The sequence below is a fragment of the Bacteroidota bacterium genome (assembly GCA_016194975.1).
Taxonomy (GTDB): Bacteria; Bacteroidota; Bacteroidia; order Palsa-965; family Palsa-965.
In genome coordinates, this window is the sequence record JACQAM010000024.1 from 1 (window position 1) to 57,671 (window position 57,671).

Here is a 57,671-nt window from a genome sequence, read left to right on the forward strand (position 1 = left end):
GGTGAGCACGAGTCCCGATGCAAAAATATTTCCAGAGAAATGCGCGTCGCCATTTACATCAAGCAAATATCCTGAAGAAGGAGATGAAGTTCCTATTCCCACTGTTCCTGAATTTGAATTGTAAATATTATTTCCGGAAAATTTCCATCCGCCAATGGAAGAAATATTTTTAAATGTTCCGTCGCCGCTCAGCACTTGATTCGTGTCATTCGTAAAATTCGCACGTAACAAATTTCCATTCACGTCGAGCGAAACAAAACCGCTTCCTGCGCCTGCGAGCGAGTTAACGCGCAACGTGCCTGCGCTCGTGAGCGTCATGCGCGCGAGATTGTTCGTGCGGAAACGAAGATCTGCTGCGTTAGTTGAACCGAAAAAATCTGTGGAGGAAACATTATTTCCGTTGTTGCTCCAGAAAGGAAGATTCTGCGAGAGCATGTTTGTGCTGCTAATTGCAAGTGCAATTACCAATGAAATGTTGAGAAATTGGGGAGGGGTATGTGACATGAGTTGGAGTTTTGTAAATGCAAGCTAATGCGGAATTTTTTCAAAAGCAAGTTTTGCAGAAATGAAATATCCAAACTGAAAACCCATTCAGCAATATTTCTCCAGCAACGCACTCATCTCATCGCGCAGCTTCATCGCTTCTTCTCTTGCTTTCTCTGCAAAATCTTTTCCGGACGATGCAAAGAGAATGGAACGGGATGCATTCACCAATAATCCGCACTGTTTATTCATTCCGTATTTCGCCACATCAGCCAGCGATCCTCCCTGTGCGCCCACGCCCGGGATGAGCAGAAAATGTTCGGGAACAATTTTACGGATGAGTGAAAGATGTTCTGCCCTTGTTGCGCCCACCACGTACATCATGCTGTCGGCATTGCCCCATTTCTGTGAAGTGCGCAGAACTTCCTCGAATAATTTTCCCGCCCGACCGGAACGATCCGATCGTTCGGGCGGGTTTCCGCCACCCTGTCTTCCGCTCGGCTGACCGATCACATCGCGCAATTGAAAATCGGCCGCACCTTCATTACTCGTGAGTGCAAGCAGGATCACCCATTTATTTTTGTAACCGAGAAACGGTTTTACAGAATCGCTTCCCATATATGGAGCAACAGTAAGCGCATCAAATCCATAATGATCGAAATAAGAACGTGCATAGAGTTCCGATGTGTTCCCGATGTCGCCGCGTTTAGCATCGGCGATCGTAAAAATATTTTCAGGAAAAACTTTCATTGTTTTTTCGAGCGAACGCAATCCGTTCACACCATCGACTTCATAAAAAGCGAGATTCGGTTTGTAAGCAACACAGAGATCGTGCGTCGCTTCTATGATCTGTTTGTTGAATTCAAAAACAGGATCTTCGCACTTCAATAAATGTTCGGGAATTTTTTTACTGTCGCTATCGAGCCCTATGCAGAGGAACGATCTTTTTTTCTTTATGATTGAAAATAATCCGGAACGGTTCATACTGCTAAGATAAGAGTTGTCGGTTTTCGGTTTCCTGTTTTTCCTTGTAGGTTTCCTTTTTTTAAAACAACGATCAGCTGAGCACAAAAATATTGCCACTGATTTAACACAGATTACTTTTGACTGCTCCCGCTGCGAACTGCCTACTGCTTTCTGCTTACTGCTTACTGCACCCCTTCTTTCAACCGCTCTGCATTTTCGGCCACCTGCAACGCGTCGATCATTTTCTGAATATCTCCATCGAGAAATTGCGGAAGATTATGCATCGTCAATCCTATTCGGTGATCTGTTACACGGCTCTGCGGAAAATTATACGTACGGATCTTCGCACTGCGATCGCCGGTGGAGACGATGGTTTTTCTGCGGCTCGATTCTTTTTCATTTTTTTTATTCAGCTCGATCTCGTAAAGTTTTGTGCGCAACATTTGCATAGCGCGTTCGCGATTCGCATGCTGCGAACGTTCCACCTGGCAGGCGATCTGTATCCCCGACGGTTTGTGATAAAGAATGACTTTCGTTTCTACTTTATTTACGTTCTGTCCGCCTGCTCCTCCCGAACGTGCCGTTGTAATTTCAATATCGGCCGGATTGATCACTACATCCACATCATCAGCTTCGGGCATCACCACCACTGTCGCAGCAGAAGTATGAACGCGTCCCTGCTGTTCTGTTTCCGGCACACGCTGCACACGATGCACACCCGATTCATATTTAAGAGTTCCGTAAGCATTGTCGCCGATAATATTCATCGACACTTCTTTGTATCCGCCCATTGTTCCTTCGCTTACATCCACTACTTCTACTTTGAATCCATGCAACTCACAATAGCGCGTGTACATTCTCCATAGATCGCCGGCAAAAAGAGCAGCTTCATCGCCGCCGGTTCCTGCGCGGATCTCAAGCACAGCGTTGCGTTCATCTTCGGGATCTTTCGGGATAAGAAGATTTTTTATTTTCTCTTCCATGATCGCCTGCTGCGGTTCGAGTTCTATCAACTCTGCTTTTGCCATTTCGAGAAAGTCAGGATCTTTTTCACTGACGAAAATAGCTTTCGTGTTCCGGATATTTTCCAGCAGATCCCTGTACTGATGATAATTTTCCACGATCACTTTCAGATCCTTGTACTCTTTGTTCAGTTTCGCAAATTGTTTCATGTCCGACAAAATATCGGGTTGTGAAAGTTGTTTTTCCACTTCTTTCCAGCGTGATTCTATGGCAGCGAGTTTTTCTAACATGGGATGCAAAGATAATGGTCATTGGTCAATCGTCATTGGGGATTCTTTGTCCGGAAAAACCAATGACTTTTGTCAAATGACTAATGGGCATCTCTAAAAACACAGAAATGCAAGGCGGGCAAGTCAGAAAAACCGGAGTTTACTATTCGTAAATGAGGATTTTGAGGACGTAGCCCAACGCAGCAGTTCGAAGTTATTAGAGATGCCCTAATCTTACTTTATTACCGAAACAGGGATCACCAACTTAAAACTGAAATTCCTTCCCATATTATAAACGCCGATCCTTCCGGTCACATAATTCTCATCGGTGTATTTCAAACGGCTCATGCTGCTCTGGTATGCAACATCGGTGAGATTATTCGCTGAAATATAAATGGAACACAGCGTTCCTTTTTTCGGGCAGATATCGGTTCCCACTCCCGCATTCACGAGCGTGTACGCAGGCGTGACGGTTTCATTATTGAATTTGTAATAGATCTTATCTTGTTCTGCATAATGATCGACACCGAATTTGAAGTAAGAATTTTTGAAAATGCCGCAACCTTTCGTACACACTAATTTTATTTCCGAACGGAATTTGTACGGTGGCGTGTAAGGAAGATATTTAGTTGAATCGGGTTGATTCTTTTGGATGGCATTCACCAGGGAAAAAGAATTTTCAAATTGCAACCAGTGTGCGAATGACGGATGAATATTTAAAATTCCTTCTCCGCCGGAAAGTACCGCATTGCCCTGTACGAATTTAAATGCGGGGCCCACGCCAACATCAGCTGGAAGTGCAGGATCCGTGCGAATGGAATCGCCGTCGAAAACGCTCTGTAACTTTTCCGCGAAAATATAATTATTGATCTCATTAACGAATGCGGTTGCCTCCAGCGTAATATTTTTATTATTCAAACCAAGTGTTGCATCAGCTTCGAGGCTGCTTTCTGCTTTCAGGTTATGATCTCCTATTTCATAGAATGGAGTTCCATCGTGAATTCCGTTGGCGCCGCTTTCCTGTGCACCCGGCGCACGATACCCGCGCGAGATATTTATTTTTCCATAAAATGATTCTGTAAAATCATACGTCATTCCAAAACTTCCCGACCATCCTGAAAAAGAAGAAGTGTACGCTGTGAATTCACTGATCGCCCCGGCCTGAGAAGAAGCAACACGTTTCCCTGTTGAATCGACATAAAGATCTTTTCCTTTCAACATTCTCACATCATAACGCAATCCTCCGCTCAGCGATAATCTGTCCATCGCTTTTTTTGCAATCACAAATCCACCTGCATCGAATAAAGAATATTCAGGAAGAACAAACGCGGTTCCTTTATCCTGCGAATTCTGCTGCATTCCATTCACACCATACGAAACTTCGAAATGATTTTTTTCGGGCATCACGTAACGCACATCGTAATTGATCGTGTTCATGAAAAAATAATTATTGTAAAAATCTCCCTGTGAAAGATCGTTCGCTTCCTGCCGATGATTCTGCTGGAAACCTATCCTCACATTCAATTTCCCTTCACCAAGCGCAAAACTATTATCGAGTACCACTTTGTAATGACGGATGTGCTGGTGAATGACCGGGAAGTCATTGTATTTTTTAAAAATATTTTCCTGTGCAATTCCCATGCTGTCATTCGGGCCGGCCGCTAAAAAATGTTCCAGGAATTTTCCGGTTGCACTGTCTCTTGCTCCTTCAATGATCCCGAGATGCTGATCGAATGAAGAAACAGTGAGATGCGAATATCCCCAGTTGCGATTGATACCGGTCATGAATTTAAAATCACTTTCGGAAAATCCTGAATTGAGAACATACCCGTCGTATTTATTCTGGTAACAATGCGCCATCTTATTACTGTAACGCATATCCCACACAAGATCTTTTTTATTTCCACCCAGATCAATCGATTCCCCGAAAAGCCCATTGTTCGTTTGATAATTACTCAGCACACTTCCCCTGATCTCTCCTTCAGCAGGAGTCGGAAACGATAACAGATTAATTACACCGGCCATTGCATCGGAACCATAACTCAAACTTGCAGGGCCACGGAGAATTTCTGCTTTGTAAATAGAATACTCATCGATCTCTTCACCGAATTCATCAAACCATTGTTGCCCTTCCTGCCGCACTCCATCGTTCATCGTGACCACTCGGTTGTAACCGAGCCCGCGGATTACCGGTTTGGAAATAGAAGGGCCTACCGTCATTTCAGAAACGCCCGGTGAATTTGCAAGTGCGTTGATGATATTCGCAGAACTGTTTTGTAAAAGATCGAGCTGCGTAACCACATTCACCGGAACAGGATCTGTTTTTCTTTCTGTAGCCGATGATACACCGGTCACCACAAGTTGCGGCATTTCTATTCCGGAAAGTTCGAGGGTAAAATTCAGCGTTAATGCTCCGTCCACTTCTGCTTCTTTCAATTGCGATGCGTAACTGTTGTATTCGACTTCTACGAGGTAAATTCCTTCGGGAATATTATTGATCTCGTAAGTTCCGTCTTCTTTTGTGAGCGCACCGAGCTTGAGATCGGGAATGTAAACGGAAACACCAATGAGTGGCAAACTGTCTTTACTGTCGATGATCTTTCCGTTGATGCTGTTCTGCGCAGCGGCAGAAAGACACATCAGCAGCAAAATAAAAAGCAGTGAAATAAAATTTATTTTTTTCATCGTGAAATGCGTTGAATTAAAATTCCGTGAATGCACGACAAATTCACAGTGATCTGTGAGCCGTGACAGATAATGAAATAATAAACGGATCAACCCAACTCGGGCGGTGGAACGGAGATCGGACTTTCAGCGCCGACCGGCGAAACTGAAAAGTGCGAATGAAGAATAGAAGAAGAATAAAAAATAACCGGGGAATACAGTTCATTGCTATGGCCGGCACCACTCACTACTTTGAAAATATCTTTGAAAGGCGATGGAATATTCTTTTTGCTTTCGTTGCCGAAATTATCTGCGACTGATTGACGGATCCCGGTTTCTTCTTTATCCGAAGTGCAATTGATAAAAACACGATCGTCTTTAACAGAAATATTTCTCAGGTCATACACCTGATCGTTGTAAATAAAATCTTTTTCACCGATCCAGGAAATATTTTTGAACTCCTGCGCAGAAAGTATCAACTGCGTTTTTTCCTGCGTGTCATTCATACGCTCGGCAATACGATGCAATCCCGCTTCCGCAAATGCAAAAATGAAAACACCCAGCACATTCATAAAAAAAATGAAAGCGAGAAATAAAGGAGCAAAACGGAAACGAAATCCCAGTTGCATGATGATCAAAGTTAGCAATCCCAAATGACAAATCCCAAATCCCAAATGACAAATAACCAATGACCAAAATATTATTGCACTGCCTGCTGCTTATTGCACCGTCACTTTTATTTCTTTCTTACTGATTCGTCCGTCGGCATCATTGATATCAAAAACCCAGCGCTCCGTTCCAGCCTGCGTTCTCGTGGTCACTGTAACATCGCGCACAAAATGTTTATGCTCATCAGAATTCATCCACACCCTGCTTACTAATTTTGTTGTGTTCGCACCATCGAATGCAACTTCCGTATAAAATAAATTGAGGTCATCTGCGCCACTGTAAGCATTTATTCCAACCACAAAAGCTGTTCCCGGCGAAACCACGATATCAGAAGTTGTATAACCCGGACCCGATTTCAATTCGAGATCGGGAGGCGATTTATCCTTGTGACAGGAAACAATGATGATAGAAAAAAGAAGAATTTGCCAATGACGCATGAATCTAAGGTAAGAAGTTTTGATCTTTATCCAACTCGTTTTATCTCCTTGCGACGCACCAAATTCAATAACTTTACCCTGCTTGAACCTGGAGGAAATTGTAGGGGCATTCGGGAACAGTCCTGCCATCGACACGATTGTTTCTGAAACGAACAGGCAGACAGCGGCAAAAATTCAATTGCGTGGATTAGCCGGATCTGCAGGGGCTTTTTTTGCCTCGGCCGTAATAAAAAAAACTTCTCACTCTCATCTTTTCATTCTGCCGGATAAAGAATCGGCTGCCTATTTCCTCAATGACCTCGAAGAAATAACTCAGGTAAAAAATGAAGCGGGCGAACTGAAAAATTTTATTCCTGTATTATTTTTTCCTTCTTCCTATCGCAAAGCATACCAGCCGGAAGAAACAGATAATGCCAATGTGCTGCTTCGCGCAGAGGTACTCGACCAGGTGAGGAATTGTGATCGCGTTGCGGTGGTTACTTATCCCGGCGCGCTTTCGGAAAAAGTGGTGACAAAAAAATTGCTGGAGAAAAATACGCTGCCATTAAAACGCGGAGAAAAAATTTCCATCGCATTCGTCACTGATCTTTTGCATGAGTATGGTTTCGACCGGAATGATTATGTATATGAAGCCGGGCAATTTGCGGTGCGTGGCGGGATCGTGGATGTTTTTTCCTATGCCAATGAATTTCCGTATCGCGTAGAATTTTCCGGCGATGATGTGGAATCCATTCGCACCTTCGACCCTTCCACACAACTTTCCGTAAAAAATCTCGATCGCCTTACCATCATTCCGAATGTGCAGGGAAAATTATTGGTGGAGAGCCGCGAAACTTTCCTTCAGTATTTTGCCGCAGAAAAAAAAGAGTCGCCACACCTTACCTGGATCTGGGATATGGAATCGGCTGCTTCTCTTGTGCAGGAGGAATTCGATATTGCTTCAGAAATTTTTGAATCTCAGAAAGAAGATTCCCCGGTGCGGCATCTTGCTCCTTCCGAAAAATATTGCAACGGAAAAGATTTTCAACTGGAACTGGAAAATTTTTCATTGGTGGAATGCGGCAACCGTTTTGTAATGAACAATGCGACAGAAATTCCGTTCAACATTTCCCCGCAGTCTTCCTTCCGGAAAAATTTTGATCTGCTCACACAGGCGCTCGCAAAAAATTCGGCGAATCATTATCACAACATCATTTTCACCGACGGCGTAAAACAATCGGAACGGCTGCATTCTATTTTCGAGGACATAGGCCGCAAACTCGATTACGTTACACTCGTCCATTCCATTCACGAAGGATTCATTGATCATGACCTGAAGATCGCCTGCTATACCGATCACCAGATCTTCGAACGCTATCACCGTTTCCGTTTGCGCGACGGATTCCAGAAAAATAAAGAAGCGATGTCGGTCAAAGAATTGCGCGGACTCAATCCCGGCGATTTTGTCGTGCACATCGATCACGGCGTGGGACGTTTCGGCGGACTGGAAAAAATTGAAGTGAATGGAAAATTACAGGAAGCGATACGACTCGTTTACCGCGACAATGATGTACTGTATGTGAGCATTCATTCCCTGCATCGTGTTTCAAAATATTCAGGGAAAGATGGAAATGTTCCGCGCATCGATAAGATCGGCAGTGTTGCGTGGCAGAATTTAAAACAGAAAACAAAATCGCGCGTCAGGGAAATTGCATTCGACCTGATCAAACTTTACGCGGCAAGAAAAGCGCAGAAAGGTTTTTCCTTTTCTCCCGATAATTATTTACAGAATGAACTCGAAGCATCTTTCATTTACGAAGACACGCCCGACCAGTTGCGCGCCACGCAGGATGTGAAACGCGATATGGAAGATGCACATCCTATGGACCGGTTAGTTTGCGGCGATGTCGGTTTCGGAAAAACGGAGATCGCTATTCGCGCTGCGTTCAAAGCGGTGTGCGACAGTAAACAGGTTGCTGTGCTTGTTCCCACCACGATCCTTGCATTACAGCATTACAAAACTTTTTCAGACCGGCTGAAAGATTTTCCGGCGAAGATCGAATACCTCAATCGTTTCCGTTCTGCAAAAGAAAAAAAAGAAATTCTCCACAAATTAGGAAAAGGAGAAGTTGACATCCTCATAGGCACGCACACGCTCGCGGGTAAAGAAATAATATTCCGCGATCTCGGACTGATGATCGTAGATGAAGAACAGAAATTCGGCGTAGCCGTGAAAGACAAATTAAAAACGATAAAGACCACGGTCGATACACTTACGCTCACGGCTACTCCCATTCCCCGAACGCTGCAATTCTCGCTCATGAGTGCGCGCGATCTCAGCATCATCAACACGGCTCCTCCGAATCGTTTTCCGGTGCAGACCGAGTTGCATACCATGAATGAGGAATTGTTGCGCGATGCGATCCGTTTTGAAATTCAGCGCGGCGGACAGATATTTTTTGTGCACAACCGCGTGAGTGATATTTTTTCCATTGCTGCGCTGGTGCAGAAACTTATCCCCGATGCAAAAGTTGCAGTGGGCCACGGACAAATGCAGGGACATCAACTGGAGAAAGTGATGCTTGATTTTGTGGAAGGGCAAACTGATGTGCTTGTTTCCACTACCATCATCGAATCGGGGCTCGACATCAGCAATGCAAATACGATCATCATCAACGACGCACAGAATTTCGGGCTGAGTGATCTTCACCAGATGCGCGGGCGCGTAGGACGTTCGAATAAAAAAGCATTCTGTTATCTCATCACTCCACCGCAATTCATGCTCACCGCCGAAGCGCAGAAACGTTTGCGCGCTATTGAAGAATTTTCCGATCTCGGTTCCGGTTTTCAGATCGCAATGCGCGATCTCGATATCCGCGGTGCAGGAAATTTATTGGGCGGAGAACAAAGCGGATTTATTTCTGACATTGGATTTGACATGTACCAGAAAATTCTCGACGAAGCAATACGCGAATTAAAGGAAACCGAATTCAAAGAATTATTCAAAGAAGAAGAACAACGGCGCGGGCAGATGCGCAACAACACGGGCGCAAAACACGTAGGCGTGTACGTGCGCGATACGCAGATTGACACCGATCTTGAAATTCTCATTCCCGACGAGTATGTGCATAACATCACCGAACGACTTTCACTTTACCGGCAATTGGATGACAGCGATTCGGAAGATGATCTCGTTCGTTTTGAAAATTCCATGCGCGATCGTTTTGGGCCGTTGCCACAGCAAGTGACCGAACTCATTGATACCATACGTTTGCGATGGATGTGCATGGATATCGGTTTTGAACGGCTCGTGATGAAGAATGAAAAAATGGCCGGGTATTTTATTCCGGATCAGAATTCATCTTATTATCAATCGGAAAGTTTTACGCGCGTATTGAAATTCATTCAGAATAATCCGCGTGCGGCGAAGATGAAAGAGTTGAATAATAAACTGTCATTGAGTTTTGAGAATGTGAAATGCGTGAAGGATGCGATGACTGCGCTTGGTATAATTCTTAAATGAACTTTTCATTATTCATTTTTGATCTTTCATTTTATGGAGCGCATCACTCCTGGCGTCAAATCTTATCTGTTCCGGCTGTCCGGTCGGCGGAGCTCCCTGCCATCCGGGCTAAGCGTATCGGCTTCAGCTCTTCAAATTTTCTGCTGTGACTTCCAATGAACCTGGTGGACTGGTTTTTTGTCTGAAAGAGTTGCGCTATTCGGGAGAATAGGAGAATTATTTTTTGAAAAGGGAAGTTGTGCCTGCCCGACCCAAACCGGGGCGGGCCTGCCCGACCCAAACCGGGCGGGCCTGCCCGACCCAAACCGGGGCGGGCAACGGCCACCGCTGTTAGGTGCTGTGCCTTGTTGTACTGGTGAGTATCGGTTCACAATTTCATTAATCTATTTTACGTAGCCAATTATATGAACGGAAATTTTGTAAGTATATTTTGCAATTCCAATTCTATTATCATTTTCATAAATGAGAAAGTCAATAGAGGGATTTCTATTAAATGCAAAATGGTTAAATGCAAAATTCATAGCTCCAGTTATTTTGAATTGTGACTTTGGTGGAATTATTTCTGGAAAACTTTGTGCAATCCAAAAAATATTGTCGCTATTATTTGCTCGGTCAAAATACAAAATGTGTTGAGATTTGTTTGTCAAAGTTGCAGACCAATTTCCGGTAGTTGGATTAATGGAATCAAGTTCTATGAGAATATTATAAGATGTGCTGTCGCAATTTATTTTTATTGCAGAATTATTAGAAGAAAAATGAATATTCGAAAAATCAAAAGTCTTGAAAGAAACAAGAGTGTCTTTTTGTCCGAAACAAAAAGTGGTAATGAAATAGAATAATATGAATAATATATTTTTCATTATTTCGCGACAAACAACTTAATATATTTTACTCCTGGCATTGCAGCTAACGGTTTCGGGCTTTGCGTAGGCGGGATTAGAAATCACTTACTTGTCCACCCGCTACAAAGATAATTACTTGCACTCACTTTCAATTTGCTCGTCAACCGCCATTTCTCCAACTTGCTGTTAGTTGCCGTTTTTTTCTGTCTGTCGAGATGTAGAGATTGTCTTGCCGTTGAAATCAATTTTATATTTTGTTTTATAAAAATCCGTCACCTCGATATGGTCTGCGTGCAATGAAAATGCGTCACTGTCCAACTCTACGAAAATGTCATGACCACCGTACTTCCATTTTATTTTTCCGTCTCTGTCAAGGCGAGTGATTTCCATTTCTCCATGGACGATATAGTCGGCTTGCAATTTTAATATTTGGAAACAGGTTACGCTGTCCACCTTAGTTTTCCATTTGAGTTGCAAGTCGGGAAGAGTCAAACTGAAAATGGTGTCGCAGCAACAGACAACTAATTGGTCGTTGTCCACGAGCGATGCTGTCGGGTGAATATTTGTCGCGCCACCGACTGCGAGAAGAAGACAATTATTTATTTCTTGTTCGGCTTTGAATATTTTTATTCCGTGCTTTGAAGTCGGACGAAACTTTCCGATGTCGGTTGAGTAAATTTTGGAATAAATAATATTATTGTCCGCTGAACCGAGCGTATAAGTCGGGTCGTTAAAAATTTCAATTGTTAAGTCTTTGTAGATGTGTCTTTGCATTTTTTTAAATGGCAACTAACGTTTTGCAAGTTGGAGAAGTGGCGGAGTTCGGAGCACTTCACTGTCCCGCAGCACAAAGGAAAATAAATGCACTAAAGTTTCTATTTGCACGTCACCCGCCATTGGTGATTGCTTGCGGTTATGCCTGGTGCGACCTTGTGCCTGCTTACGCAACACTTGCATGTCCGCTGTCCGCTGTACAAAATGTCTGCGAGTGGAAGATAATTTGTCAGCGGAGTATAACTAACTTTTTATTTATTACGCGGTCTGCCGTTTTAATTGTCAATGTATATACGCCATTGTCTAAGGTTGCGACATTAATATTTTCTTTGTCACTTACGCTTGCGCTGTACACGTGTCTGCCGTTTACATCATACAAGTCCACGCTTAGTTTGTCAGTCGAGTTTGCTTCAATGAAGAACTGGTCGCTGGTTGGATTTGGAAAAATAAAAATTTCTGCCGCATGATTCAGGCCATCAATGCTTAAAGGTGCTGCGCAGAGGTATTTTGCAATAAAAAAATCTTCCATACCCGTGAGAATTAAAGTATCTGCACCAACAATAAAAGGATTAGCCTCAAAATCACCAACGATATAAGCATTGCCGGAAATATCAATAGCTACTCCGTTATTGTCATCTCCGCCGCTTGAAAGAGCATCTGCACAGAGCACATTTCCACTCGGAGAATATTTTGCAATGAACATAGGATCCACGCTTCCAGCGGGAGGTGCAAGAATTATAGAGCCAAGTGTAATTGAAGAATTGAAAAAGCTTCCTGATAGAAAGACATTTCCATTGCCATCTGTATTCACAGAATAGCCATAATCAGAGTATGGTCCTCCAGCACTTTTAGCCCAAAGTACATTTCCGATTGAATCGTATTTGGCAAGAAAAATATCAACCTGACCATTATTAGTAAGTGTGTCAGAGCCAAAAGCGATAGTTGAACTCACAAAATACCCCGTAATAAAAACATTTCCGTTTCCATCCGTGCTCATAGAAGAACTTCCATCATTAGTTGTTCCACCGGCGCTTTTTGCCCAAAGTACGTTTCCGTTTGAATCGTATTTGGTAAGAAAAATATTTTCTTGCCCATTATTAGTAAGCATGGTAGTACCAAAGGTAACGGTGGGACTGTAAAAAACTCCTGTAATCAAAACATTTCCGCTTATATCTGTACTCACAGAATTGCCCATATCATAACTTGTTCCACCTGCGCTTTTCGCCCAGAGGTCATTTCCGCTTGAATCATACTTGGCAAGAAAAACATCACGCAGACCATTATTAGTAAGCGTAGAGGAGCCAAAAGTAATAGTTGGACTTTGAAAATACCCTGTAATAAAAACATTTCCGTTTGTATCTGCATTCACGGAAAAAGCCCTGTCATCGCCAGTTCCACCTGAGCTTTTTGCCCAGAGAACATTTCCGTTTGGATCGTATTTGGTAAGAAAAATATTTTGAGCCCCGTTATTAGTAAGCGTAGTGGAGCCAAAAGTGATGGTTGGACTTTGAAAATATCCAGCAAGAAAAACATTTCCATTTGGATCCGTGCTTACGGAATAACCCGCATCCGAGTATGCCCCCCCAGCACTTATAGCCCAAAGTACATTTCCGTTTGGATCATATTTAACAAGAAAAATATTATGTGATCCATTATTAATAAGCGTAATGGAGCCAAAGGTTATATTAGAACCACTAAACCATCCGGTTGCAAAAATATTACCAGCAGCATCTGTTGCTGTATTCCAACCCTCCGCCGTAGCATTACTTGGTGATATCGCACTTTTGGCCCAGAGCCAGTTGGCGGTTTGAGCGTTCGTCGGCAGAACGATCAAGTTCGCAATTAACGTAACACAAATGTAAATTGAAAAAGAGTAAAGTTTTTTCATTTGGAGTTACATTGGTTATCAAATATAGGTTCTTGTCGTGATATAATTGTCAAGCGTTGGCATATTTATTTCAGACGCGCGCATCAGCGTGAAGCCGGGAAAACCACGCCAGATGAATTACACCGCGCAGGCGAGCGTGGACACACGCGCACACGTGATCACAAACATGATGGCCGATTTTTCCGACAAGCGCGACAGCCAGAGTCTGCCGGAAATTATTTTGCAGACGAAAGAAAATTTGGAAGAAAATGATTTGCACTTTATTTTTCGCTGGAAAATATTTTCAGTTTGCCATTAACAGGAAAAATTTTGTTGTGAACTTTTATGGAGCGGGAGCGAGTTGCGCTATTCGGGCGAATAGGGGAATTATTTTTTGAAAAGGAGAGTTGCGCCTGCCCGACCCAAACCGGGCGGGCCTGCCCGACCCAAACCGGGGCGGGCAACGGGCACCGCTGTTAGTGGTTCGTGCTTTGTTGTCGGATCATTTGGAGTTAACATTTGAATTAGTCTTTTCTAGTTTCTTCTTATTAAATAATTCAATTACTTCATTTGCATCATCAGCTAAATCTTTACCTTCATAATGTTTGGCAATTCTGTCTACCTTCTGCATTGAATGATTCACCAGATATTTTAAGCATGTTTTTATCGAAGGAAATATAATTAAACAATTTACCAGTAAGTCATTCAGATTGGAATTATTAACAAATGAGAATCAAGTAAGTGATTTATGAAAACTGTAACTGTAATAATAGATTTTGACAATTATTTTGGTACAGACATCAGTGTTCAAACTTCTGAAAAACTTGAATATGCATTTTCAGAATTTATTAATTTATGTGAAGTTCAATATAAGGATGTTGCGAATATTCAGCTCAGGCTATATGGTGGCTGGCATCAAGGAAACACGCTGACGAAACAGGCCTCTGTGCTTCAGCAACTTCTTGCCAATGTCAATATTTTCCCAAAAGTACAGGGAAAAAAAATAATACAAGGTTCAGTTGAAATGGTTTCTGAAATTTTAGGAATTCCAGATTATAACTGGGGATATACCTATAAAGAATCTGATGGAATGAAAGCTATGAGAGTAAATCCCGAATGTGATGACAGTATCTGTAATGCAAATAAATCAATATGTCCCAAATACGTGTTAAGTAACTTTACTAAGAATAAAGAAAAAAAATGTCCGATTGGCAACTGTGTCAATATTCACAAAACCGTTTTCAAGGGTGTCGAACAAAAAATGGTGGACACAATTATTGCATGTGATATACTATCGGTAATTGAGGATAATAATTTTCGTGGTCTAATAGTGATATCTGACGACCAAGATTTATTTCCCTCGATTGCTTTAGCTAACGAAAAGAGAAAGTATTATCCAAACAGAAGAAACGATGAGATTATTCTAGGCATTCAAAATGACCAAATATTTGATTTCATTACTGAATTTTTAAGCCCATTCAAAATTCAAACTATTTTAGTATGATGACAAAAGAAGAAATAAGAAAAGATTTATTGGCTTTCGCAGATGATGATTCGGTTGTTCTTTTCGAGCCCAATGGCGATGTCCTATTTTATAAAGATGGTAATGAACAACTATGTCGTTTTGAGAATAATTCCGATGGAAATTGTATCGTGGAGTTTAAGGGAGATAAAATTCCATACAGAACATTTATTTCAAAACATTTGGCAAAACTTGATTTGTTTGCGAGGAAAATATTTGAAAAAAGGAAAGGCATTGAAGAATTTGTAGATAGTCCCGCCATATTAAAAACAGTTATTGGTGAAAACTTAGGCAGTGCACTTTCTCTACTCCAAAGTGAGTGTGATAATTTTCTTCAGTTCGGTTCGAAAATAAATTTCATCACTGCAGATGCGGGTCATGGTAAAAGTATATTACTGAAGCAATATCAGGCATTGCAAGCTCAACGCTATATTAATGGGGAATCAAAGTATCTTTTTTGGCACGTTGATTTACAGGGCAGGGATTTGGTCCGATTAGGTGAAGCTATCATGTATGACCTTGGTGAATTGCGAATGCCTGGATTATATTATCCTTCAATTATTAATCTTATTCAAAAGCGGTTAATTATTCTTGCGATAGATGGATTTGATGAATTAGCTGCGGAAATTGGTGGAGCTAAGGCCGTTTCCTCTTTGGCGAATTTCGTAAATGAAATGGCAGGTCAAGGAACCTTAATTGCTGCATCTAGGCGAACTTTTTTCGATACAAATGATTATTTAAAACGAACCTCTTTATTAAAAAACAAAGTTCCTTATGATATTAATTTCAATGAGTTAAAACTTTGCAATTGGAACCAACAAGAGGTGGTAAATTACTTTGAAAATCTTGCTTACGATGAGCCATCCAAAATATATGAAGCAATATTATCTGAAGTTCACGAGGTAAATCATCCAATTCTTGCTCGACCTTTTCTTTTAGCCAAATTAGCTTCAGCAATTGAGGGAGATATCAATTTAGTGGCTCCATTCTTTTCAAGCAAAAGCGCTGACAAGGAAAGTGTAGCTTTTATTGTAGAATCTTTCACAAGAAGAGAAGTTGACAAGTGGAAGGGTGTAGATAATAAGACTGGAGAACCATATCTCACTTTTGAGCAACATATTGAACTGTTGTCAACATTGGCAAAAGAAATGTGGGAAGCAAAAAAGGATTCTGTGACAATTGAGGAAATAGAATTACATACCGTAATGCTATTAGAAGAATGGAAAATTGAAGAGGATTTAAAACAAATAATAGTCCGCATTGTTGGTTCACATGCATTTTTAATTCCTATTAATGAAACAAAAATGGGTGCAAGAAAATTCGACCATGAAGAATTCAAATACTATTTTTTAGGTCGAGCGCTTGCTGGGTTAATAAATAATGCCGTGAGTTCGAAGAATTATTCTCAACTGAAGAAATTCCTATACATTGAACAATTACCCGATTCGGTTGCAATGTACTGCATCAATTATATTACCGAATTGGAAAATAATGTACAGCTCATAATTGAAGTGTTCAAAAAAATCATTAATGAAGAGTGGAAGCCAACATACTTGCAATTGAACATTGGTACATTATTTCCTTTTATTATTGATAAAATAAATTTTACATCACCTGTTTGCTTTGATTCAAAAGTGAATTACACAAGCTTAATTTTTGAAAACAAGCGGCTAAATAACATAACCTTTGAGAATGGAACATTTATTAATATCAGTTTGAGAGACACTATTCTTGACAATGTACATTTTAAAAATTGTGAATTCAATGAAATAAAAATTGACAGCACTTCGAGGATTAATTTCAGAAATGTAAGCATTGAAAAATCAAATGTAAACTCGATTATTTTACTTAATAATGGAGAGCCAGAAGTTGCCTATTCTCCGCAAAGAATAAATGAATTATTGGTTGCAAACGGAATAAAATTGGTTCAGGGTGATGATATTGTAAGTGTTAGTGCTTCTTCTGGGAAAAGTGAATTCAAAAAAATGCTTAATAAATTCATTTTGAAATTCAATAAAATGACTGTTCAGTATGAGAAAAATATTGTAAACGAAAAATATCTTGGGAATAATACTGGATTGATTATTGACGAAATAATTCCATTGTGTGAGTCATTCAAGGTGATTGAAGCAATTGAAACAAGGCAATCGAAACAGACGAACACGAAAGCCTGGAGACTTGCCGTTGACTTAGAAGAGTTATTGAAGCATGATGGTGTCGCAGGACAACAATCCTTAGCGAAATTCTGGAATGAAGTAAATGCTAAATAAGGTAAGCAAAAATGCCATTCATCGACCCCAATTACTTCGGCAGCATTGAGCAGATATCATCAACCTTTGCTGCCTTTAAAAATTGGAGTGATACTCAAATTTCCCCTTTTTCCAAAGAAGATGTTTTACCGATTGTATTCGCTGTTATTATTATCTGTTTGGTAATTCAAGTCAGAAAATAAAATTTCATTGTACGTTGTACCTATGCTAGGGGATCTCTAAAAACTTAATTATTAAAAAAAACATATCGCCACAAAGGCACAAGGGCACTAAGAAACACTAAGAGAAAAACTTTATTAATCTTTGTGTCTTGGTGCCTTAGTGGCAAAAAAATTAGTTAATAGAGATCCCCTTTAGACAGCATCTCAGATCACAACACATTTATTTTTTTAAACGCAATCTCTCCACCACTCTGCCATTCTCAATGTGCTCTGAAATAATTGCATCTACATCTGCCAATTCAACCCCCACATAAAAAACTCCTTCGGGATAAATAGCAACCGTCTGGCCGAAATCACAGATGTCAAGACATCCCGCGCGCTGGGCACGCACACGTATGGCAAGATTTTTTTCTTTCAGCTTTTTTTTGAAAGCTTCCACGATCTCCATTCCATGCACTTCTCCGCAACTCCTGCGCGGCGCTCCCGCTGCACGCTCATTGGTACAAATGAAAATGTGTTTATGATAAACAGGATCGGTTGCATTCATCTTGTAAATCTATGGAGAATGGCCCGATGATCATCCGGCGAAAACATAATCACATCGGCGAAAAAAAGTCCTTTACAGAATTATATAACTATTTCCGCCCGGCCGGCGTATATAAAATTCATCTCCCGCTCCATGAAAATTCTTATTACCGGTGCGTCCGGACTCATTGGTACCCGGCTGACGGATATTCTTCTTCAGCGCGGATTTAAAGTTGCGCACATCGGCCGGAAAAAAACGCGCGATGCACGAGTTTTGCATTTCACGTGGGATCCGCAAAACGGTATCATGGATGAAGAAAGTATCCGGTGGGCCGATGTGGTTGTGAATCTCGCGGGCGCAAGCGTGAGCGAGCGCAGATGGACGAGCGAAAGAAAAAAAGAGATCATAGAAAGCCGCACTTCTTCATTGAGAACTCTTGCAAAAAAAATACGGGATACAGATCCTCATCCTGAAGTGGTGATCACCGCATCCGGTGTGGGATGGTACGGCGCAACGACAACAGAAAATATTTTTTCGGAGAACGATCCGCCGGCAAATGATTTTTTTGGACAATGTTGCAAAGAGTGGGAAGAGGCAGGCGATCTTTTTGAAGAATTATCTGTTCGCGTAGTGAAACTCCGCATAGGCGCAGTGCTGGCGCGGAATGGTGGCGCGATCCCGAAACTTGCCGCCCCGGTAAAATGGTACATCGGCGCTCCATTGGGAAACGGCAAACAGTGGATGCCGTGGATACATATTGATGATCTCTGCGAACTGATCATTTTTTCTATTCTCAATAAAAATATTTCCGGCGTTTACAACGCAACCGGCACACAACAGGTGACGAATAAACAATTCATGCGCTCGCTGGGAAAAGTTCTTCACCGCCCTGTTTTTTTTCCGGGTGTTCCGAAATTTGCTTTGAAATTATTTCTCGGTGAACGGGCATGCATGATCCTTGAAGGAAGTCGCGTGAGCAATAAAAAAATAACGGAAACCGGATTTGTTTTCCGGAACGATGAACTGTCCACTGCGCTTGAAAATATTTTTGCAAAATAAAAACGGGCGATTACGCTGTAGAGATCGCCCGGATATTTTTTTGTTCTGCAAAAAATTATTTCGTCAGTGGCGCATCGGGCATTCCGTCGCCTTTGCTCCATTCGCCGGAAGACTGCAAATAATAGGTTGCACTTTTTCCTGTTTCGGTATCCCACACTAATCCTACGAAATAATGATAATCTGTTCCGTTGTCTTCTCCGATCGACATCATATATTTTCCGATCTTATTCGTGCTTTCGTCAATAAAATCTGCGGGTTTCGGCGGAGCTGCATTCGCAGGCACAATGGAACGAATGAGAAAACTTCCGGAAAGAAGTACAATGGAAATTCCGATGCTGATCTGGAGAAATGGTTTCATAGCAATTGGTTTTATGGTTTGACCAATGTTACGAAAAAAACAAGATGAGAAATTTTTTCAGCGGATCAGGTTCACGTGGCCAATGAGTTTCTGCGAACTTTCATCCACCACATTCACATAATCAACCTTCCACACATAAACATCTTCCTGGCATTTGTTGCCTTTGTATCGTCCGTCCCATCCCACATTCGTGTCGCGCGTTTCAAAAATCAATTCTCCCCAACGATCGAAGATCATGAAATGATAACCTTCTGCTCCGAGTATCACCGGCATGAAAATATCATTGAGCCCGTCACCATTCGGAGTAAATGTATTCGGAATGAAAAAACGATTTTCCGGCGTTACTTCTACCTGCACCGTATCCACATCAGAACAACCATAAGAATTGTAAACGGTTTGAATGATGTTGTAGGTTCCGTAACTCCAGTACGTGTGTCCTCCATCGCACGCACTCGTCACAAAACCATCACCGAAATCGAGTATGCAGGAATCTCCATTCATGCTTTGATCGGTAACAGTAATGTAAGGACTGAAAATGGAAGTGACTGTAGGATTAGCAGTGATGCCTGCCGTAGGAGCCGGATCAACAGTGATCATTCCCGGAACACTGAACGTATCGATTCCAATGCAACCATTCGTTGTTGCGACGATGAGTGAAACATCGTACGTGCCAACGCCGAAATAAGTGTGAACAGGATTTGCAAGATGAGAAGTATCTCCATCACCGAATATCCAGGTGTACTGCAACTGTGTTCCTGCAATGGAACTATCAGAGAATTGAACGGTGAATGGATTGCAACCTTCGAGATACGCTCCTGCAAAATCTGCAGTCGGCATTGGATAAACAATAACTGAATCTGTAAAAATTCCTGTGCAGCCATTTTCAGAAACAGTGATCGTTACCGGAAAAATTCCTGATGTGTCGAATGAAATATTCTGCGGATCCTGCACATTACTTGAATCAGGATTTGCATTGGATCCGAAATTCCAGGAGAAACTTCCATTGCCCATGAATTGTCCGCCGGCAGAAAAATTATAACTGTTTCCATTCACACATTGCCCGGCAGGAACAATAAAATTCGGATTGACCGGCGGATAGATCTGGAACGTGGTCGTGTTCGTATCTGCACATGGCGTATATGGATTACAAACGAGCGTTACTGTGTAAACACCGGTGTCGCCGTAGGTATAATTCGGAGTGAATGTATTCGATGTATCGGAAGTTGAAGTTGGATCGCCGAAATTCCAGAGATACGTTGTTGCATTCCAACTGTTGTTCTGGAATTGCACATTGTAACCTGCGCAGAAAACAGTTTGATTCGGAATACTGCTCACCGTGAGCAATGGACAAGGAAGAACATTGAATTGAAAATCTCTCTTGTTTGTGCAAATAAGATTTCCATTTCTATATTCTTTACAACAAACACCAACCACCCACTGGCCAATAAGATTCGGTGTTCCCGTAAGCAAACCTGTGATCGGATTAATACTCAGCGCAGGATTAGACGACATCGGGTATCCTCCGCTGTACGGCGCATTGAACGGAACAAAAGCGTACGGTGGTCCCGCCGGTGGTTGCGGCATTGGCGCAGCAGCACTCGCTCCATCATAAGGATCGCAAAGATCATACGCGAGTGAATCGCCATCGGGCTCTGTTGCCGAATGATCGAATACAAGTGGCGCACCCTGGCAAAGAAAGATCGGAGGAAAATTGGTGTAGCGCGGACTGGAATTATTTGTGGCGAGAGCAGGATCAGGAATCTGGATCATGTAAGTAGATCCTACACTTCCGGGACTGATGAGATTGAGGATCGTGTTATTCCTGCAGCAACGCTGGTAAGTGATATAATATCCGCCGGCACCAGGAGTAATATGTTTTACTTCGGTGTACACGGCTTCTTCCACGCAAACATTTCCCGGTGGTGTGTAGCAAGGACTATTGATAGAGGGAGGAACCGGATTCGATCCCGGAAAATTCATTGACAAAGTATCCACGAGATTTCCATTCACATCAAAAATTCCAACAGACGCCGGATTATCATACGGTGCCTGCCCATTCAAACAATCGCGGTAAACTTTCAGCGTGATGCGATAATCATTATTGCCGAGGTAATCATAAAAAATTTCTCCGCCCACAATATGCGTCGCCGATATTTCCGTCACCGAAAAAATCATCAGGAAAAATAATGTCAGTTTACGCAGCATAGGGGATTCAGAATGTGATTGAAATACTTTTTTTATTTATGCGTGAGTGCGGTGACAAAACCGGTGAGATCGGAACCAGACGAAAGGTGCAGAACATAATAATACGTTCCGTCGCTGATTCCACTGCCGGTCCAATCATTTTGGTAATTGGCACTTTCATACACTTTATTTCCCCAACGGTTGTAAATGTGAAGCGAACTGTTCGGGAAATGTTCAAGGCCTGTGAAAATGAGCTGATCATTTGTTCCGTCATTATTCGGTGTGAAAACATTCGGTGCAATTACACCGCAATCGTTTACCGTTACTGCAATGGAATCAGAAGCGGTTTGTCCGCAACCCTCGCGAACCATAACAACAAATATGCCGCTTCCGGTAGGTGTGAATTGTTCTACATAACCACCGGTAACAGGAACAGAATCATTTCCTGAAACAGTAGTCCACGAAATAAAATAAGGCATTGATCCTCCTGAAGGAGAAACGGTGAGCAATGCAGAACTTCCGGAACATAGAACGAGATCAGGTGAAGTGGTGATCGTGAATGCTCCCGCAGGAAGAAAAACAGTAACCGTATCAATCCCCACCGGAGTTCCGCACTGATCAGAAACTGTTATCGTGTAGCTGGTAGTCACCGCCGGGTTTACAGTAATATTTGGTGTAGTAGCGCCGGTGCTCCAATTGTAAATGTAAGGTTGAATTCCGCCGGTTACATTCGTGTAAAGTGTGATGGGCGAAGCATTGCAGATCGAAGTATCATTTCCTGCATTCACAGAAATATTATTTGCATCACTGATATATAAAGTGAGATCAGTTGCAACACTTGCCACGCAAGGACCGCTTGAAACAGATTGCAGCGTGAGCGTTTCTACTGATTCCGGATTTCCGTCCTGCGTGGCAGAAATGCAAATGGAAATAGAATCCTGTCCCGGAAGAAAAATAAGTTGCGAAGGAATAGTCGGAGTGTAATCGGAAGCGCTTGCAGTTCCTCCAAGCGTGATGGTCGCTGTATCCTGCATCGAAATATTTCCCTGCCTTGTGAAATAGATGCACGCTTGTCCGCATCCTTCATACAAAGTAGAATCGTTGCTGCTGCCATAACTGACGTGCGAACTCAGATCTACCGTTCCCGACTGAAAACTTCCTGCTTCGAGAAAAACTCCGGAATCGAAAACGTGATCGAACACATCGGCGATCGCTAATTTTATATGATACGTTTCTCCGCATTGCACCGGATACATTGCCGTGAGTACAGTAGTAAATCCATCGTACTGAATGGAATCGTAAGGAGCCACCACCGGATTGTTCACCGCATCATAAGCAGGATTGTCCACATAATACGCGCAATTCGTGCATGGGCCGGGAGCAGGGCCAAACCATGTTTGCCCGTTGTTCACGTTATTGATGGAAACAGGAGTCGCTGTGCTTGGAATGAGTGCGATGTTGGTTTGTGTGAGTACTACACTCACTCCATTCAGGAGAAATGCGAATACATCATTGTAAGTGGAATTGACATAATCCGAATATTCTTCTGAACCGAAAATGTAGCGGAACTTCACCGAATCAGATTGCGCCACAAAATCGAAAGCAAGCACAGCTGCATCATACGTAGAATTTCCAACGATCGCATTAAGATCAGTATCTGTTCCTACCGTTTGATTCCATGCGCCGTCGCTCCCGATATCGTTTGGGCCACCGGGTCCACGGTTGTTGAAGGTGGAATCATTTCTCAATACACTTCCCGATGTCATCACAATTCCGGAATCAATTCCAAGATTGGTATTCAGCGCAGTAAATTTTCCGATAGCGCGAGAGTAACCGGTGTACGTGATATTTGATGCAATGATGCCCGGGCCGAGCAGTACATTCTGCACTAATTGCGCAGGCGTGAGAGAAGTATCGACAATCAACTGCGCATTCGCCTGAAAATGGAAGATCAGTGCAAAAGAAATGATCCAGAATCTGAATACGATTTTTCCTTGTTTCATTCCGAAAAAAATTGATTGGATGTTGAAGTATTTGCCTATAACAAATCTAATCTTTCCCACCCTGATTTTCAAGGAATAGCAGTAGAATAAAGTACTTTCCCCTTAAATTATAGGGCTCACCTGCCCTTCTATTTCATTTTTCTTGCAATTTCGCTATCCGTTCTGAACGCAACTGAAATAGTTAATCGCTAAACCACTACTAAAATGAGTACACAGAAAGATTACATCGAAAAAAATAAAGATCGTTTCCTGGATGAACTTTTTGAATTGCTGAGAATTCCTTCGGTGAGCGCCGATGCAAAATATAAAAATGATGTGCTGAAAACTGCTGAAACTGTGAAAGCAAAAATGCAGGCCGCCGGTGCAGAAAAATGCGAACTGTGTAACACGAACGGATACCCGGTTGTGTACGGTGAAAAATTTATTGATTCAAAACTTCCCACTGTTCTTGTGTACGGGCATTATGATGTGCAACCACCGGATCCGCTGGAATTGTGGACCTCTCCTCCATTCGAACCGACGATACGCAAAACAGAAATTCATCCTGATGGCGCCATCTTCGCGCGCGGATCGTGCGATGACAAAGGACAAATGTTCATGCATGTGAAAGCGCTTGAAGTGATGTTGAAGACAAATTCACTTCCGTGCAATGTAAAATTCATGATCGAAGGAGAAGAAGAAGTGGGTTCTGCGAATCTTGCAGGATTCCTGGAAAAAAATAAAGAGAAATTAAAAGCAGATGTCATTCTCATTTCCGATACTTCCATCATTGCGAATACTACGCCGTCGATCGATGTGGGCCTTCGCGGACTTACTTACATGGAAGTGGAGATCACCGGCCCCAATCGCGATCTTCATTCGGGAGTTTATGGCGGTGCTGTTGCCAATCCTGTGAATGTTCTCTGCAGGATGATCGCTTCCATGCACGATGAAAATTTTCACATTACCATTCCCGGATTTTATGATGATGTGAATGAACTTTCTGCCGATGAAAGAAAAGAACTGAATCGTGCGCCGTTCAATCTTGAAGCTTACAAAAAAGATCTTGTGATAAGTGATGTGCAGGGTGAAAAAGGATTTACAACAATGGAAAGAACGGGAATTCGCCCTACGCTTGATGTGAATGGAATATGGGGAGGATACACGGGCGAAGGAGCGAAAACAGTTTTACCATCGAAAGCTTCTGCAAAAATTTCCATGCGCCTTGTTCCGGATCAATCCTCGGAAAAGATCGCAGATCTGTTCGAAGCGCATTTCAAAAAAATTGCACCGGCTGGCGTGACGGTAAAAGTGAGGCATCATCACGGCGGCGAACCGGTTGTTGTTTCCACGATTTCAAAAGCATATCTCGCTGCGAGCAAAGCCATGGAAGAAACATACGGAAAGAAACCGATCCCCACACGCGGCGGCGGATCCATTCCTATCGTTGCACTTTTCAAATCCATTCTCGGGCTCGATTCTGTTCTCTTCGGATTCGGATTGGATTCAGATGCACTACATTCTCCCAATGAACATTATGGTATTTTCAATTATTTCAAGGGCATTGAAACGATACCGTTGTTCTACAAAAATTATGTGGAGAAATAGGAATTGAAATATTGGAGACAGGAGAATTTATTTCGGAGAAGAATATTTCAGTAAACAAATTCCCCGAACTCACTTCTGATCGTAAGTTTTTTTTGTTTGCTCTCCTCCACTCTTCCGATAATTTTCGCGTCGATGTTGAATGATTTTGAAATTGAAATTATTTCTGCGGCAATTTTTCCGGGCACATATAATTCCATGCGGTGACCGCAATTAAAAACTTTGTACATCTCGTTCCAGGAAGTTCCGCTTTGTTCCTGAATGAGTTTGAACAAAGGAGGAACGGGAAATAAATTGTCTTTCACAATGTGAAGATCATTTATGAAATGAAGGATCTTTGTTTGCGCGCCTCCGCTGCAGTGTATGATGCCGTGAATTTCTTTTCTGAATTTTTCCAGCACGCGCGTGATCACAGGCCCATACGTGCGCGTGGGCGAGAGAACCAATTTCCCGGCTGTCATTTTTTTTCCGGCGCCGATATCTACTTCGTCCGTCAATTTTATTTTTCCGCTGTAAACCAATTCTGCAGGAATGGCCGGATCGAAACTTTCAGGATATTTTTCTGCAAGATCATTTTCAAAAACATCGTGCCGTGCAGAAGTAAGCCCGTTGCTTCCCATTCCACTATTGTATTCTTTTTCATAAGAAGCCCGGCCGTAAGAAGCAAGGCCTACAATGACATCACCATTCTGAATTTTTTCATTGGTGATCACATCGCTTCTTTTCATTCTTGCCACAACGGTCGAATCGACAATGATGGTGCGAACCAGGTCGCCGACATCCGCGGTTTCTCCGCCCGTGCTTTTTATTCCCACACCGAGAGTGCGCAATTCAGCAAGAACTTCTTCAGTACCATTGATGATGGCCGAAATAATTTCTCCCGGAATTAAATTTTTATTCCTGCCGATCGTCGATGAAAGAAGAATATTATCTGTAGCACCCACACAAAGAAGATCGTCGGTATTCATCACGATCGCATCCTGCGCAATTCCTTTCCACACACTGAGATCGCCGGTTTCCTTCCAATACAAATACGCAAGAGAAGATTTTGTCCCTGCGCCATCGGCATGCATTACGAGACAATAATTTTCGTCGCCTGAAAGATGATCGGGAATTATTTTACAGAAAGCATTCGGAAAAATTCCTTTGTCGATATTTTTTATTGCACGATGTACATCTTCTTTCGAAGCAGAGACACCGCGTTTATTGTATTTGATATCAGACATAGCTAAAAACAAGAAGCGCCCCGATGAACATCAGAGCGCTTCAAAGTTACTCATTTGAAATATCAGCAGATAAATTTCTCATTGATGGTAAGTATCGCTACTGATTTTGGTTTCGGATTGGTAGTTGTGCCGGTTCCGGTTCCGCTCGTTCCTGTACCACCACCTGTACTTGTACCTGTGCCGGTTCCACCACCAGTTCCAGTTCCAGTTCCAGTTCCAGTTCCAGTTCCGGTACCTGAAGTACCTGTACCGCCACCGTCAACTGGTGCATCTTCAACATCTGCCCCGGTTGTATCACCGGTATCATCCATTGCACCAGCGAGAACTTTCGGGCGAACAATCTTGCGTTGATTCTGATCTTTCGGTGCATTAGGATCAACATAATCCCATGAAAGAACTTTGAATACTGTACGACGATCGAGCTGGTAAAGGGCTTCCTGTTCCTGTTTTGTTTTTTTGGATTTGATGTAGGCATCATTCAAAACAGTTCCATCTGCCTGGCGGAGCGGACGAGTTTTACCATATCCTTTTGCAACGAGACGCGCTGCAGGAATATGTTTTTCATTAACGAGATAATCCACGCAAGCCTGCGCACGTGCCTGTGAAAGTTTATTGTTGTAGGCGTCGCTCGCGCGCGGGTCAGTGTGCGAACTGATCTCGACAATGATCGTCGGATTATCCATCAGTGTCTGGTAGAGGAAATTCAGAGAATCTTTTGATTCCGGGCGCAATGTTGATTTATTCAGATCATAGAGCACCGCCGGGAAACGAATTTCAGATTCCGCAGGAACGAGACAAAAATCAAGTGTGAAATCTTTCGAATTCATTTCACCGACTGTGGTTAATTTTCCTTTGTCTTTATCCGGAAGATTCAGGTATCCATCCGCTTTTGTGCTGTGGCCTTTATCAGAGAAAACAGTTACGACGTAAGAAACTTCAGGAATAAGATCGAATTTATATTTTCCGTCTTTATCTGTTTTTGCTTCTACAGCTGATCCGTCTGAACCAACCATACGTACCGTACATTCCTGTACAGCAATGGAAGGACCATACTTGCAATCGGTAATTGTTCCTGCCAGGTGGAATACCAGTGGCGGCAGATAGAATGACCAGATATCATCGGCTCCTTTTGTGCCTTCGCGGTTTGATGTGAGGTAACCTTTTTCTTTTTTGCCGTCGAATACAATTCCGAAATCATCTCCGGGAGAATTCATCGGGTATTTCAGATTTTCAGGTGTTCCCCATTTCCAGTTCTTAGCGTCAGTAAGGGGCGCTTTGAAAATATCGAGTCCACCCATTCCGAGAAGTCCATCTGAAGAATAATAGAGATCGCCATTATCGCTGATGTAAGGGAACCCTTCGCGGCCATTGGTGTTGATGGTAGTTCCCATATTCACTGGCTTGCCCCAAGCTTTTGATTTTTTATCGTAGGTGGACATCCACAGGTCGGAGTGAATTCCTCCTGTTGTTCCGGTCATATCAGAAGAGAAAACCATAACCTGTTCATCGGCAGAAACTGCAGGGTGGCGGAAATTGAAACTGTCGAGCACGGCAGCATCGAGTCCAAAATCAATGACAGTTGGAACATCCCATGTATTTCCTTTTTTCTTGGAAACATAAATTTTGCAGGTAATCCATTTTTTCTTCTGCTGATCGCAGCGAGTGAAATAGATCTGATCTCCTTTTTTATTTACACAGCTTGCACCTTCGTTACCCATTGCACTGTTCACAGAACCCTGGATCGTTGCAGGAGCACTCCATTTTCCGTTCTTGTCCACTTTTGTTTCGAAAAGATCGGAATACATTGTTCCGCTAATAGGATCGATCTTGCTTCCGCTTTGTCCTTCACGCTTGGAAGTGAAAATAAGTGAGGTGTGTTTTTTATCGGAATAGGTTGGTGAGAAATCATAATCTTTTGAATTGATCTGCGCCATATTCTCCACCACGTAACGTGTAGGATTATCTTTCCACTGCTGTGCGAGTTCGGATGATTTTACACCGTTCTCACCGGCAGGATCAGAAGGAACGCGCTGCTTGTAATCATTGAAAGCAGTGATCGCTTCATCATATTTCATATTGATTTTTTTCGCTTCAGCGTACCACAAATACATTTTATCATCATTGTGTTTCGCTTTGATCGCTTTTGCATACCAGCTTTCCGCCTGTTTCCAGTCGTTCATTTTGCGGTAACATTCTGCGATCTGGAAGGTAATGCGTGCCTTCTCCTGCTTGTTCTTGATCTTCGCCATTCCCTTTTTGTAGAGCTCTGACGCACTGTAGTACTGCTGTGAATCGTACGCTTTATCCGCATCACGGATGTAGTTTTTCTGTGCATGCGCGTTCATCGTAAGAGCGAGCAGAAATACTACAACAGCAGAGAGTACTTTCAATGGTTTCATAGTGTTTGGATTTGTGTTTCAGTAATTTTTTTGACGTGGGTGCTAAGATAATTAAATCCGCAACACGGTGAAAGAGGTTTTAACACCCTGTTGAGAATAGATTTTACCTCACCCGATTGGTATAACGTGTGGCTTTGAAAAGGATACAGCCCGCCCCACACCAGGCGAGCCGTATCTGCACCAACTAACTGACAATCAAAATGCTATTTTTAGTCCCCATTTCCATTATTATCCGGCACTTCGTCTCCGCTTTCATCAAATGATCCTTTGCGAACATTAACAGGTTGTGGAGCCGGGCGCTTCGGCGCTTTCGGATCTACATAATCATTGCTGATAACGCGGAAAACTGTACGGCGATTCAACTGGTGAAGCGCTTCTCTCTCCTGGACGGTTTTTTTAGAATCAATATATTTTTCAGTCAACACAACACCATTCGAAAATTTCAGCGGATGATCTTCTCCCCACCCTTTTGCCTGCAAACGTTTCTGATCAATTCCTTTCGAAATGAGATAATCCACGCAGGCCTGCGCACGACGCTGAGAAAGATCGCGGTTGTGTTCTGCAGAGCCGCGACAATCGGTGTGTGCATCGATCTCAATGACCAGCGAAGGATTATCGATCAGCAACTGGTAGAGATAATTCAGCGAATCTTTACTCTGCGGACGAAGTGTTGCGCTGTCAAGCCCGTAAAGTACAGCGGGAAAAACGATGTCGTGTTCTTCGATGGGTTGAATTTCAAAATCGAAAATAAAATCTTTGCAATCGGTCATTCCCATTGTTGTAAGTTTTCCTTTTTCTTTTTCCGGCAATGAAAAATACCGTTGCGCTTTTGTACTGTTCGCCGAATCGCCGAATACATTGATGAGATAAGAAACATTTTCCTTCAACTGGAATTTATAATTTCCATTCGCATCCGTACGCACACCGTATTCTGTTCCGTCGCTTCCGTAAAGCGTGACCCATGCATTATGAACCGGGATGTGATAAATGGAATCACTTACCATTCCACTCAATGCAGAACTGCATTCTTCATAATAAAACATCCAGATATCATCGGCGCCTTTGCTGCCTTCGCGATTCGAAGTGAGAAATCCTTTTTTCTTTTTTCCGTCGAAAACAATTCCGAAATCATCAGCCGGTGAATTGAAAGGTGTTTTCATATTTTCAGGTGAATACCATTTCCAGGAATCCGGATCTTTTTTCGCAGAATAAATATCGAGCCCGCCTAATCCGCCATGGCCGTCGGAAGAAAAATAAAGTGTGCCGTCATCTGCGAGATAAGGAAATCCTTCACGGCCGTTCGTGTTGATCTGGCTGCCGAGATTCTCCGGCTTGCTCCACGTTTTTGTTTTTGCATCGAAAGTGGAGATCCACAGATCGGAATGTTCGCCGCCGGTAGTTCCTGAGTAATCAGAAGAAAAAACCATCACGTCTTCATTCACACTCACTGCAGGATGACGGAAATTGAAACTGTCGAGTGTTGCTGCATCAAGTCCGAAATCGATCATCACCGGACTGCCCCACGCGTTACCTTGTTTTTCGGCGTAATAAATTTTGCAGGTCAACTGCTCATTTTTTTTCTGATCGCATCGCGTGAAAAAAATATGGTTGCCGTTTTTTGTAATGCAACTTGCGCCATCATTCGCTTCCGGCAAATTCACATCGCCCTGAACAGTTGAAGGTGTGCTCCACTTTCCGTTCTTGCCGATCTTCGCTTCGAACAGATCACTGTACTGCGTTCCGGAAACAGGATCGATCTTACTTCCGCTTTGCCCGGTTCTCTTCGAAGAGAAAATGATGGACGTATGTTTTTTGTCGGACCACGTTGGACAAAAATCATTGTACTTCGTATTGATCTGCGATTCATTTGAAATTTTCCAGCGGTTTGTTTCATTGACATTGGAGAGCGCATCATTGCACGCTTTTATTCCAATGTCAGCCGCCGGATCGGAAGGAACACGTTTTTTATATTCGGTGTAATCGGCGAGCGCATCATTATAATCGCCGTGTTCCTGTTCCACTTCTGCGAGATGGAGATAAACATGATCGTCGATGATGCCGGCATTTTTCGCTTTCACGTAAAATACTTTTGCATCTTCCCAGTTACTCAGGTGCTGATAACATTGCCCCAATTGATAAAAACAATGTGCCTGGTCTGTTTTTGATTTTGTAGTGGAAACAGCTTTGTGATAAAAGCCGATGGCCGCGGAATATTCCTGCGAGTCGTATGCGCGGTCGCCGTAGCGCAGGTCGCGCTGTGCGCAGACGAGGCAAGGGAACAGCAGCACGAGGATAAGTAGTCGTGTAGGTTTCATGACTTGAAGTTTTAAGAATGTTATGCGCGCCAGAATTGTTTGCCTTTCTCCGCGCTTCTGCCTTTATAACTGCGATGAAAAAAAAAGATACATCGCCACTTATTAATTTTTTTCTGCCGGAGAGCGCTTTCACAATCCTTAAGAAAAGTTGTGGTACGACTGTTGCGAAAAATCCGATAATGAATCCGTTTGAAATTCTCGTTACGTCTTTATTTGTGGGCCGCAAATATTCCCCAGGTAAAAATTACTCTGCTACCCCGGTAAAATGCCAGAGGCCACGAAGACACAAAGGCACTAGGTTTCGTCTGGAAAATTTTGTAGAAAAATCTAAACTGCTGTGCAATCAAATATGCGCCAGAAAATTGTTTCCTTGTTTTTCGAGTAACTTTATGATCTGTTCATGAGAAAAAAAATACGTTATACATTTTTTATTTTTTGCGTGATTTTTTTTCGCGGAAATTTTCTGTGCGCGCAGGCGGATTCCATGCACACGCACCCGGGCGATGAACCCGAATGGGGAATTCATCCTTACGTGCAGCTTTCCCATCTTTTTTTCAATCCTTCGCAGGGAATTCTTGATGTTTCATTCCCCTACCGCATCAGCGGAATTGCAGGAACGCAAACATTCAAAGACACGATCGCCGGGTTTGGCCGCGGGGGAACATTCGTCACTTTCGGACTGGCGGTGAATCATCATAATTTTTCTTTCGATGCGAATATGTCGCCGTTCACTTCGATCGGAACCGGAACGCGGTTGGATTTTTTTCTCGGCGTAACTTATCGCCTGCGATATGACCAATGGATTCCATCAATGGCCGATCTGCAAACGCAATTCCTTTCTTTCCCGGTTTCTTTCACTGTTGGATTGCAGAATTACAATGCGATCTCTAATCTCGGACAGGTAGAACTCGATTCCACACATCGCTTCCAGGCATTCGGGGGTTCGCTTGGACTTTCCGAAAATGAAAATGAAACCGGCACTGTGAAAATTTTTTTCCAGGAAACTGTTTTTGCTTTTTCTCCTTCCATCAACATCGGGTTCCGTCCGCGATACAGCATGCTTGAATTCTCACTTCGATTCGGCCCTTTTATTCCATTCTATAATAAAGGAGGATTAAATTTTTTCTACCGCGACAGTGATTCAGACGACACGCACAGTTTTCCGAATGCATTCGGAACAGTTCCGATGCACGGCTTCGGTGTGCAATCACATTTTAACGGGAAATCTGTTCCGGATGCGCCTTACCCGATAAGCGGATGGATGCTGAGTTTCAGAGTGGGATTCAACAGCGGAAATATTGCAGGGCATCATCATTATCATAACTAAAAAAAATACCAAAAGACAAATTTCAGGTCACAAAAAATAAATCGCAAACAAATTATTTCTGAACAATTATTTTCTGCGAATAAGTTCTCTCCCCGTTTTTCAAAGTCACGAAATAAATTCCATCCGGCTGGGAAGAAAGATCGATTGTTGATTTTTCATTGTTGATCGTTGATTTGAAAATGATCTCTCCGGTGGAATTGCAAACTGAAATTTCTCCGGTGGTAAATGAAGTATTGATCGTAAAAATTCCACCGGAAGGATTCGGATAAATGAGAATTTTCGCCTGTGAATTCTCCATCAGAATATTCGTGGCCACCGCGAGATACATTTGCCCGTCAGAAGCTGTTACGTTCGATCTCATTCCTGCCGCGTCAACGCTGGTTACGCTCACATAATAATGCTGGAGATTTACCAATGTCAATGCAGTGGCTGTAACAGAAGTTGAATTCCCATTATTGGTCCACGCCACAACATCAGCGGCTCCGGGCGTTGTACCGATCGCGAAATAATAATTTGCAATTCCGGAATTAACATCGGTGGAATTTGTCCAGTTTGCCTGCAATTGTGTTCCGTTGAAAGTGGTGTCAATGTCAATTGCCGTTCCGTCGTTTACAACATTTATTATTGAAGGATGTGAAAGATCAATATTGTAATTCTGCGATTGGACGGCGCTTACATTTTTTGCTGCATCCACCACGACTGATCTTACTTTTCCTGCTGGAGAAGATGGATTCTGATTTTCATAACGCATGTCGCACGAAGCGCACGCGCCTATGTTCACCAGCGCGGATGCACTCACCGCACGCGAGCGATACACGCGGAAATTATCGATCTGCCAGTCGCAATTTCCGCTGCGGAATGAAATATAATTCCCGGTACTGATCGGTGATGAATCGGTGTAACTGCCAATGAAAATATTATCCTGGTACACTTCTATTTTTCCGGTGATGCGGTCGTAGATCACTTTCCAGTCGTACCACTGACTTGCGTTCACCGTCATCGGAACAGAGCTCACCAATGAGAAAACATCGTTGGTCACTTTATAGAATTCGCACACGCTTTGATCGACGCGGAACCAGACGAAATAATTATTGCCGCGATTCGTCAGTGTTGGATTATCGCAGAAAAAATGAAATCCTGCGCGGCGATTATTTCCTGTGCCGGAAATTTTCCCGGACCAGTTGTACAGGTATTCATTGGAAAGATTCTCCGTGAGCGGCGCATAAATATTCGTATTGCTCAGCGACTGATCGTTCTGATCGAGCGCTCCTGAATTAATGCCCCACGTTCCTGTCATTGTTGTCCAATCAGAATTTATTGCAGCAAGATCAAAGTCATCGGCAAAAAAACCTCTTGTATTATTCGCACGCCATTCTGTTCCGTTGAAATCAGAAACCTGATAAAAACTTTTATCCACGCCGCTTCCACAACTGTTATCGGCATCGGTAAATGAAATATTGAAACCCGCAGTATCCCATAATTGCGGAGTGGAAATAACTGTAGTAGGAATGGTATGATCGAAAACAGGGCCGATGCAGGAAACGATACAACTTCCTCCGGCAGTATTCAGTTTAATATTCCCGATGCTGTCGATCTGCGCAATGGAAGGAATTGTTCCCTGCCCATAACCGGAATTCGGAAAAACAATATAATCGATGATAGCAGCGGAAGTTCCTCCTGTGCGCGCATCAGGATCAACACCGATCTGGCTTGCTAAATAAATGGAACCTTCGCCAAGACTCGCGGCCGGGCCTGCATCTGCGTAGATCGCAAAACAACTTTGTCCTGTTGTGGTATTGTAAACGTAACCGACATCGCCGATGTGAATACTTCCATTGGAAACAACAGAAGAAGGCAGAACAAAAAACGGAACGGTTTCGGAATTGCAATAACGCAGCGGATTGGAAACCGCATAATTTGAATTCACCAGCGAAGTAGTAGAAACATACATTCCGGGATAAGGATCACTTGCTGTTTGCAGAATAGGATTTTGCCCCGATGCATCGGCCACTACTCCCCACCAGTTCCCGGTGTAGCCGGCATTCGCTGTCCAGTCGAGGCCGCTGTTGTTGGGGCCATAAGCGCGCGGACTTCCATCGGCATCGATGTACATTTTTGCGCGGTACATGGTATTGCCGGTGGGATTCTGCAGGTACACATCAAAATTCTGGATCGTTTGTTCGTAGGTAAGATTGCAAACTACCTGTGCGAAGCAGAAATTGGTTGCAGAAAAAAGAAATAAAGTGAACAGTTTTTTCACGCCGCAAATATAGAACGCTTTTGCAATACCGATTGTTATTTGTTAATAACGATTTTTTGAGAGAATATTTTCTCGTCGGTCTTTAACATCACAAAATAAATTCCGTTTGGCTGACCGGTTAAATCAATTGTTGATTGTAGATCGTTGATCGTTGATTCGAAAATACTTTGCCCAAGCATATTGCAAACAGAAATTTCTCCGTTGGTAGTGTTGGAATACAACGTGAAGATTCCGGAGGAGGGATTGGGGAAAAGGGAGAGAGAGGCAAGGGAATTGTTTTCATTGATGCCTAATGGCATAAATTGATATCTAAATATTGTGCCATGACTATAAACTCCACCAACAGTCGTCATTCCATAAAGATAACTTCCAATTACTAACAATGAACCACCGGGACCAGCACCTGTCGCTGCGCCAAAAAAATCAAGATATTTTGTGTACGAAGTTCCATCATTTCTTATTTTAAATAAAGTTCCCCATGCGCTTACTCCACCACCGGCGGTCATTCCATATAAGAATGATCCGTTGCAAATCAGGGAACCATAGGGACTGCTTCCATTTGTTGCACCAGCAAAATCCAGTAATTTGACATATCCGGTTCCATCTGGCATTATTTTAAAAATTGTTCCATCTGTATTTACTCCACCCTGCGTTGTCATTCCATATAAAAAAGTTCCGTCGGAAGCTAGAGAACCTTCAGGATATTTTCCATTTGATGTTCCCAAAAAATCAAGCAGTCTTGCATATCCTGTTCCGTCAGGTAAAATCTTAAATATCGTTCCATCGTTATTGATTCCCCCATACTGAGTCATCCCATACAAATAATTACCATCATATGTAAAAGTACCCCAGGGAAAACTGCCGGTCGTTGAGAGAGAAAAATCAAGCAATTTTAAATAGCCCGTCCCATCAGGCAAAATTTTAAATATTGTTCCATCGTTATTGATTCCCCCTCGTTTAGTCATTCCATAAAGAAAAGTTCCGTCAGAAATAAGAGAACCATCGGGTTCGTTTCCGTTAGACGCTCCAGCAAAATCCAAAAGTTTCATATAACCTGTTCCGTCAGTTAATATTTTAAAAATTGTTCCTTTACCATATGTTCCGCCCGTAGAAGTCATTCCATATAGAAATGTTCCATCATAGTATAAATCACCAACAGGTTGAGCTCCATTTATGAAAAAATTAAAATTCATCAAGGTGTCATACGCCGTTCCATCTAATTTTATTTTAAAGATATTTCCATACGAATTAGTTCCACCTTGATAATTCATTCCATACAAAAACGTCCCGTCTGAAATAAGAGAACCGGAAGGTTGACCACCATTAGTCGTTCCGTTGAAATCAAATAGTTTTGTATACTGCCCTTTCATCAATAAAGCATTTCCAACAAAAAATAAAATCAAAAAAAATATCCTTTTCATCACGGTAAGATTTGCGAATAGGTTGATCAAATATAGAACATCCAAATCATAAAATCCATTCTACCAAATTTTCCCTCACAAAAAAAAGGCCGGCTTCCGCCGACCTCTTTCAAATCTCAAATTTTTGAATCTATTTCGTAAACAACATTTCCCTGTATTTCGGAAGCGGCCACATTTCATCGGCAACTATGGCTTCTAATTTATCTACGTGTTCGCGGATAATTTCGAAACACGGTTTCACTTTATTGCAATACGCATCTGTACGTTTTTTCATGTCGTCGATGTTGTTTGCTTTTCTCCTTTCATCGATCATCGCTTCCACGTTTGTTTTTATTCCGTTCACATGATCGGAAATTGAAGTGATCATTTCCAATTGTGTGGCAGCGGCTTTTTTGAATGCGCCGGCGTCGAGTACACTTTTCAGCCCGGTAACATTGGTGATGAGTGTATTCTGGTATTGCAGCGCAGTCGGAATAATGACGTTCACTGCAAGATCGCCCATGACGCGCGATTCGATCTGGATTTTTTTCACGTACGTTTCGAGATAAATTTCATAGCGTGCGTGCTGCTCGCGTTCGGTGAGCACGTTGTGACGCTCAAACATTTTCATGAATTTTTTATTCGTCCATGCTTCGAGCGCTTCCGGCGTGGTTTTGAAATTACTCAGCCCGCGTTTATTTGCTTCCTTCACCCACTCCTCGCCATAACCGTTTCCTTCGAAGCGGATGCGTTTGCTTGCCACAATATAATCGCGCAGCACCTGGAAGATGGCGACATCTTTTTCTTTTCCTTTTGAGATGAGTGCGTCCACATCTTTTTTGAATTCGGTGAGCTGATCGGCGACGATCGTGCTGAGCACCGTCATGGCGCCCGAACAATTTGCGGAAGAACCGACGGCGCGGAATTCAAATTTATTACCGGTGAATGCGAACGGAGAAGTTCTGTTACGATCGGTATTGTCGAGCAGAATGTCCGGAACTTTTATCACATTTAATTTCAACGCTGTTTTTTCGTCAGGCGACATTTTTCCGCTTTTCACTCTCGCTTCAATTTCATTGAGCGTTGAAGACAATTGCGATCCGAGAAAAACAGACATGATCGCAGGAGGCGCTTCATTCGCACCAAGGCGATGATCATTTCCTGACGAAGCGATGGTTGCGCGCAGCAGATCGGAATTATCATGAAATGCTTTTATCGTATTCACAAAAAAAGTAAGGAACTGCAGATTCGTCTTCGGCGTTTTTCCCGGGCTCAATAAATTTTTTCCGGTATTCGTTGCCATCGACCAGTTGTTATGCTTACCGCTTCCATTTACGCCTGCAAATGGTTTCTCGTGCAGCAACACGCAGAAATCATGGCGGCGCGCAACTTTCTGCATCAGGTCCATGAGCAATTGATTGTGATCGACCGCTAAATTTATTTCTTCGAAGATCGGCGCGCACTCGAATTGATTCGGCGCAACTTCATTGTGACGCGTTTTAATTGGAATACCAAGTTTGTGCGCTTCAATTTCGAGATCGCGCATGAACGCGGTGGCGCGATCCGGAATGGAACCGAAATAATGATCTTCGAGTTGTTGTCCTTTCGCCGGCGCAGCTCCGAATAAAGTTCTTCCTGTTGTTGCGAGATCGGGACGCGCATTGTGCAGCGCTTCGTCCACGAGAAAATATTCCTGCTCCCACCCGAGTGTCGCAATTACTTTCGTGATGTTCTTATCGAAATACTGGCACACATCGACAGCCGATTTATCGAGCGCATGCAATGCTTTCAGCAACGGAGTTTTAAAATCGAGCGTGTCGCCGGTGTAAGAAACAAAAATGGTAGGAATGCAAAGTGTATCGCCGATGATGAATGCAGGTGAAGAAGGATCCCACGCGGTATAACCCCGCGCTTCGAATGTATTTCTTATTCCCCCGCTTGGAAAACTGGAAGCGTCCGGTTCTTGTTGTGCTAATTGTCCACCGCCAAAACGTTCAATTGCTCTTCCACCTTCTATGGGTTCAAAAAATGCATCGTGTTTTTCTGCGGTTGCTCCTGTGAGGGGTTGAAACCAGTGCGTGTAATGCGAAGCGCCTTTTGAAATGGCCCATGATTTCATTCCCGCAGCAATTGCTTCCGCCATTTTCCTGTCTATGCGTTCGCCTTTTTCTATTGCACCTTCTACACTATTGTAAGCTTCTTCGGAAAGATGAAGACGCATGGCATCTTTTCCGAAAACATTTTCACCGAAATAAGCGGCTACACCACCTGCAGGCGTATCTACCCATAAAGGTTTGCGCGACATGGATTGTTCGAGGGCTTTGAAGCGGATTTTGGACATGGAAGTATTATTTTTTAAGTTTCGGGAGCAAATTTATCCAAAAACATGGGGGTGCTTCTTTAAAAAGTGTACTTTTTTTGTAAACAGGTGTGGAAAACAGGGGGGTGAATTAGAATATTTGAGATTTGAAACTTTGAAAACACATCTCAAACCGAGGATCACATATCTGAAACCGAGGATCAGATGTCTCATTCCGAGGATCACATATCTCAAACCGAGGATCACATATCTCATTCCGAGGATCACACATCTGAAACCGAGAGTCACATATCTGAAACCGAGGATCAGATGTCTGAAACCGAGAGTCAGATGTCTGAAGCCGAGAGTCACATATCTCAAACCGACGATCACATATCTCAAACCGAGGATCACATATCTCATTCCGAGGATCACATATCTCATTCCGAGGATCACATATCTCATTCCGAGGATCACACATCTCATTCCGAGGATCACATATCTCATTCCGAGGATCACATATCTCAAACCGAGGATCAGATGTCTCAAACCGAGGATCACATATCGGAAACCGAGGATCACATATCTGAAACCGAGAGTCACACATGTAAAACCGGGCACTTTAGGTGTTAATATTTTTCAGACGCGATTGCCCTGCCGGAGGGATACTTTACAACCCCGTTCGAAAAATTTTCCCCGAAGTTGGGCAAGGTTCAATCATTGTGTTTTCGCCATGCGCTTGCTATCTACTACTTGTCCGTCCACCACGAGTGCATAGGTGTACAACTTTGATAAGACGAAAGCCAAGAGGTTATTGCTAGCAAGCGTTCCATGTTTACACCCGCTTCCTTTTCCTACAAAAGTATTTTCTACTCCGGGCACTTGAAGCACATCAAAACCATTTATGAAATATCCGAAACCGAGAGTGTTGTTGTTGGTGATGCCCTCTGCTTACAAACAGAAAATATAAAAGATCAATCCCTCTTCACCGAATCTCCCGGGGTGAGTTCGTTCGGCTCATCGGGTTTGCGCGTCTCCTCTGTTTTTTCTTCTGCATAATGTTTTTCAATATTTGAAATTCCTTCTGCAATATTTTTTTTGATCGAGTCGGTTGCGCTGGTAATTTCTTTCAATTCATTTTCAATATTCACTTCGCGCTGAATTTCTGCAGAACTTTTTTCGATCTCTCTTTGAATTTCCGCTGTTGCATTTTTCATCTCGCGCATGCCTTTACCGAGCGCGCGCGCCATGTCAGGTAATTTATCGGCACCAAAAAAAATAAGGATAAACATCACGATGAGAAAAACTTCTCCCGATCCGAGATTCAGAAATAAAACAATGAATGCGTTCATCATTACAAATGTAAGAATAGAATCTGCGTGAAAACAGAACAGCCGTTACTCGGTGAAAAGCAACGGCTGTTTTAACAGGATGATGGATTTTATTTCGCAGCATCAGCATCCTTGCGGCGATCGAAATCGACCACGATAGGAGTAGCAATGCACAATGAAGAATAAGTTCCGATGATGACACCGATAAGAAGCGCGAAAGAAAAACCGCGGATGGTTTCTCCACCGAACCAGAATATCGCCGAGAGTACGAAGAAAGTGATCATGGAAGTATTGATGGTTCTTGTCAATGTAGAATTCAAAGCATAGTTGATCGTAGAACGTTTTTCCATATTGCCAAGTGTCTTTCCTTCCTTGGCAAGGAATTCGCGGATCCTGTCGAATACCACAACGGTATCCGTCATTGAATAACCCATCACGGTAAGGATCGCGGCGACGAAATGCTGATCGACTTCCAATGGGAAAGGAAGAATTCCATCGAAGATCGTGTAACAGGAAAGTACTACGAGCACATCATGCACAAGCGCGGCCACGGCGCCGAGTCCGTATTGCCATTTCCGGAATCGCATGAGAATGTAAAGAAACATCAGGATGCACGAGACAATGATCACGACAAAAGATTTTGCAATGACCTCATTCGCGATCGTTGGCCCCACTTTTATAGAACTCAACACTTCGTATTTGGCTCCTCCGTCACCCGAATTAATTCCGGCATCTAATTTTTTACGAACCAGCGTATCTACCGCACCGGTCACTTCATTCGCCATATAGTTCGTCGTAATTTTCAGCTGGTCATTACCACCGGCAGTTTTCACTTCCGGCGCCATTCCAAACTGAACTTTCAGCGCCTCGCGGACCTTTTCACGATCCACATTTTTTGTAAAACGCACCGTGTAAGAACGGCCACCGCTGAAATCCACACCGAGGGTGAATCCATTATGCTTGAACCAGAAAATAACGCCGGTAATAATAATGGCGCTGGAAAACATATAATAGAATTTTCTTCTTCCCACAAAATCGACCTTCGCATTTCGCAAAACATTTTCAGTTGCAGGAACAGAGAAAGGAATTTTCTGCTCTTTCTTCAGCATCCAGTCGAAAATAAGCCGTGTAATAAATATCGCGCAGAAAAGAGAACTGATGATACCAATGATAAGCGTAGTAGCAAATCCCTGTACCGGTCCTGTTCCGAATGAATAAAGAATGATACCGAGAATAAGTGTAGTGAGGTTCGAGTCAAGAATGGAAGACATCGCATGCTTGTAACCATCGGCCAGCGCATTGTTCAGTGATTTTCCTTCGCGCAATTCCTCGCGCACACGCTCGAATATGAGCACGTTCGCATCCACCGAAAGTGCGATCGTGAGTACGATACCTGCAATACCGGGAAGTGTGAGCACTGCGCCGAGTGAACTGAGAATTCCCATAATGAAAAACACGTTCACGAAAAGTGCGATGTCGGCAACCCAGCCCGCTTTGTTGTAATAGAATCCCATGTAGATGAGAACGACAACGAGCGCTACGAGGAAGGAGATCATTCCTGCACGGATCGCTTCTTCACCAAGCGTTGCGCCCACCACTGTTTTTTCCACGATGATCGCAGGAGCAGGAAGTTTTCCGGTATTCAAAACATTCACTAAATCATCCGCTTCTTTGTTCGTGAAATTTCCGGTGATCTGCGAAGTTCCATTCGGAATTTCACCTTGTACTGTTGGATACGTGTAAACATAATTATCAAGAACAATGGCAACACTTCTGCCCACATTCGCTTTGGTGAGTCGTGCCCAGGAATGTGTTCCCTCTGCATTCATCGTCATGGAAATTTCCGGTGAGCCGGAACCATTCATGCGATCGAATTGTTTGCGCGCATCGGTAACCACATCGCCCATGAGTGATGCGCGTCCTTCAGGCCCTGCTTTAAGTGCAATGAGATAAAGGAATGGTTGGCCTGTTGTGAGATATTCCGGTTTTACACTCCACGCAAAACGCATATCGTGCGGGAACATGGGCGCAATTTCGGGTCGCCGCAGGTAACCCGCAATGACGGAAGTATCTTTAACGAGCACACCGAAAAGCATCGGGCCTTTCCCTTGTTGATTGCTTAGAACAATATGATCGCTGATCGGGGTTGCTTCGTTTTTTCCTGCTGCTTTATTGGCTGCCTGTGTAAGTGAATCGAGCGCTTTCTTCGTACTGTCAACACGTTTTACTTCTGTGATCCAGTTTTTATTCGCAATAGAATCGGCGTGCAGGGAATCTTTTTTTGTTTTTGCATCCTTGTAAACTGCAATCTTCTTTGTTGAATCGGGGAACAGTGTATCTTTTTTATAACCGAGAAGGACGCTGAGTTTATCATTCGCCTCTTTCAGTTTCGGAGCCACTTCACTGTATTCATAAGTTTCCCAGAATTCAAGATTAGCCGCGGTCTTCAGAAGATGATCTACTCGCTCTTCATCTTTTACACCCGGAAGCTCCACGAGAATTCTGTTTGTTCCTTTCAGGTGCTGCACATTGGCTTGGGCTACTCCGAATTTATTGATACGCGTTTCAATGACAAGTTTTGCGCGATCTACAGCTGCTTCATTTTCTTTCCTGATGGCAGCGAGTACCTGCTCATCCGTAGAATTGAAAGTGATATCATATTGTTTAAGCTGTGCTGCGAAAAGACTGGAGAGGCGCGCCTGCGGGTTCTGCGCGCGATAAGCTTTAGCAAAAAGCGAAATGAAATCTTCATTCGATTTCAGCTGTGCGTCTTTTGCTTTCAGAATAGCTTGCGTAAAATCGGGCGAGTTGGAATAATTCGCGAGTGCACGAATAATATCAGGCGTCGAAACTTCGATCGTCACGTTCATTCCGCCTTTGAGGTCAAGACCAAGATTCAACTCTTTGTCTTTGCAACTCTCATACGTGTAAAGTCCGAGGTAGATCTTTTTTCCTGCAATAGAATCGTCGAGGAAAAAATGTTCGCGTGCGGTGATCACCGAATCGATGATCTCTCTCAGTTTGATGGAATCGCCGTTAGCTCTTGCTTTCGCCCAATCGGAAATTTTAGGATTCTGAGAATAATTTACTGCGTATAGATGCGCCTTTTTTTCCCAGTTACGTGTTACGAAAGAAAACGAGAGGTAGAACAGGCAGCTTGCCGCCATAAGAATGGCGAAAATCCGGATAGCTCCTTTGATGTTTTGCATAGTGAATTTATAGTTCCGGAAATGGCGACTCAATCAGTCAAAACCAGTTCCAAAATGGAGGGTGCAAATATATAAGAAAAACCTAATTGCCCAACGAAACCTGCCCCACTGCAAAACGCTGTTATTTAAGCTATCTTTACTGCTCTCCCCGACTTATAATGAACATCAGAAAAGTACTCATGAGCAAACTTTTTTTTGCGACGGTCGGCCTTGTTTTTTTATCATTTTTTAATACGCAGGCGCAATCCGTCACCGGTTTCGACCGCATTGATTCCGTTCGTGTTTTCCAGAATGCGCAACAACTGCTTTATCCGTGGGCAGGAGGAATGAATTATGTGATGTTCTCCGAGATTGATCTGAATCTCGATGGTATCAATGATCTTTTTGTTTTTGACCGCACCGGAAATAAGATCACCACGTATTTGAACAACGGAACTCCCAACCAGGTAGATTATGTACTCGCGCCTCAATATGTGAGCCGGTTTCCATTACTCCACGACTGGGCCATTCTGCGCGATTACAATTGCGATGGCAAAGCCGATATTTTCACTTATTCTATAGCAGGATTTTCCATCTGGAAAAATACGTCAACGGTTGCCGGCGGAGTTTCTTTTCAACTCGTGCAGTATCTCGTGAATACAGATCGTTCTCCGAACAGTTCGCATTTCATCGGAAATTTATTCGTGAGCCAGATCGATATTCCTGCTATCCGCGATATGGACGGTGACGGAGACCTGGATGTTCTCACTTATGAAAACGGCGGAGGAAGAATTGAATATCATAAGAACATGGGAATGGAATTGTACGGCACCTGCGATTCTGTTCATTACATCGTTTCTTCCAATTGCTGGGGCGAATTAACAGAGAATGCACTCAACGCACAGATCACACTGGGCACTACTTGTCCTCCTCCGCCTGATGTGGATCACGCTGATGCCTATTCCACTTTTCACATGAATCTTCATTCCGGTTCCTGCATCGAATGCATCAACACGAATAATGATAATGACCAGGATGTAATCATCGGCGATATTTCAAGTTCTGCAATGGCGTACGTGCGCAATGGCGGAACCACTGCTTATGCTATTGGAGATCTTGTTGACCAGGCGTGGCCGAATTACGACAGCTCTGTGACGATGGATGTTTTCAATTGCGGATTTCATCTCGATGTGAATAACGATGGATTGAAAGATGTGATCATTTGTCCGCAGGCGCAGAATACTTCTGAAGATCACACCAGCGTTCAGTATTACAAAAACACAAACACGAATTCTGATGTGCAGGTGACTTTTGTGCAGGACGCTTTCATGCAGGATAAAATGATCGATCTCGGCGAAGGAAGTTATCCGGTGTTTTATGATTATGATAATGATGGCGATTCTGATCTTGTCATTGGTAATTTCGGTTATTACGACAGCGGGAATCCTTACAAAACAAAAATTGCATTGCTGAAAAATACCGGAACTTCTTCCAATCCTGTTTTTGATTTTACCACAGACGATTTTGCAAATATTTATGCCAATGTTCCAACACTCATCGGAATGGCACCTGCATTCGGCGATCTTGATGGTGACGGCGACAAGGATCTGCTTTGCGGCGACGTCAACGGAAAACTGAATTCATTTGTAAAAATGCCCGGGCCTGCTGATAATTTTGTTACCGGCACAATGAATTATGCGGGAATAGATGTGGGTTCTTATGCAACTCCGCAACTCATAGATGTAGATCGCGACGGGCTGATCGATCTTCTCATTGGAGAACAAAGCGGCAACATCAATTATTATCGCAACACCGGAACTGCGGCTTCACCGGTGTTCACGCTCGTCACTCAAACATTCGGAAATATTATCGTGAACCAAACAGGTTATACTACCGGTTACAGCGCGCCGTGCATGTATGACGATAATGGGCAATATGTTCTTCTCGTTGGATCGGAACGCGGATATGTTTTCCGTTTCGATAACATTGACGGAAATCTCGCCGGAACATTTACAAAAACAGATTCCATGTATGTGAGTTCGCTCGAAGGCGCACGCGTAGTTCCTGCTGTTGCAGATTTGAACGGCGACGGGCTGATGGATGTGGTGATCGGGAATTATTCGGGAGGCGTTTCACTTTTTTATGGCGACAATAATGTTTCCACCGGCCAGTACTACACTTCTCAGGAAAATTTATTTACCATTTATCCCGATCCTGCCAATGAAGAGATCACCATCTCCACCCCATCGGCCATCAACGAAAAACTTTCCTGCGACATCTATGATATTTCCGGAAAGAAAATTCTTTCCACAACGATCAATTCGAATAATGACAGAATTCAGGTCGGTAAATTTGCTCCCGGAATTTATTTCACCAGGATCACCAGTGAAAAAGGCGTTGTTTACAATAATAAATTCGTGATCAGCCGGTAAATCATCATGAGAAATTATTTCATTCTTTTCTTCGCTCTTGCATTTCATTCTCTTTCTGCGCAATCGCATTTCACCAGGCAGGACACTGTTTCCGTTTACATTAATTCTCTTCGCCAACCATTTGCATGGGCAGGAGGAATGAATTCCTGCCAGTATTCCAACATCGATCTCAACCAGGACGGCATCATGGATCTTTTCATTTTCGACCGGCAGGGAAACAAGATCACCACGTACGTCAGCAATGGTACTCCCGATTCTGTCGATTATGTTTTTGCACCGCAATATATTTCTGCTTTCCCGCGTATGCACGACTGGGCGATCCTGCGCGATTATAATTGCGATGGCAAGATGGATATTTTTACTTCCAATCTCAGTAAGATCGAATTGTATAAAAATGTTTCTACAGTTGCCGGCGGACTCGCATTTCAATTGGTAACAACAGGAATAAAAACAGACATCACTCCGAACAGTACCGATTCTATGGCGCCGCTTAACGTGAGCTGGATCGATGTTCCTGCCATCCGAGACATTGATGGCGATGGTGATCTTGATGTGCTGACGTATGGTGTTGGCGGAACGCAAGTGGAATTCCATCACAACATGAGTAAAGAATTGTACGGCGTTTGCGACAGTGTGAATTCCTATACGCTCGAAACTTTATGCTGGGGAGAATTTTACGAAAGCCAGCTCGACGCTACGATCACACTCAACGTTTCCTGTTCCAATCCGCCTGCGCACAATGACGCGTCGCATGATGTGCACCTGCATAACGGAAGTTGTCTCGAATGCATCAACACCGATGGCGACAATGACCAGGATGTGATCATTGGCGATCTTGCGAATCCAAACATCAATTATATCCGCAATGCTGGAACGAACACATTTGCTCATTGCGATTATGTTGATCCGTTGTATCCGTCGTACGACACCACGATGTACCTGAATATTTTCGGATGCGGCTATCATCTCGATGTGGATAATGACGGAAAGAATGATGTGGTGTTTTCCCCGAATGGATTTACCGGCGTGGAGAATTATCACAGTTCGTGGTTGTATCACAACACGGGAAGAAATGATTCTGTACGGCTGCATTTCATTGAGAATAATTTCATACAGGGACACATGATTGATGTGGGCGAAGGAAGCTATCCACGACTTTTTGATTTCGATCACGATGGAGATCTTGATCTTTTCATTGGCAACCGCGGCTATTATGATATCTCCGGATTTTTTCCAACAATGATCTCACTCTATAAAAACACGGGAACGAATGCAGCTCCCGTTTTTGATCTCATCACAAAAGATTTTGCGCACATCACGCAACAGGATACTTTCGCACAGGGAGCCATTCCTACTTTCGGAGATATTGACGGCGATGGTGACCAGGATATGATCGTTGGCGATGTGAATGGTTTTTTAAATCTCTACCGGAAAGATCCGGGCAACGATTCCAATTTTGTTCTTACCACGCAACACATCCAGAACATCGATGTGGGAAGTTATGCCATTCCGCAATTGGTGGATGTGGATCGTGATGGATTGCTCGATCTTCTCGTTGGCGAACAAAGCGGCAATGTGAATTATTACCGCAACACGGGAACCAATGCTGTTCCGTTTTTCACACTCATCACTCCGCTGTTCGGAAATGTAATTGTAACACAAGCAGGATTCACTACCGGTTACAGCGCGCCGTGGCTGTATGACGATAATGGAAATTATATTCTCTTCTGCGGATCGGAGCGCGGATTTCTTTACCGTTTTGATAATGTAGATGGAAATCTCGCAGGAAATTTCACACTCACCGATTCGCTCTACGTGAGTTCGTATGAAGGAGGAAGAATTGTTCCCTGCGTTGCCGACCTGAATAACGATAGTTTGTTTGATGTGGTCATCGGGAATTATGCAGGAGGAGTCTCTCTTTTTTATGGCGATAATAATGTCGGGATCGCAGAGCATCCTCCGCTGAATATTTTCTTTTCTGCCTATCCCAATCCTGCAAATGAAACACTGACCATCGAAACCGCCGATCTTCCTTCGCAGGATGAGTTCATCACGCTTACCGACATTTCGGGAAAGATTGTGTTATCACAAAAAATTCTTTTACAAAAAACGATGCTCGGCATTTCTTCTCTTGCAGACGGAATGTATTTCTGTACAATTTCCAATGCAGCAGGATTCCGTGCCAGCCAGAAATTAATTATCGCGAAGTGAAAAAATATTTTTTCTTACTCAGTTTATTTTTTTTCGCGCGCGCGGATGCACAACTTATTTTTCTTCGCAACGATTCCATTCCTGTTTTCTCGGGCGCAACGCAGCTCCCGTACGCGTGGGCAGGCGGAATGAATTTCTGCCAGTTCTCCGACATCGATCTCAACCAGGATGGTATCAGCGATCTTTTTGTTTTCGATCGCACGGGGAATAAGATCACCACGTACATCAATCACGGAACAGCGAACCAGATAGATTATGAACTCGCTTCGCAATATTCTTACCAGTTTCCATTACTGCACGACTGGGTTTTGCTGCGCGATTATAATTGCGATGGCAAAGAAGATATTTTCACAGCATCAGGCGGCGCGAGTCCGGGAATAAAAGTATATGAGAATATTTCTTCAATGGCGAATGGATTGCAGTTTCAATTGGTTTCATCGCAACTCATGTCCGATTTTTTTCCGAACAGCACACACGCGCATCAGCCCATCTGGGTAACGAACGTGGACATTCCCGCCATTCGCGATGTGGATCACGACGGAGATCTTGATGTACTTACTTATGATGTGAGTGGAGTGCATGTTATTTTTCACCGCAACATGTCGGTAGAATCGGGTTACAATTGCGATTCGCTCATTTTCAAAAACCAGACTTTATGCTGGGGCGATTTTGCCGAGAACACATTGAATGCATCGATCACGATCAATGATTCCTGCTCTGCTCCACCCGTTGCACATCATACTGATAATTCGGTTCTGCATGATATGCATAATGGTTCCTGCCTCGAGTGCATCAACACCGATGGCGATAATGATGAAGACATTCTCATTGGCGATATCACGAATCCGTTCGAAGTTTATGCGCGCAATGGCGGCGATTCTTCTTTTGCAATGATGGATCTCGTCGACAACCAGTTTCCTTCTTACAACACTTCTGAAAACATGAACGTGTGGATCTGCGGATTTCATCTCGATGTGGACAACGACGGAAAAAAAGACATTCTCTTTGCACCGAATGCACCGAACACTTCCCAGAACTTCAACAGCGCCTGGCTTTATAAGAATACAGGAACGAACAATAACGTGACGGTGAATTTTGTACAGAATAATTTCCTGCAGGATAAAATGATCGAGGTCGGTGAAGGATCTTTTCCCCGCTTCTTCGATTATGACAATGACGGCGACCAGGATCTTTTTATCGGCAACTACGGTTATTATTCTTCCTCATCGGCGTATCCTTCTAAGATCGCGCTTTACGAGAACCAGGGAACCGCTTCCAACCCGTCTTTCAAATTCATTACCGACGATTTTGCAGGGTTGTATTCCAATACAACTAACATCTTCTGTCCCGTTCCCACTTTCGGCGATCTCGATGGCGACGGCGACAAAGACATGATCGTGGGCGATGCCGTAGGAAAACTTCATTATTTCAGGAAAGATCCCGGCCCGGCAAATAATTTTGTTCTTGTCCAGAGCAATTACCAGGGAATTGATGTCGGCAATTATGCCACGCCGCAACTCGTGGACGTGGATCGCGACGGATTGCCGGATCTTCTCATTGGTGAACAATCGGGCAACTTCAATTATTACCGCAACACCGGAACTTCTTCAGCACCCGTGTTCACACTCGTCACACAACTTTTCGGAAACCAGATTGTAAATCAAACGGGATATACCACCGGTTACAGTGTTCCTTTCCTGTGGGACAGCGCCGGAACTTACGTGCTGCTCAGCGGATCGGAGCGCGGTTATATTTTCCGTTATGACAACATCGACGGAAATCTTGCCGGCACATTCACATTAACCGATTCACTCTATGTTACTTTCCGCGAAGGATTACGCACTGCGCCATGGATGGCTGATATTACCAATGATTCTTTGCCGGATCTCGTTCTCGGGAATTACGCAGGAGGAGTTTCTCTTTTTCTCGGCAACATCAATACCGGTTGGAATGAAGAAGTGGCGATGGAAAATTCCATTCATCTTTTTCCCAACCCTGCAAATAATTCTTTCACACTGAAAACTATTTTGCCAAATGAAGAATTGCCGGCGAAAATTTCTGTTTACGGAATGGATGGAAAACTTTTACGCACGACGATGATGAATGCGAATGAAGAGAATTTTTATTCCGGCGACCTTGCCAATGGAATTTATGTTGTGGCGATAGAAACGCACTCAGGGAAACCGGTGAGGAAAAAATTAGTCATTGGGCATTAGAGATTTTCAAATATATCCTTCCATTTTATAAGTGATGCACCCGAACCATTCGTGAAAAAGAATATTCCAGTTCCACAGCGTTTCTGCATCCGGAAGAAATAAATAATCGAATTCAAATTTTCCCGGCCCGCTGTAACGATCCGTACTGTATGGCGAAACATTTATTCCCTCTTTCACAAAACACCCGAGTGCGCGGCGCATATGAAAGGCAGAAGTAACGAGCAGATATTTCCCGTTCTTTTTGTATTTCTCCAATATAGGTTTTGTCATTGCGGCGTTCTCGTGCGTATTCTTCGCGTGTATCTCAAAGATGAGAACTGAATCGGGAACACCGAGTTCCTGTAAATAATTCCGGATGTAATTTCCTTCCAGGTGTTCGGGATGCAGAATACTTCCGGAACCGCCGGTGAAAATAATTTTCGGTGCAACACCTTTTTTCCATAGCGCAAGCGCCTGCAGCAGGCGGTCGTTCCCGCGCGCAAACTGCACACGATCCAACTGATCATCGAACGAAACCATTCCACCAAGCACAATAATTCCATCGTAAGAATTAGCCGCCGGTTCCTTCACTGCATTCACTTCCCATACGTGCATCGTGCGATCAAAAAGAAAACGATTACTGAAAACAAGAATCACCACTACGGCCGCGATCCGCAGTTTCTTCTTACGCATTTCACTCTTCGTCCTCCATGTCCAGATGAGCAGGATGAAGAACCACGTAAGCGGCATTAATAAGAAAGAAAAGATTTTACTTAAGAAGAAAAACATGTGCTAATATACGGTTGGCCGTTGTACCGTTGGTCGCAGGTGGTCTTTTTGTTCAATATCAAACCGAGACCACCTGCGACCAACGACAAAGACGACCTACTTTTACAATATGAATCCCGGGTTGAAGAGAAAACTTCGTTACACAAGAGCAATCTTGTCCGATCTCATTTTCCTTCCGTTATTCACCTTCTGCATTTTAAATTCATCACTCGTCGTTTATGGTTTGCGTATGGCGCAGGGACAACTTTCTCTCGTCTGGAATTCGCGCGAAGTGAAAGATGTACTCGCCGATAAAACAGTTCCTGATTCTGTAAAACAAAAACTGAAACTCATCGGAGAGATCAGACAATTTGCATTCGACAGCATCGGGCTCAACAGGAATAATAATTATACAACCTATTACGATCAACACGGACAGCGATTGATTTACGTGGTAACGGCCTGCGAACCTTTTGCGCTGAAACCTCATCTCTGGCATTTTCCTTTTCTCGGCAATGTTCCGTACAAAGGTTTTTTCAATAAGGAAAAAGCAAAAGAAGAAGAATCCTCTCTGAAAAAAGAAGGATACGATACGGACATCGGCGGCGCATCGGGCTGGAGTACGCTCGGGTATTTCAAGGATCCCATTCTCTCGCAGATGTTGCAATACGATGAAGGAGATCTTGCCGAACTCATCATTCACGAACTCACACACGGAACCGTATTTGTAAAAAACGATGTTGACTTCAATGAGAATCTCGCCAGCTTCGTCGGTTACAAAGGTGCGCTTTGGTTTCTCGAAAGCAAATACGGAAAAGATTCGAAACAGTACCGCGATTATGTGAACGGAAGAAATGATGAAGAAGTGCTGAATAAATTCATGCTCACATCCGCACACGCGCTCGACAGTGTGTACAAAAATTTTTCGCCGGGCTGCGACAGGAATTTTAAATTGATTGCGAAGAAAAAAATGTTCGACACCATCGTTTCACATTCGAAAAAACTTTCCCTTGCCGCCGATACGCTTTTTCCCGCACGGCTTGAAAAAAAATTAGTCCGCTCCGGCAATTCTTTGTTCATGCATTATGTTCGTTACGAAGCGAAACAAAATGATTTTGAAAGTGAGTATTCAAAATTCAGCGGGCTGAAAGCGTATGTGGAATTTCTGAAAAAGAAATATCCGTCGGTGTAGCCGTATTCTTTTTCATTCCGCCATATATCGGGAATCCAATTCTGTCGCAATTCTGTACACGTTTCCTTTGTGAAATATTTTTAGCCGGCATGGCAGAATTATTGCTGCAATATTATCAGCCGGGATAAAAACGCCTTTACCTCTCTCTTCTTCCCGCCTACTGAAACTTAATTTTTACCAATGAACTTTTCATGAGAAAAATTATACTCCTCCTTTTCATTCCCGGATTTTCTGCATTTGCACAGAGCAACGGCCGCGACACACTCTCCACAAAAAACTGTTCCGTGGATCTGGATATGGGCCTGGAATTTATGCGCATCGAAAATCCCGGCATATCGCGCAATTTATTATTCAACGATTCACTGCACAGACAAACCTTTATGGGTTATTGCGGTGGACTGGAAATCTATCGCCGCGTTGCTTACGTAAACCCGCAATGGTCGGTTGGATTTTTTGTCAAACCTTTTTTCGGAACCAATATGCACCGCCATTCTTTCATGGATAGCTGGCTCGGTCTTCAACTCCCGATCGGCATTGCCACAGAGTTCGGAAAAACGGACGGACATTCGCCGGGAATAATGTTCGGCGCTGCAGTCGATCTGAATGTTTTTGATTTCGCCGATTACCACGTCCCGGTATTTTACAAACCACTGCCCTATTTTTTTGTGCAGGTTCACGAGGGACAGTTCGGAATTCGTTTTTCCGGAAGCCCTGCCCAAATTTATTCCAACACGAACGGAACAACCACAAAAACAAGTTACAATTTCGAAATTGCCCTCGTTGCCACTTCCCGTTTCTGAAAATAATTTCATGAAGAAAATTTTTTTTCTGTCCTTATTCTTTCCTGCAATTTTTACTCAGGCGCAGGAAACCAGAACGAGAACGTTTCTCGATTTCGATCTCGGTCTTGAATTCATAAGGATGGAAAATTCAGGATTTCCTGTCCATCCGCTTGCACTCAACAACGGCCGGCTCTTCGGCGGCTGGTGCACCAGCATCGGGTTATATCAACGCATTGAATATTTCGATCCGCAATGGTCGATCGGTTTTTTTGCAAAACCACTTTTCGGAACAAATATGTTTTTCGAACATTTCGACGACGAGGGCTATGCAACTTTACAATTTCCATTCGGCATCGCAACTGAATTCGGAAACACAGATGAACATTCGCCGGGGCTGATGCTCGGTGCAGCAATGAGTTTTAATATCTACGACTTTCATGATTACAATATTCCTCAATTCTATAAATGGATGCCTTACTTTTTTATCCAGGCACACGAGGGCGCATACGGCATTCGTTTCTCGGCCGGCCCGCCTCAAAACATTTCAAATAAAGACGGAACCGTTACCAATACAAGTTTTGATTTCGAACTCACACTGATCGTAACCGCTCCTGCCAAAAAATAGAATTCAATAAAATATTTTTTTATTTTTTTTAGGAACGGCAGCTCCGGTGCTTTTAATTCTCTTTCCTCCCGCTGGTGCGCATTACACGCCTGGCCTTGCCCTCGACTCGCGCTCGGACGGACAGGCAGGCGGGGTAAAGGCGCACCATCGGGGTTAGGAAATTCCCTTCATCACTTTAAATTACCAATGAAAATCAGTTAGAATCTGATGCTTAATTCCGACCTTTGGCAAATAAATTCATCACTCATGCCTAAACTTTCCTCGAAGGCAAATCACATGCCTGCATCACCGATCAGAAAATTGGTTCCTTTCGCAGAGAAAGCGAAAAAAGATGGAAGAAAAATTTTTCATCTCAACATCGGCCAGCCCGATATTGAAACACCGGAAGTGATGTTGAACGCCATAAAAAATTCCAACATCCGCGTCATCGAATACACACACTCGGCAGGCAACGAAAGTTATCGAACAAAACTTGCAGCGTATTACCGGAAATTCAATATGCCGGTCAACACAGAAGACATCATCATCACCACCGGCGGATCAGAAGCTATCGAGATCGCGATGATGACCTGCTTCAATGCCGGCGATGAACTTATTATTCCCGAACCCTTCTACGCCAACTACAATGGATTTTCCTGCGCGGCAGATCTCGTTGTGAAACCCGTGCGCTCTCATATAGAAAACGGGTTTGCTCTTCCTCCTATAGAGGAATTTGAAAAACTCATCGCGCCGAAAACCCGTGGCATCATGATCTGCAATCCCGGGAATCCTACCGGATATCTCTATACGCAGGAAGAACTGAACGCACTTAAAGAGGTTGTATTAAAACACGACCTCTTCCTCCTGAGCGACGAAGTGTATCGTGAATTCTGCTACGACGGAAAAAAATATTTTTCGGTGATGCATCTCACCGGCATCGAAAACAATACCGTGCTGCTCGATTCCATTTCCAAAAGATATTCGGCCTGCGGCGCGCGCATTGGCGCCATGATCTCGAAAAATAAAGAAGTGATGAGCGCCGCCCTGAAATTTGCACAGGCAAGATTGAGTCCGCCTACATTCGGACAAGTGGGAGCAGAAGCAGCACTCGATACACCGCAATCATATTTTGACGATGTGCTTAAAGAATATACCGCACGCAGAAATTTTGTGATCGAAGCATTGAATAAAATGGAAGGCGTTTTTTGCCCGAAACCCAGCGGCGCATTTTATTGCATCGCACGATTACCAATTGACAACGCCGATAAATTCTGTCAATGGTTACTCGAAAGTTTCAATTACAATGGAAAAACAGTAATGCTGGCGCCCGCAACAGGATTTTATTCCACACCGGGCGCAGGAGCCGATGAAGTTCGCATTGCCTATGTTCTGAAAACAGATGATCTGAAAAATGCAATGGAATGCCTGGATGCAGCGCTTAAAGTATATCCGGGAAGATTTGTCAAAAAGAAACATGCGATCACGCAGTGAAAAAAGCGTTGGATAGCGGCCGAACCATTTACTTCTCATGAAAAAACTACTGCTGTGCATTCTCCTTTGTGTTGCAGGATTCTGTCCTGCACAGAACGCCGACATTCATTGGCTGCGCTGCATTAATCAACCGGTGAATGTTCCACTCGACAACGCGATGAAGTTCACTTCGAACAGTGTAACGCCAATGATCATTGCAGTTCCTGTTGGCATTTTTACTTATGATCTCCTGGCGAAAAAAGATATTTCTGAAAAAAGAAAACCGCTTGTGATCGCCGCATCTCTCGGCGCTGATGCGATCATCACTTTCGGATTGAAATATTCTGTGAATCGCCCGCGGCCATTCGTTACTTATCCCGACATCATAAAAAAATCGGATGCCGGATCAAAATCTTTTCCATCGGGACACACTTCTTCTGCATTCGCACTGGCCACTTCGCTCTCGCTGGAATATCCGAAATGGTACGTGATCGTTCCTTCTTATATGTGGGCGTGCACGGTCGGCTACTCGCGCATGCGCCTGGGCGTGCATTACCCGAGTGATGTATTCGCCGGCGCAGTGATAGGCGCGGGATGCGCGTGGGCGGGCTGGTGGCTGAATAAAAAATTGTGGCAACCGAAAAAATACGCTCCTGCGGGATTATAAAAAGGCAACCAAACCGGGAAGTGCAGGAGAAACAAAAATGAGATGCAGTTGCTCACCAGCCCTGATGGCGGCACTTCCCGAACGCATTCGGGATTGGCGCCAGCAGGAGAACAGTTGTATTATAGCACAACAGGTGCGCTCCTGAACCCGGGCAATATGAAAAAAGACCGGCCAATGGCCGACCTTTATAGAATATTATCCGTGACGAATTGTATTACTCCACAACAACCTTCTTTGTCCGCACAGTTCCGTCTGCTGTCATTCGCAGAACATAAGTTCCTGTTGCAAGTCCGTGGAGATTTATTTTTTCATTGCCGAAACCTGCAGCGCCTGAATTATTTTCGGTGAACACCGATCGTCCGTTCACATCGAACAATTCGAATTTCACATCGGCATCTTTGGGAAGGAAGAACTGCACATTCACATTTTCATTAGGGCCCGAAGGAGACGGAAACGGATCATACAGTTGCGGAGTTTTCACCACGTCGCCATAAGCAGTAACAGGAGGAACCGCCATCACTGTAGAATCGATCCAGATATTTTCATCGCCGGCCTGGTAAGGAGTAAATGCATAATACACGATCATCATTTCATCGGTAGTATTTTCTCCGGCGTAAACTTCCTGCGGTGTCGGGTTGTTCGGATTGTCGGGATTATTCGTGGTGTTATCATACGTTGCGCTCGCGTACAATTTTGTTCCCATAGGAAGATGCACGAGCTGGCGGAAATTGTAAAATCCCTGCCAGTGAAAACTCCAATCGTTGATTCGCACCAGCGGAACAGTATCATTCGAAGGAGTGACCGCATAATTCGTGATCACTTTTCCGAGCAGGTGCATGTGCGGCGCACAACTGATGAAAGTTCCATTGAAATTCGTGGTGAACTGTGCATGAAAAGTTTTTATACTGTCGGCAGGAATGTCGAGCGGCCCATCTGTCATTGTTGACCAATAATTGATGAGTGGAGAAAGAGTGACATTGCGCACGGCGCCGGTTGAAAAAACAAAACGCACCTGCGTACTATCGACCAGGTTATTAGTTCCTGCAGGATAATGCACCTGCATGATGATGTAACTATTCGGATTCAATTTTATTCCCATGTTGGTTGGAAGTGTGTAAACGCCCTGCCCAGGAACCCATCCTCCAATGAGTGTTGCAGTAGGAGAACCTACATCACCGAACCAGGTGTAGCCCGGGCCGGGATCATTATTGTCGAGTGTAACACAAGTAGAAGCCTGGTCCTGGTAAATGAGAACGTGGTGAACAATATTCCTGTTGCCGGGAAGGACTTCGATGCTCGTAATATATTCTGTGGTTGATATTCCGGAAGGCATTACAAAACAACGATAGAGATCGCCGCCGGTCATTGTGTTCACGGTATAATTTGGCATTTGTGAAGTGAGATCCGGATTTGTAATTAAGGCTGCGCCCGAATAAGTAGGAGGCGTAGGAGCATTCGCAAGATTTCCGCTTTGCATTCCATTGTTCACCCAATCGACAACGGTTTGAATTTGCGCCTGGGAAAGTTTTCGTTCACCACAGAAGCGATTGTAAGTAGTATCGGGAGGCCACGGTGGCATTTTCCCAGTGGAAACTTGGCTCACCATATTGGTGCTGTTGTTCACCGCATCTGAAAAAGTGATAAGCGGGAACGGAGCAATTCCATTGGGATTATGACACTTGGTGCAGTTCGCATAGAAGATAGGAGCTACATCAGTTGCCCAGTAAGGACCGGCTTGTGCATGAGCGAAGCGCGGCGATAAAAAGACAAGAATAAAAATGGTGGGGAATAGTTTTTTCATGGGAAATTTTTAGAAGTAGCTAAGATAGGAAATATGAGCTATCATTCAAAAATTCAATGCGGTTGCTTTTCAAATGCAAAACAATTTTTCACCGGCTTCCACATTCCTTTTTCCCAATGATAAAGTGTGGCGCCGCCATTCCCGCAATTTCCCCCGCACTGGAATCCAACATAAACTACAGCATACGTTCCGTCTTTCGAAAAAACAGGTTCACTCATTTCAAAATATCCTGTCTTGTGAGTGGAGAAATAATTATTCCACGCTTTCGCCAGTTTTTTCGGGCTCAAAGCAGCAGCGGGAGTTACAGCAGAAGAAACAATGACGGCATTCTTTACCGAGTCGGCCGACCAGCAATGAGCAGAATAATGCTGGAGTTGTGCGCGCATATAATCGATATCACTTTTTGAAAGCCCGGCCTGGTCCGATAATCCTGCGAGAAGAAGAGAATCCGATTCAGCATCATAATACAAATGAGCAAGAACAGAATCGCGGAGCAAAAAAGTAGAATCGCCTGAATTGGAATTTTTCAGCGCGGCCTGCAGAAGCGATTTACGATCCTGTGAAAAAAGAGAAACTGCTGCGAAGCAGAAAACAAGAAGAATAAATTTTTTCATCGGGTGGAAATTTGAACCGAAGGTAAGAAAGATGAGTTACTCCCTGAGTGCTGCAAATGGTCAATCAATAAGAGGCTGTTTAAAATT

40 protein-coding genes are annotated in these 57,671 nt (G+C 43.5%); 15 read left to right on the forward strand and 25 right to left on the reverse strand.

From position 1 onward, the window contains the following. The 6 genes from HY064_15970 to HY064_15995 all read right to left on the reverse strand — a co-directional run. On the reverse strand, positions 1 to 504 hold a 504-nt coding region (locus HY064_15970; protein ID MBI3512156.1), incomplete at its 3' end, for a hypothetical protein. 87 nt (positions 505 to 591) lie between these two features. Continuing rightward, positions 592 to 1,467, reverse strand: a complete 876-nt coding sequence (gene pyrF, locus HY064_15975) for an orotidine-5'-phosphate decarboxylase (GenBank protein ID MBI3512157.1) — start codon at positions 1,465 to 1,467, stop codon at positions 592 to 594. 164 nt (positions 1,468 to 1,631) lie between these two features. Then, positions 1,632 to 2,702 (reverse strand): peptide chain release factor 1, encoded by a 1,071-nt coding sequence (prfA, locus tag HY064_15980; protein ID MBI3512158.1) that lies wholly within the window; start codon positions 2,700 to 2,702, stop codon positions 1,632 to 1,634. 213 nt (positions 2,703 to 2,915) lie between these two features. Next, positions 2,916 to 5,366 (reverse strand): TonB-dependent receptor, encoded by a 2,451-nt coding sequence (locus HY064_15985; GenBank protein MBI3512159.1) that lies wholly within the window; start codon positions 5,364 to 5,366, stop codon positions 2,916 to 2,918. A gap of 89 nt (positions 5,367 to 5,455) precedes the next feature. Continuing rightward, positions 5,456 to 5,974, reverse strand: coding sequence for a hypothetical protein (locus tag HY064_15990; GenBank protein MBI3512160.1), 519 nt, complete (start codon positions 5,972 to 5,974; stop codon positions 5,456 to 5,458). 90 nt (positions 5,975 to 6,064) lie between these two features. Continuing rightward, positions 6,065 to 6,451, reverse strand: coding sequence for a hypothetical protein (locus HY064_15995; GenBank protein ID MBI3512161.1), 387 nt, complete (start codon positions 6,449 to 6,451; stop codon positions 6,065 to 6,067). An 82-nt stretch (positions 6,452 to 6,533) separates the two neighbouring features. Between HY064_15995 and mfd the strand changes: the two genes are divergently transcribed. Then, positions 6,534 to 9,953: a transcription-repair coupling factor gene (gene mfd, locus HY064_16000; GenBank protein MBI3512162.1), complete on the forward strand. Its 3,420-nt coding sequence runs from the start codon at positions 6,534 to 6,536 to the stop codon at positions 9,951 to 9,953. A 383-nt stretch (positions 9,954 to 10,336) separates the two neighbouring features. Here the strand turns inward: mfd and HY064_16005 are convergent, their stop codons facing one another. The 3 genes from HY064_16005 to HY064_16015 all read right to left on the reverse strand — a co-directional run bounded on the left by HY064_16005 (position 10,337) and on the right by HY064_16015 (position 13,457). Beyond that, complete coding sequence (locus HY064_16005; GenBank protein MBI3512163.1) at positions 10,337 to 10,813, reverse strand: hypothetical protein; 477 nt, start codon at positions 10,811 to 10,813, stop codon at positions 10,337 to 10,339. A gap of 168 nt (positions 10,814 to 10,981) precedes the next feature. Next, entirely contained in the window at positions 10,982 to 11,569 is a 588-nt protein-coding gene (locus HY064_16010; GenBank protein ID MBI3512164.1) for a hypothetical protein, read from the reverse strand. A gap of 229 nt (positions 11,570 to 11,798) precedes the next feature. Continuing rightward, on the reverse strand, positions 11,799 to 13,457 hold the full coding sequence (locus HY064_16015) for a T9SS type A sorting domain-containing protein (protein MBI3512165.1): 1,659 nt from the start codon (positions 13,455 to 13,457) through the stop codon (positions 11,799 to 11,801). Between the two features lie 46 nt (positions 13,458 to 13,503). On the opposite strand from HY064_16015, the gene HY064_16020 reads away from it, so the two are divergent. From HY064_16020 to HY064_16030, 3 genes are all read left to right on the forward strand, one after another. Next, positions 13,504 to 13,755 carry a hypothetical protein gene (locus HY064_16020; protein ID MBI3512166.1) on the forward strand — a complete coding sequence of 84 codons (252 nt, stop codon included), beginning with the start codon at positions 13,504 to 13,506 and terminating at the stop codon, positions 13,753 to 13,755. A 429-nt stretch (positions 13,756 to 14,184) separates the two neighbouring features. Further along, positions 14,185 to 14,940 carry a hypothetical protein gene (locus HY064_16025; GenBank protein ID MBI3512167.1) on the forward strand — a complete coding sequence of 252 codons (756 nt, stop codon included), beginning with the start codon at positions 14,185 to 14,187 and terminating at the stop codon, positions 14,938 to 14,940. Beyond that, the gene (locus HY064_16030; protein ID MBI3512168.1) at positions 14,937 to 17,228 is read left to right on the forward strand and encodes a hypothetical protein; all 2,292 of its coding nucleotides are present in this window, start codon (positions 14,937 to 14,939) and stop codon (positions 17,226 to 17,228) included. Before HY064_16025 ends, HY064_16030 begins: the two co-directional genes overlap by 4 nt. Positions 17,229 to 17,609: 381 nt before the next feature. Here HY064_16030 and HY064_16035 read toward each other — a convergent pair whose 3' ends face one another. After that, complete coding sequence (locus HY064_16035) at positions 17,610 to 17,936, reverse strand: (2Fe-2S) ferredoxin domain-containing protein (protein MBI3512169.1); 327 nt, start codon at positions 17,934 to 17,936, stop codon at positions 17,610 to 17,612. Between the two features lie 132 nt (positions 17,937 to 18,068). Between HY064_16035 and HY064_16040 the strand changes: the two genes are divergently transcribed. Then, a complete protein-coding gene (locus tag HY064_16040; GenBank protein ID MBI3512170.1) occupies positions 18,069 to 18,974 on the forward strand; it encodes a TIGR01777 family protein in 906 nt (301 codons plus the stop codon). Positions 18,975 to 19,029: 55 nt separating this feature from the next. Here the strand turns inward: HY064_16040 and HY064_16045 are convergent, their stop codons facing one another. Genes HY064_16045 through HY064_16055 form a run of 3 tightly spaced genes read right to left on the reverse strand, consistent with a single transcriptional unit; the run spans position 19,030 to position 23,519 of the window. Further along, the gene (locus HY064_16045; GenBank protein ID MBI3512171.1) at positions 19,030 to 19,332 is read right to left on the reverse strand and encodes a hypothetical protein; all 303 of its coding nucleotides are present in this window, start codon (positions 19,330 to 19,332) and stop codon (positions 19,030 to 19,032) included. Between the two features lie 57 nt (positions 19,333 to 19,389). Continuing rightward, positions 19,390 to 21,537: a PKD domain-containing protein gene (locus HY064_16050; GenBank protein ID MBI3512172.1), complete on the reverse strand. Its 2,148-nt coding sequence runs from the start codon at positions 21,535 to 21,537 to the stop codon at positions 19,390 to 19,392. Between the two features lie 32 nt (positions 21,538 to 21,569). Next, on the reverse strand, positions 21,570 to 23,519 hold the full coding sequence (locus tag HY064_16055; GenBank protein ID MBI3512173.1) for a gliding motility-associated C-terminal domain-containing protein: 1,950 nt from the start codon (positions 23,517 to 23,519) through the stop codon (positions 21,570 to 21,572). A gap of 204 nt (positions 23,520 to 23,723) precedes the next feature. Here HY064_16055 and HY064_16060 point away from each other — a divergent pair, with 204 nt between their 5' ends. After that, the gene (locus HY064_16060) at positions 23,724 to 25,106 is read left to right on the forward strand and encodes a dipeptidase (GenBank protein MBI3512174.1); all 1,383 of its coding nucleotides are present in this window, start codon (positions 23,724 to 23,726) and stop codon (positions 25,104 to 25,106) included. A 47-nt stretch (positions 25,107 to 25,153) separates the two neighbouring features. Here HY064_16060 and HY064_16065 read toward each other — a convergent pair whose 3' ends face one another. The 3 genes from HY064_16065 to HY064_16075 all read right to left on the reverse strand — a co-directional run bounded on the left by HY064_16065 (position 25,154) and on the right by HY064_16075 (position 31,043). Then, positions 25,154 to 26,329, reverse strand: a complete 1,176-nt coding sequence (locus HY064_16065) for a phosphoribosylformylglycinamidine cyclo-ligase (protein ID MBI3512175.1) — start codon at positions 26,327 to 26,329, stop codon at positions 25,154 to 25,156. A gap of 62 nt (positions 26,330 to 26,391) precedes the next feature. Beyond that, positions 26,392 to 28,728: an OmpA family protein gene (locus tag HY064_16070; GenBank protein MBI3512176.1), complete on the reverse strand. Its 2,337-nt coding sequence runs from the start codon at positions 28,726 to 28,728 to the stop codon at positions 26,392 to 26,394. A 209-nt stretch (positions 28,729 to 28,937) separates the two neighbouring features. Further along, positions 28,938 to 31,043 carry an OmpA family protein gene (locus HY064_16075; protein MBI3512177.1) on the reverse strand — a complete coding sequence of 702 codons (2,106 nt, stop codon included), beginning with the start codon at positions 31,041 to 31,043 and terminating at the stop codon, positions 28,938 to 28,940. Between the two features lie 400 nt (positions 31,044 to 31,443). Here HY064_16075 and HY064_16080 point away from each other — a divergent pair, with 400 nt between their 5' ends. After that, on the forward strand, positions 31,444 to 32,370 hold the full coding sequence (locus tag HY064_16080; protein ID MBI3512178.1) for a hypothetical protein: 927 nt from the start codon (positions 31,444 to 31,446) through the stop codon (positions 32,368 to 32,370). A 52-nt stretch (positions 32,371 to 32,422) separates the two neighbouring features. Here the strand turns inward: HY064_16080 and HY064_16085 are convergent, their stop codons facing one another. The 6 genes from HY064_16085 to secDF form a co-directional block, all read right to left on the reverse strand. Beyond that, positions 32,423 to 34,630 (reverse strand): T9SS type A sorting domain-containing protein, encoded by a 2,208-nt coding sequence (locus HY064_16085; GenBank protein MBI3512179.1) that lies wholly within the window; start codon positions 34,628 to 34,630, stop codon positions 32,423 to 32,425. 35 nt (positions 34,631 to 34,665) lie between these two features. Beyond that, positions 34,666 to 36,051 carry a T9SS type A sorting domain-containing protein gene (locus HY064_16090; GenBank protein ID MBI3512180.1) on the reverse strand — a complete coding sequence of 462 codons (1,386 nt, stop codon included), beginning with the start codon at positions 36,049 to 36,051 and terminating at the stop codon, positions 34,666 to 34,668. Between the two features lie 130 nt (positions 36,052 to 36,181). Then, positions 36,182 to 38,371: a glutamine synthetase III gene (locus HY064_16095; GenBank protein ID MBI3512181.1), complete on the reverse strand. Its 2,190-nt coding sequence runs from the start codon at positions 38,369 to 38,371 to the stop codon at positions 36,182 to 36,184. A 33-nt stretch (positions 38,372 to 38,404) separates the two neighbouring features. After that, complete coding sequence (locus HY064_16100) at positions 38,405 to 38,932, reverse strand: hypothetical protein (protein ID MBI3512182.1); 528 nt, start codon at positions 38,930 to 38,932, stop codon at positions 38,405 to 38,407. 371 nt (positions 38,933 to 39,303) lie between these two features. Then, on the reverse strand, positions 39,304 to 39,681 hold the full coding sequence (locus HY064_16105) for a twin-arginine translocase TatA/TatE family subunit (protein ID MBI3512183.1): 378 nt from the start codon (positions 39,679 to 39,681) through the stop codon (positions 39,304 to 39,306). An 89-nt stretch (positions 39,682 to 39,770) separates the two neighbouring features. Then, positions 39,771 to 42,869: a protein translocase subunit SecDF gene (gene secDF / locus HY064_16110; GenBank protein ID MBI3512184.1), complete on the reverse strand. Its 3,099-nt coding sequence runs from the start codon at positions 42,867 to 42,869 to the stop codon at positions 39,771 to 39,773. A gap of 158 nt (positions 42,870 to 43,027) precedes the next feature. Between secDF and HY064_16115 the strand changes: the two genes are divergently transcribed. Genes HY064_16115 through HY064_16125 form a run of 3 tightly spaced genes read left to right on the forward strand, consistent with a single transcriptional unit; the run spans position 43,028 to position 49,707 of the window. Further along, positions 43,028 to 45,280, forward strand: coding sequence for a T9SS type A sorting domain-containing protein (locus HY064_16115; GenBank protein ID MBI3512185.1), 2,253 nt, complete (start codon positions 43,028 to 43,030; stop codon positions 45,278 to 45,280). Positions 45,281 to 45,286: 6 nt separating this feature from the next. Further along, on the forward strand, positions 45,287 to 47,491 hold the full coding sequence (locus HY064_16120; protein MBI3512186.1) for a T9SS type A sorting domain-containing protein: 2,205 nt from the start codon (positions 45,287 to 45,289) through the stop codon (positions 47,489 to 47,491). Further along, on the forward strand, positions 47,488 to 49,707 hold the full coding sequence (locus HY064_16125) for a T9SS type A sorting domain-containing protein (protein ID MBI3512187.1): 2,220 nt from the start codon (positions 47,488 to 47,490) through the stop codon (positions 49,705 to 49,707). Before HY064_16120 ends, HY064_16125 begins: the two co-directional genes overlap by 4 nt. Before the next feature lie 6 nt (positions 49,708 to 49,713). Here HY064_16125 and HY064_16130 read toward each other — a convergent pair whose 3' ends face one another. After that, the gene (locus HY064_16130) at positions 49,714 to 50,475 is read right to left on the reverse strand and encodes a YdcF family protein (protein MBI3512188.1); all 762 of its coding nucleotides are present in this window, start codon (positions 50,473 to 50,475) and stop codon (positions 49,714 to 49,716) included. Positions 50,476 to 50,629: 154 nt separating this feature from the next. Here HY064_16130 and HY064_16135 point away from each other — a divergent pair, with 154 nt between their 5' ends. From HY064_16135 to HY064_16155, 5 genes are all read left to right on the forward strand, one after another. Continuing rightward, the gene (locus HY064_16135) at positions 50,630 to 51,646 is read left to right on the forward strand and encodes an aminopeptidase (GenBank protein ID MBI3512189.1); all 1,017 of its coding nucleotides are present in this window, start codon (positions 50,630 to 50,632) and stop codon (positions 51,644 to 51,646) included. Between the two features lie 191 nt (positions 51,647 to 51,837). Further along, positions 51,838 to 52,446 (forward strand): hypothetical protein, encoded by a 609-nt coding sequence (locus HY064_16140; GenBank protein MBI3512190.1) that lies wholly within the window; start codon positions 51,838 to 51,840, stop codon positions 52,444 to 52,446. 10 nt (positions 52,447 to 52,456) lie between these two features. Beyond that, the gene (locus tag HY064_16145) at positions 52,457 to 53,053 is read left to right on the forward strand and encodes a hypothetical protein (GenBank protein ID MBI3512191.1); all 597 of its coding nucleotides are present in this window, start codon (positions 52,457 to 52,459) and stop codon (positions 53,051 to 53,053) included. A gap of 246 nt (positions 53,054 to 53,299) precedes the next feature. Further along, positions 53,300 to 54,523: a pyridoxal phosphate-dependent aminotransferase gene (locus HY064_16150; protein MBI3512192.1), complete on the forward strand. Its 1,224-nt coding sequence runs from the start codon at positions 53,300 to 53,302 to the stop codon at positions 54,521 to 54,523. Between the two features lie 37 nt (positions 54,524 to 54,560). Continuing rightward, the gene (locus tag HY064_16155; GenBank protein MBI3512193.1) at positions 54,561 to 55,169 is read left to right on the forward strand and encodes a phosphatase PAP2 family protein; all 609 of its coding nucleotides are present in this window, start codon (positions 54,561 to 54,563) and stop codon (positions 55,167 to 55,169) included. A gap of 214 nt (positions 55,170 to 55,383) precedes the next feature. Here HY064_16155 and HY064_16160 read toward each other — a convergent pair whose 3' ends face one another. Together HY064_16160 and HY064_16165 are read right to left on the reverse strand one after the other, a co-directional pair. Further along, positions 55,384 to 56,970 (reverse strand): T9SS type A sorting domain-containing protein, encoded by a 1,587-nt coding sequence (locus HY064_16160; GenBank protein MBI3512194.1) that lies wholly within the window; start codon positions 56,968 to 56,970, stop codon positions 55,384 to 55,386. Between the two features lie 53 nt (positions 56,971 to 57,023). Continuing rightward, positions 57,024 to 57,584 (reverse strand): hypothetical protein, encoded by a 561-nt coding sequence (locus HY064_16165; protein ID MBI3512195.1) that lies wholly within the window; start codon positions 57,582 to 57,584, stop codon positions 57,024 to 57,026. Positions 57,585 to 57,671: the final 87 nt, after the last annotated feature.

Bases quoted from the DNA above. Each gene is read 5' to 3' on its own strand.
- HY064_16035 (MBI3512169.1), bottom strand. From the start codon at position 17,936: ATGAATGCAACCGATCCTGTTTATCATAAACACATTTTCATTTGTACC.
- HY064_16060 (MBI3512174.1), top strand. From the start codon at position 23,724: ATGAGTACACAGAAAGATTACATCGAAAAAAATAAAGATCGTTTCCTG.
- HY064_16150 (MBI3512192.1), top strand. From the start codon at position 53,300: ATGCCTAAACTTTCCTCGAAGGCAAATCACATGCCTGCATCACCGATC.
- HY064_16115 (MBI3512185.1), top strand. From the start codon at position 43,028: ATGAACATCAGAAAAGTACTCATGAGCAAACTTTTTTTTGCGACGGTC.
- secDF (MBI3512184.1), bottom strand. From the start codon at position 42,869: ATGCAAAACATCAAAGGAGCTATCCGGATTTTCGCCATTCTTATGGCG.
- HY064_16165 (MBI3512195.1), bottom strand. From the start codon at position 57,584: ATGAAAAAATTTATTCTTCTTGTTTTCTGCTTCGCAGCAGTTTCTCTT.
- HY064_16005 (MBI3512163.1), bottom strand. From the start codon at position 10,813: ATGAAAAATATATTATTCATATTATTCTATTTCATTACCACTTTTTGT.
- HY064_16155 (MBI3512193.1), top strand. From the start codon at position 54,561: ATGAAAAAACTACTGCTGTGCATTCTCCTTTGTGTTGCAGGATTCTGT.
- HY064_16120 (MBI3512186.1), top strand. From the start codon at position 45,287: ATGAGAAATTATTTCATTCTTTTCTTCGCTCTTGCATTTCATTCTCTT.
- HY064_16105 (MBI3512183.1), bottom strand. From the start codon at position 39,681: ATGAACGCATTCATTGTTTTATTTCTGAATCTCGGATCGGGAGAAGTT.
- HY064_16040 (MBI3512170.1), top strand. From the start codon at position 18,069: ATGAAAATTCTTATTACCGGTGCGTCCGGACTCATTGGTACCCGGCTG.
- HY064_16160 (MBI3512194.1), bottom strand. From the start codon at position 56,970: ATGAAAAAACTATTCCCCACCATTTTTATTCTTGTCTTTTTATCGCCG.
- HY064_16055 (MBI3512173.1), bottom strand. From the start codon at position 23,519: ATGAAACAAGGAAAAATCGTATTCAGATTCTGGATCATTTCTTTTGCA.
- HY064_15985 (MBI3512159.1), bottom strand. From the start codon at position 5,366: ATGAAAAAAATAAATTTTATTTCACTGCTTTTTATTTTGCTGCTGATG.
- HY064_16090 (MBI3512180.1), bottom strand. From the start codon at position 36,051: ATGAAAAGGATATTTTTTTTGATTTTATTTTTTGTTGGAAATGCTTTA.
- HY064_15990 (MBI3512160.1), bottom strand. From the start codon at position 5,974: ATGCAACTGGGATTTCGTTTCCGTTTTGCTCCTTTATTTCTCGCTTTC.
- HY064_16065 (MBI3512175.1), bottom strand. From the start codon at position 26,329: ATGTCTGATATCAAATACAATAAACGCGGTGTCTCTGCTTCGAAAGAA.
- HY064_16015 (MBI3512165.1), bottom strand. From the start codon at position 13,457: ATGAAAAAACTTTACTCTTTTTCAATTTACATTTGTGTTACGTTAATT.
- HY064_16095 (MBI3512181.1), bottom strand. From the start codon at position 38,371: ATGTCCAAAATCCGCTTCAAAGCCCTCGAACAATCCATGTCGCGCAAA.
- prfA (MBI3512158.1), bottom strand. From the start codon at position 2,702: ATGTTAGAAAAACTCGCTGCCATAGAATCACGCTGGAAAGAAGTGGAA.
- HY064_15995 (MBI3512161.1), bottom strand. From the start codon at position 6,451: ATGCGTCATTGGCAAATTCTTCTTTTTTCTATCATCATTGTTTCCTGT.
- HY064_16025 (MBI3512167.1), top strand. From the start codon at position 14,185: ATGAAAACTGTAACTGTAATAATAGATTTTGACAATTATTTTGGTACA.
- HY064_16010 (MBI3512164.1), bottom strand. From the start codon at position 11,569: ATGCAAAGACACATCTACAAAGACTTAACAATTGAAATTTTTAACGAC.
- HY064_16140 (MBI3512190.1), top strand. From the start codon at position 51,838: ATGAGAAAAATTATACTCCTCCTTTTCATTCCCGGATTTTCTGCATTT.
- HY064_16070 (MBI3512176.1), bottom strand. From the start codon at position 28,728: ATGAAACCATTGAAAGTACTCTCTGCTGTTGTAGTATTTCTGCTCGCT.
- HY064_16080 (MBI3512178.1), top strand. From the start codon at position 31,444: ATGAGAAAAAAAATACGTTATACATTTTTTATTTTTTGCGTGATTTTT.
- HY064_16045 (MBI3512171.1), bottom strand. From the start codon at position 19,332: ATGAAACCATTTCTCCAGATCAGCATCGGAATTTCCATTGTACTTCTT.
- HY064_16075 (MBI3512177.1), bottom strand. From the start codon at position 31,043: ATGAAACCTACACGACTACTTATCCTCGTGCTGCTGTTCCCTTGCCTC.
- HY064_16050 (MBI3512172.1), bottom strand. From the start codon at position 21,537: ATGCTGCGTAAACTGACATTATTTTTCCTGATGATTTTTTCGGTGACG.
- HY064_16130 (MBI3512188.1), bottom strand. From the start codon at position 50,475: ATGTTTTTCTTCTTAAGTAAAATCTTTTCTTTCTTATTAATGCCGCTT.
- HY064_16030 (MBI3512168.1), top strand. From the start codon at position 14,937: ATGATGACAAAAGAAGAAATAAGAAAAGATTTATTGGCTTTCGCAGAT.
- HY064_16145 (MBI3512191.1), top strand. From the start codon at position 52,457: ATGAAGAAAATTTTTTTTCTGTCCTTATTCTTTCCTGCAATTTTTACT.
- pyrF (MBI3512157.1), bottom strand. From the start codon at position 1,467: ATGAACCGTTCCGGATTATTTTCAATCATAAAGAAAAAAAGATCGTTC.